This window comes from Actinoplanes sp. NPDC049265, assembly GCF_043197135.1.
Taxonomy (GTDB): domain Bacteria; phylum Actinomycetota; class Actinomycetes; order Mycobacteriales; family Micromonosporaceae; genus Actinoplanes.
Window position 1 is genome coordinate 1 of record NZ_JBICSP010000025.1, and the last position, 55,448, is coordinate 55,448.

Consider the following 55,448-nt stretch of genomic DNA (forward strand, 5'->3'; position numbering starts at 1 on the left):
GGGGGCAGCAACGGTGGGCGATGACCCGACGGATCCAGATGCCTCCGGCCCTAACGAGCCGGACAACAACAAGGGTCCACCAATGAGCAGCGGTCGGCACCACCCACTCGGCTACGACCAGGTTCTGACTTTGAAGCTCTTGATCCTGGTCGGTACGAACCCTCGGCGCCGGCGTCGCCGGAACTACGCGTCGATCTTGGCCATGACCTCGTCGGAGACGTCGAAGTTGGCGAAGATGTTCTGGACGTCGTCGCAGTCCTCGAGGACGTCGATCAGCTTGAGGACCTTGCGCGCCGCGTCCTCGTCGACCTCGACCGTCATGGTCGGGACCAGGGAGGACTCGGCCGAGTCGTAGTCGATGCCGGCGTCCTGCAGGGCCGTGCGCACCGCGACCAGGTCGGTCGGCTCGCTGACCACCTCGAACGAGTCGCCCAGGTCGTTGATCTCCTCGGCGCCGGCGTCGAGGACGGCCAGCATCAGGTCGTCCTCGGTGTTCGAGCCCTTGGGCACGAGCACCACGCCCTTGCGGTTGAACAGGTAGGACACGCTGCCGGCGTCGGCGAAGGTGCCGCCGTTGCGGGTCAGGGCGGTGCGGACCTCGGTGGCGGCGCGGTTGCGGTTGTCGGTCAGGCACTCGATCAGCAGGGCGACGCCGTTGGGGCCGTAGCCCTCATACATGATCGTCTGCCAGTCGGCCCCGCCGGCTTCGAGGCCGGAGCCGCGCTTGACCGCGTTGTTGATGTTGTCGTTGGGGACCGAGCTCTTCTTCGCCTTTTGGATGGCGTCGTAGAGGGTGGGGTTGCCGGCCGGGTCTCCGCCGCCGACCCGGGCCGCGACCTCGACGTTCTTGATCAGCTTGGCGAACATCTTGCCGCGCTTGGCGTCGATGACGGCCTTCTTGTGCTTGGTCGTCGCCCACTTGGAGTGGCCGGACATGCAAAACCTCCGCGTTATTGAGAAACCGCCATCTCGACGAAGTACCGGTGCACGCGAAGGTCTCCGGTCAACTCCGGGTGGAAAGCCGTGGCGAGCAGGTTGCCCTGCCGGACGGCGACAATCCTACCGGCGGCCGGGCCGGACGTGACGCGCCCCATCACTCGCACCTCTGGCCCCACCTGCTCGACCCAGGGCGCCCGGATGAAGACCGCCTCGAATGGCCCGCCCGAAATGTCGGAAATGTTGACCTGGCCCTCGAACGACTCGACCTGCCGGCCGAACGCGTTACGGCGCACCGTCATGTCGATGCCGTCGAAGGTCTCCTGATCGGGCCGCCCGTCCAGGACGCGGGACGCCAGCATGATCATCCCGGCGCAGGAACCGTACACCGGCATCCCGTCGGCGATGCGCTTGCGGATCGGCTCCAGCAGCCCGAACTCGATCGCCAGCTTGCTCATCACGGTCGACTCGCCGCCGGGTATCACCAGCGCGTCGACCGCGGCCAGCTCCTCCGGCCGGCGCACCGGGCCTGCGGCCACATCGTCCGCCGTCAGCGCCCGGATGTGCTCCCGGAAGGAACCCTGCAGCGCCAGCACTCCGATCTTCAACGTCATCCCGCCCATGCTCATCCGGTGATCGCGCTGCGCAGGGTGCACGCCGCTACCTCTGCACGCACGGCGTGATACCGCGATTCCGGAGAAGCACGGACGCGGACTCCGGTCGCACCGTCGGCCCATGATCTTGAATGTTTCCCTGGTGCCGCTCTATTGCCTCGACCAGGCGTGATGCGCGACAACACCGGCGCGTGGGTCGTCCTGGTCGAGAAACCCGAATAGTCACCAGCCGCGTTCGGCCAGCCGGTGCGGCTGCGGCACGTCCTCGACGTTGATGCCGACCATGGCCTCGCCGAGCCCGCGGGACACCTTGGCGATCATCTCGGGGTCGTCGTGGAACGTGGTGGCCTTGACGATCGCGGCGGCGCGCTGGGCCGGATTGCCGGACTTGAAGATGCCCGAGCCGACGAAGACGCCCTCGGCGCCGAGCTGCATCATCATGGCCGCGTCGGCCGGCGTGGCGATGCCGCCCGCGGTGAACAGCACGACCGGCAGCCGACCGGCCTCGGCGACCTCCTTGACCAGCTCGTACGGCGCCTGCAGCTCCTTGGCCGCGACGTAGAGCTCGTCTTCCGGCAGGTTCTGCAGGCGGCGGATCTCCTGCCGGATCTGGCGCATGTGGGTGGTGGCGTTGGAGACGTCGCCGGTGCCGGCCTCACCCTTCGAGCGGATCATGGCCGCGCCCTCGGTGATCCGGCGCAGCGCCTCGCCCAGGTTGGTCGCCCCGCACACGAACGGGACGGTGAACGCCCACTTGTCGATGTGGTTGGCGTAGTCGGCCGGGGTCAGCACCTCGGACTCGTCCACGTAGTCGACGCCGAGCGACTGCAGCACCTGGGCCTCGACGAAGTGGCCGATCCGGGCCTTGGCCATCACCGGGATGGAGACGGCGGCGATGATGCCGTCGATCATGTCGGGGTCGCTCATCCGGGACACCCCGCCCTGGGCGCGGATGTCGGCGGGAACCCGTTCCAGGGCCATCACGGCGACCGCCCCGGCGTCCTCGGCGATCTTCGCCTGCTCCGGGGTGACCACGTCCATGATCACACCGCCCTTGAGCATCTCGGCCATGCCGCGCTTGACCCGGGCGGTGCCCACGGCCGGCTGCTGCGTCGTGGATGCTGCGCTCTCGGACACTGGTGCCGCTCCTCACGCTCGTCGGTCTGCGTGATGGAGCTTATGAGCGGCGAGCGGGGTCCAGCGAGGGCCAATCGAGGGGCAGGTGGCCTGCGATGATCAGGCCGCTTCGACGGCGGCGGGCTCGCTGCGCTGGGCGATCAGCAGCTCGGTCAGCTCGGGCAGGGCCGGCTCGACGATGTCGAAGTACGCCGGTCGCGGATAGCGCCGGGCCAGGCCGAACACCCGGACGACGGGACGACGGCGGGCACGCAGGGCGTCCCGGACGGTGTCGGTGTGCACCTGCCGGGCCAGGGTGACCCGGCGGCTGGTGGCCACCAGCGCGCGGGTGGCCGGGTCGGCGGCGGTCAGCGGGACGGAGGCCAGTTGCCGGGACAGGTCGTTCTCGGCCTCCTCCCGGTCGTCCGGTGCCGCGTCGAGGGCCAGGCGCGCGGCGGCGTAGAGCTCGACGTGACCGGCGTGCTCGGCGACCACCGCGGCGGCGGCCGCCCGGCGGAGCAGATGCTGGTCGAGGGCCCGGCCGGCCGAGGCGGCGCGGATGTGCACCCGCTGGACGCGGTGGGCGGTCCACCAGAGGTACGCGGCCAGCACCACGACCACGACCAGCACACCCAGCACTTCACGCATGCGGGAATGGTAGTGCCGATTGGTTTCGGAGAGTCACATGCCGGGGCGTGGTTCCGACCACTCCACGTCCATCACCCGGCCGTCGGTGGCCTCGATCGCCGCGGCATACACCTCGAGTACCCGTCCGGCTACGCTCGGCCAGTCGAACGCCGCCACCGCCGTGGCCGCGGCCGCCGCCAGCCGGTCGCGTCGCGCCGGATCGTCGAGGAGCGCGCCCAGCCGCTCGGTGAGCGCGTCCGCGTCCCCGGTCGGGAAGAGCTCGCCGGCCCGGCCGCCGTCCAGCACCCGGCGGAAGGCGTCCAGGTCACTCGCGGCGATCGCAGCCCCGGCGGCCATGGCCTCGGTCAGGATCATCCCGAAGGACTCACCGCCCGTGTTCGGCGCCACATAGATGTCTACGCTGCGTAACATCCGGGCCTTGTCTGCCTCGCTGACCAGGCCGAGGAACGTCACCCGGTCGCGCAGGTCGGCCGGGAACAGGTCGTACAGGTCGGAGCGGTCACCGGGGCCGGCCACCAGCAGCCGCAGCTCCGGCCGTTCCCGGGCCAGGCGGACGAACGCCGTACGCAGGATCGGGAAGCCCTTGCGGGACTCGGTGAACCGGCCCAGGAAACCGAGCGCGCCGCCGGTGCCGGGCCAGCCGGGCAGCGGCTCGGCCCGGTTGAACTTGGCCACCGCCACGCCGTTGGGGATCTCCACCGCGCCGCCGCCCAGATGTTCCACCTGCACCTTGCGGGCGAGCTCACTGACCGCGATGCGCGCGGTGATCTTTTCCATCACCAGCTGCAACATGCCCTGAGCGGCCGACATCGCCCGGGACCGGATGATCGCGGTGTGGAAGGTAGCCACCACCGGGCCGCGGGTGTGCAGCACGGCCAGCATGGACAGGCTGAGCGCGAACGGCTCGTGCACGTGCAGCACGTCGAAGTCGCCGCGGGACAGCCAGCGCCGCACCCGCGCCGACGACACCGGGCCGAACGAGATGCGGGCCACCGACCCGTTGTACGGGAACGGGAGCGCCCGGCCGGCCGGCACCACGTATGGCGGGTGGTCGGCGTCCTCGTCCGCCGGGGCCAGCACCGACACCTCGTGGCCCAGCCCGATCAGCGCCTCGGCCAGGTCGACGATGTGGTTCTGCACGCCGCCGGGCACGTCGAACGAGTACGGCGAGACGATCCCGATACGCACGCCACACCCCTCACAACCACAGCTTCTGCAGCATGTGCCAATCCTGCGGGTGGGCCGCGATCCCGATCGCATAGGCGTCGGCCAGCCGCTGGGTGACCAGCATGACGCGTTCGGCCAGGGTGCCCTCGGCCGGGCCGGGCAGCTCGATGCGCCGCAGTTCACCCATCACCCGCCCCGGCTCGAACCAGAGGTCGGCGGCGTACAGCGGGGCCCTGGTGCGGAGCGCGAGCAGCGCCGGACCGGCCGGCATCCGGGCCCGCCCGCCGAAGAACTCCACCTCGATGCCACGCGCGGACAGGTCGCGGTCGCTGAGCAGCGCCACCGCCCAGCCCTGCTCGGCCCGCTCGGCCAGCACGTCGATCGGCGCCCGGGCCGCGCCGGTGAGCGGGATGACCTCCATGCCGAGCGCCTCGCGATAGACCACGAACTGCTCGAACACCGCTTCCGGCTTGAGCCGCTCGGCCACCGTGACCAGCCGGTAGCCCCGGGCTGTGACCCAGGCCGCGGCGGCGTCCCAGTTGGCCAGGTGCGGCAGCGCCAGGATCGCCCCGTTGCCCTCGTCCAGCACCTTTTCCAGCTCACCGGCCGGTTCCAGGTGGAAACCGGCCAGGTGCTCGGCCTGGCTGCGGGAGGGGAGGCGGAAGGCCTCTAGCCAATATCGGGCGTACGAGCGGAGTCCGTCGCGTACCAACGTCTCGTCGAAGGCCGGACCCGCCACCTGCTGAAGGTTGCGACGCAGCCGCTGGGTCCCCCGCCCGTTCTTGCGCCAGACGCGGTCGGCGGCCACCGTGAACAGCCGCGCCGCCACCGGCCGGGGCAGCGCCCGGACCAGCCGCCAGCCCGCGGCGAAGCCCAGCCCGGTCAGCCTGTCGCTCACGCGGCGGGCGCCTTGGTGTCCGACCGGGCGGCGTGGATCAGCCGCTGGAACACGGTGACGGCGCTGAGCACGGCCAGCAGCCAGAGCGCCGCCGGCAGCCCCCAGTCGAGCCCGAAGCCGCTCAGCAGGCCGCCGACGCCGACCAGGATCAGCCGCTCGGCCCGCTCGGCCAGGCCGACGTCGGCATCCAGGCCCAGGCTCTGGGCGCGGGCCTTCACGTACGACACGACCTGGCCCAGGGCCAGGCTGATGACCGCGGCGACCATGCCGTTGTATGGGTTGTGCTCACCGAACAGGTACCAGAAGACGGCGCCGAACACGGCCGCGTCGGCGAGCCGGTCCATCGACGAGTCGAGGAGCGCCCCGAACGTGCCGGCCGGCCCGCGCATCCGCGCCATGGTGCCGTCGAGCACGTCGGTGAGCGCGAAGAAGGTGACGACCAACGCACCCGCTACCAGATGGCCGCGGGCGCCGAGCGCCAGAGCCCCCACGACCGCGCCGACGGTGCCCGCTACGGTGACCGCGTTGGGCGAGACCCCGGAACGCAGGAGGAAGCGGGCGATCGGGTCGGCGGCATGCGCGAGAACGAGGCGGGCGGGGACGCTGAAGATCTTTGCCATGGCGGACACCACTGTATCGGCGCACCGAACAGGGCGCATCGGCCCTGGGTCTGATGACTACAGGGGGTTGCGGGCCGCGTACCGGGGGGTGTGGGATCTCACAATACCGTCGTAACACCCGGGAAACGGAGGTGCGCTCGCATGGCGCAGAAGACTTCGGACAAGGGGGTCACCGGCGCCGCTGCGCCGGTGGTGACCGAGCCCGGCAGGGTTCGCAACGTGGTGCTGGTGGGCCATTCCGGTTCCGGGAAGACGACACTGGTCGAGGCCCTGCTGGCGGCCACGTCGACGATCCCCCGGGCCGGCACGGTGGCCGACGGCACCACTGTCACCGACCACGACCCGGCAGCCGTGCGGCAGCAACGGTCGGTGGCACTGTCGTGTGCTCCGCTCGTACACAACGGTGTCAAGATCAACCTCCTCGACACCCCCGGGTACGCCGACTTCGTCGGTGAGCTGCGCGCCGGCCTGCGGGCCGCGGACGCCGCGCTCTTCGTCGTCTCGGCCGTCGACGGGGTGGACGCCGCCACCACCGCGCTCTGGTCCGAGTGCGCCGCCGTCGGCCTGCCCCGCGCGGTGGCGATCACCCGGCTCGACCACCCACGGGCCGACTTCGACCAGACGCTGGCCGACTGCCAGGACGCGTTCGGCGAGAACGTGATGACGATCTACCGCCCGATGCTGGGCGACGACGGCGCCTCCATCGCCGGCCTGCTCGGGCTGGTCACGATGCGGGTGCTCGACTACTCGGCCGGTTACCCGCCCACCGAGGGCCAGGCCGAGCAGGCCCATCTCGCGCCGGTCGAAGAGGACCGCAACCAGCTGATCGAGGGCATCATCGCCGAGAGCGAGGACGAGTCCCTGATGGACCGTTACCTCGGCGGCGATCCGGTCGGCCCCGAGGTGCTGGTCCCCGACCTGGAAAAGGCCGTGGCCCGCGGCCACTTCTACCCGGTCATCCCGGTCTGCGCGGCCACCGGTGTCGGCCTCGACGCGCTGCTCGACGGCCTGGTCTCCGGCGCGCCCTCACCGCTGGAACACGACCTGCCCACCGTCACCGGCGTCGACGGCTCACCCAAGCCACCGCTCACCTGCGACCCGGACGGCCCGCTGGTCGCCGAGGTCGTCAAGACCACCATCGACCGCCACGTCGGCCGGGTCTCGCTGGTCCGGGTCTTCTCCGGCACGCTGACCCCCGAGACCGTGGTGCACGTGTCCGGCCACGGCATGGCCGAACGCGGCCACCCCGACCACGACGCCGACGAGCGGGTCGCCCACATCTACTCCCCGCTGGGCGCGCAGCTGCGCGAGATTCCGTCCTGCATCGCCGGTGACCTCTGCGCGATCACCAAGTCGGGCAGCGCCGAGACCGGCGACACGCTCTCCGGCAAGGACGAGCCGATGCTGATGGAGCCGTGGCGGATGCCCGAGCCGTTGCTGCCCATCGCGGTCGTGGCCAAGTCCCGCTCCGACGAGGACGCCCTGGCCAAGAACCTGGCCCGGCTGGTCGCCGGCGACCCCACGCTGCGGCTGGAACGCAACGCCGACACCCACCAGCTGGTCCTCTGGTGCATGGGCGAGTCGCACGCCGAGGTGGTCCTCGACCGGCTCCGGGCCGGCGGTGTCGAGCTGGACACCGAGCCGGTCAAGGTCTCCCTGCGCGAGACGTTCGGCAGCGGCGCCAAGGGCCACGGCCGGCACGTCAAGCAGAGCGGCGGCCACGGCCAATACGCGGTCTGCGACATCGAGGTCGAGCCGCTTCCCCGCGGGTCCGGCTTCCAGTTCGCCGACAAGGTGGTCGGCGGCTCGGTACCGCACAACTACATCCCGTCGGTCGAAAAGGGTGTCCGGGCCCAGCTGGAGAGGGGCATCGTCGCCGGCTACCCGGTGGTCGACCTCAAGGTGACGCTCTACGACGGCAAGGCGCACAGCGTCGACTCGTCCGACGCCGCGTTCCAGACCGCCGGGGCGCTGGCCCTCAAGGAGGCGGCCGCGGCGGCCGAGGTCGTGCTGCTCGAGCCGGTCGACGAGGTCGTGGTCCGGGTCCCGGACGAATACGTCGGCGCGGTGATGAGCGACCTTTCCGGCCGGCGGGGCCGGCCGCTCGGGTCGGAGGCGGACGAGAGCGGGGAATACAGCCTGGTGCGGGCCGAGGTGCCGGCCACTGAGCTGATCCGGTACGCGGTGGAGCTGCGCGCCCTCTCCTCCGGCGCCGGGACCTTCAGCCGCACGTACGCCCGCCATGAGCCGATGCCGTCCCATCTGGCCGACACGATCCGTAAGGAGCACGCCGCCCGGTAGCCCGCGCCGTCCGGCCGTTTGGGTGAACGAAACTGTTTCGTTTCGTGCAGGCTTGACGGCAGCCGGCCCGATCACCCAACCACGAGCCGCCAGCCGCCAGGTGAACGAAACTGTTTCGTTTCGCGCGGGCCTGACGACGGCCGGCATCGGTCAGGCCGCGACCGGCTGGTCCTCGGCCGGCAGTTTCAGAGCGTTGGCCGCCACGAAGATGGGCTTGGTGGCGGACGCGATGATCTGCTTGTTCCAGGGGTTGAGGTGCAGGGTGCGCATCGCGTAGTTCCGCATGGCGATGCTGAACCGGCCGCCCGGCACCATCTGACCGGCCATCTTCCGGCCGACCTCGATGTTGCGGTCGGTGTACGGCCGCAGCGTGCCCTCGTACTCGGCGAAGGCGGCGGCGGTGTCCTCGTGCCGCGCCAGCGCCCGGGCCAGCACGTACGCCCCGCACAGAGCCGTGCTGGTGCCCTGCCCCGAGGCCGGCGACGGGCAGAACGCGGCGTCCCCGAGCAGCACCACGCGACCGGCCGACCAGCGGGGCAGGTCGACCTGGCTGAGACTGTCGACGAAGAAGTCGTCGGCCATCGACTCCAGGATCCGCGGGATCTGCCAGCCGTCCCCGGCGAACTCGGCCGCCACCCGCTCACGCGTGACCTCGGCCCGCGGCAGTTCCGGCGACGCGAACACCAGCCCCACCTTGGCCGGGTCGTCCGGCCCGGTGCTGTATAGGAACGCCATCCGCCCGGGCACGGCCCAGAACACCTCTTCGCGGTCCAGCCGCAGGTCGTTGGGCATGGTCGCGAACGACAGGTAGGCGCCCAGGTGCCGTAGCGGCGCGTCCAGCCCGGCCATCCGCCGGGTCGCCGAGTGCAGCCCGTCGGCCCCCACGATCACGTCGAATCGGCGGCTCAGCCCACTCTCGAAGGTCACCTCCCCGGAGGACGAGATCGAGGCGATGGCGTCGCCGTAGATGAACTCGGTCACCGGCGCCGCCGCGTCGGCCAGGATCCGGACCAGGTCGCCGCGCATCACCTCGATGTCGTCGCCGCGCCGGCCCATCAGCAGGTCGGCGTCGACGGCGGCCACCTTGCCGCCGCTCTTTGTCACGTAGGTGACCTGCCGCATGCCGGTGTCCCGGGCCCGGGCCGCGCAGTAGACGCCGGTTCGCTTGAGCACCTCGATCGCCGTCCCGCGGACGTCCACCTTGTACCCGCCCTCGCGCAGCGCGGGGGCCCGCTCGACGATCGTCGGCCGCAGGCCGTGCCGGCCCAGCCAGTACGCCAGGAGGGGACCCGCCACGCCGGCCCCCGAGATCAGCACCTCTCGGTTCCTCATGCGGCTTACTATACAAACGTCTTACACGCTTGTATAGATGCGAGGATGGCGACCATGGGGCATCGCGAGGATCTGCTGGCCGGCGCGCGCCAGTGCCTGTACGAGAAGGGCTACGCCCGCACCACCGCGCGCGACATCGTGGCCGTCTCCGGCACCAACCTGGGCTCGATCGGCTACCACTACGGGTCGACCAAGGCCCTGATGAACGCGGCCATGCTGAGCGCGGTCGACGAGTGGGGGCAGAAGATCACCGCCGCCCTGATCGACGACCTGAGCGACTCCGGCGACGATCAGCTGGTCCGGCTGTGGCGGCGGATCATCAGCACAGCCCGGGCCGACCGGGAGCTCTTCATGGCCACGGTCGAGGCCATGGTCCAGGCGGAACACGCGCCGGAGCTGCGGGAGCAGATGGCCGGCGGCATCCAGCAGGGCCGCTCCGGAATGGCGGCGATGATCCTTCAGCAGCCCGAGGAGACGCTCGACGCCGAGACGATCGGGACGCTCGGGTCGGTGCAGATGGCGCTGATGTCGGGCGTGCTCATCCAGCACATGACCGACCCGGCCAACGCGCCGACGGCCGAGCAGGTGGTCGCCGGGATCAGGGCGCTGGCGTCGACCAAGCCTTAGCCAGCAGGTCGCGGGTGTCGCTGAGCAGCATGACCATCGTCTTGGTGCGGCCGATGACCGGCATGAAATTGCTGTCGCCGCCCCACCGCGGCACCACGTGCTGGTGCAGATGAGCGGCGATGCCCGCACCGGCCACCGCACCCTGGTTCATGCCCAGGTTGAAGCCGTGCGGGCTGCTCGCCGCGCGGATCGTCACCATCGCCTTGCGGGTGAAGGCAGCCAGCTCGGCCGTCTCCTCGTCGGTCAGCTCGGTGTAGTCGGCCACGTGCCGGTAGGGGCAGATCAGCAGGTGGCCCGGGTTGTACGGGTACAGGTTGAGGATCGCGTACACGGTCGTGCCGCGCGCGACGATGTGGTTGTCCTCGTCGGGGTGCGCCGGCGCGTCGCAGAACGGACAGCCCGGCGGCTGGCCCGAGCCGGTGACATAGGCCATCCGGTGCGGGGTCCACAGCCGCTCGAGACCGTCCGGTTCGGTCATGACGCCGACGGACCGGTGTTCACCCGGCTGCGGACGACCTCGGTGACGTGCGCGATCGCCTCGGCCAGCGGGACCCCGTTGCGCTGTGACCCGTCGCGGTAGCGGAACGACACCGTGCCGGCGGCCACGTCGTCGTCGCCGGCGATCACCATGAACGGGATCTTCTGCTGCTGGGCGGTGCGGATCTTCTTTTGCATCCGGTCGTCGGAGTAGTCGACCTCGGCCCGGATGCCCTCCTTCTTGAGATCGGTGACGAACGACGTCAGGTAGTCGGCGTGGTCGTCGCGGATCGGGATGCCGACCACCTGCACCGGGGCCAGCCAGGCCGGGAACGCGCCCGCGTAGTGCTCGGTGAGCACGCCGAAGAACCGCTCGATCGAGCCGAACAGCGCGCGGTGGATCATCACCGGGCGCTCCCGGCCGCCGCTGGCCGCGCTGTATTCCAGGCCGAACCGCTCGGGCAGGTTGAAGTCGACCTGGATGGTCGACATCTGCCAGGTGCGGCCGATCGCGTCCTTGGCCTGCACGCTGATCTTGGGGCCGTAGAACGCCGCGCCGCCCGGGTCGGGCACCAGCTCGAGCCCGGAGTCCTCGGCCGCCGACCGCAGCGCCTCGGTGGCCTTCTCCCAGTTCTCGTCGGTACCGACCGACTTCTCGGGGTTGCGGGTGGACAGCTCCAGGTAGAAGTCGGGCAGGCCGTAGTCGCGGAGCAGGTCGAGCACGAACTGCAGCAGCGACTTGAGCTCGCCCGCCATCTGCTCCTCGGTGCAGAAGATGTGGGCGTCGTCCTGCGTCATGCCGCGGACCCGGGTCAGCCCGTGCACCACGCCGGACTTCTCGTAGCGGTAGACCGTGCCGAACTCGAACATCCGCAGCGGCAGCTCGCGGTAGGAGCGTCCGCGGGACCGGAAGATCAGGTCGTGGAACGGGCAGTTCATCGGCTTGAGGTAATACGTGGCCCCTTCCATCTCCATGGGCGGGAACATGCCGTCCGCGTACCAGCCGAGGTGGCCGGAGGTCTCGAACAGGTCCGCCTTGGTGATGTGCGGGGTGTTGACGAACGAGTAGCCCGCCTGCTCGTGCTTGAGGCGCGAGTAGTTCTCCATCTCGCGGCGGATGATGCCGCCCTTGGGATGGAAGACAGCCAGGCCCGAGCCGATCTCGTCCGGGAAGGAGAACAGGTCGAGGTCCGCGCCGAGCTTGCGGTGGTCGCGCTTGGCCGCCTCCTCGAGCAGGCGCAGGTATTCCTTCTGCGCGTCGCGGGTCGGCCAGGCGGTGCCGTAGATCCGCTGCAGCTGCGGGTTCTTCTCGCTGCCGCGCCAGTAGGCGGCGGCGCTGCGCATCAGCTTGACCGCCGGGATGAGCCGGGTCGACGGCAAGTGCGGGCCGCGGCACAGGTCGCCCCAGATGCGGTGGCCGTCCTTGGGGTCGAGGTTGTCGTAGGTGGTCAGCTCACCCCCGCCGACCTCCATGACCTCGGCCGGGTCGACCTCTCCCTTGATGTCGACCAGCTCGAGCTTGTAGGGCTCGTCGGCCAGCTCGACCTTGGCCTCGTCGAGGCTCCCGTACACCCGGCGCTTGAAGGTCTGGCCCTGCTTGATGATCTCCAGCATGCGCTTCTCGAGCTTCGCGAGATCTTCGGGTACGAACGGCTTGGCGACGTCGAAGTCGTAGTAGAACCCGTTCTCGATGGGCGGGCCGATGCCCAGCTTGGCCTCGGGGAACGTGTCCTGTACGGCCTGGGCGAGCACGTGCGCGGCCGAGTGGCGCAGCACGTTGAGCCCGTCCGGTTCGTCCAGGGCCACCGGCGTGACCTCGGTGTCGAGCTCGGGCACCCAGTCGAGGTCGCGCAGCCGCCCGCCCGGGTCGCGGACCACGACGATCGCCTTGGGCCCGTTCGCTGGGAGCCCCGCCGTAGTCACCGCGTCGCCCGCGGTAGTACCGGCCGGAACGACGAGTGGAGCTGACACGGTGGTTCTCCTTCGGCGGGACGCGTGGAATCGTCCCCGATGCTATCCGTCGGCCGCGTCGTCCCGGGGAGCGGCTCGCATCCGGCCGCGGGTCGCCTGCAGGGCGGCCAGGAGCTGCAGCCGGTCGGCGTCCGGGCTGCCCGGCTCGACCGTGTAGACCAGCATCACCGGGCCGGGGCCGCCCGGCAGCGGGTAGGTGTCCCAGCCCAGCACGATGTCGCCGACCTCCGGGATGCGGAAGGTCTTGGTGCCGCTGACCGACGCGCGCACATCGTGCCGTTCCCACAGCCGGCGGAACTCCGCGCTGCGGATGCTCAGCTCGCCGACGATCGCGGTCGCCCGCGGATGCGTCGGGTCGGTCGCGACCGCGCTCCGCATCATGCCGATGTACTCCAGCGCCTGCCGCTCCCAGTCGACGCAACTGCGCTGGTTGGTCAGCGAGTCGTCGAACATCAGCAGCAGCATGTTGAGCCGATCGGCCGGGTAGTCACCCGGGTCGCCCAGCAGCACCTCGGCCATCGGGTTCCAGGCCAGCAGGTCGAGGTGGCGGCCGAGGACGACGGCCGGGGTGTTCAGCACCCGCAGCATGCGCCGGGTCCGCTCGGGCACTGTTTCCGGGCCGCGGTCCAGGTGGGCCGGCACCGGGCGGCGGGCGGCCTGGGCCAGCGTGAACAGGTGGCGGCGTTCCTCCTCGTCCAGGGCGAGGGCGCCGGCCAGCGCGTCCAGGACGTCGTCGGACGGGCGTACCTCCCGGCCCTGCTCCATCCGCTGGTAGTAGTCGGTGCTCAGACCGGCCAGCAGGGCCAGTTCCTCGCGGCGCAGCCCGGCCACCTTGCGCCGGCCGCCCGGTTCCAGGCCGACGTCCTCCGGACGCAGCCGGTCGCGGCGGGCACGCAGGAAATCGCCGAGCTCACGGGCGTACGGATGGGTCATGCCACCAGTGTGCCGCCGGGCCGGACCGGGTGGGTAGGTCTCGTATTCCTAGGGAAGCGGGCACGAGTGGAGCGGGCCGGAACCGGCCTAGCGTCACCCCCATGACCTACGAAATCCCTGATCAGCACGGCCGCGTGGCGGTCGTGACCGGCGCCAACTCGGGCCTCGGCCGGGTCACCGCGACCGAGCTGGCCCGGCACGGCGCGCACGTCGTGCTGGCCGTCCGCAACCTGGCCGCCGGGGCCGAGGCGGCCCGGGCCATCGGCGGTGACGTCGAGGTGCGTGAGCTCGATCTGGCCTCACTGGACTCGGTACGCGACTTCGCCACCAAGCTGGCCGTCGACCACCCGGTGATCGACCTGCTGGTCAACAACGCCGGCCTGGTCCTGCTCGGCCCCCGCCGGACCACCGCCGACGGCTTCGAGATGCAGCTCGGCACCAACATGCTGGGGCATTTCGCGCTGACCGGCCGGCTGCTCGGCGCCCTCGCACCGACCGCACGGGTGGTCAGCCTCAGCTCGATCACCCACAAGTCCGCCCACCTGGACTTCGACGATCTGATGTACGAGCGGGACTACCGGGCCAGCGCCGCCTACGGCCGGTCCAAGCTCGCCACCACCGTCTTCGGCGTCGAGCTGGACCGCCGGCTGCGGGCCGCCGGGTCGGCGGTGCTGAGCGTGCTGGCCCACCCCGGCCTGACCCGCACCAACCTGACCCCGCGGGCCTGGGAGCACCGGCCCCGGATCGGGCGGCTGGCGGCCTGGGCCGGCCTGCTCGTCACCCAGTCGGTCGAGCGGGGCACGGAGCCGCAGCTGCGCGCCGCGACCGCGCCGGGCGTCCGCGGTGGCCAGTTCTTCGGGCCGACCGGGCTCGGCGAGACGCGCGGGCGGGTCGGCGAGGCGCGGCTCAGCCGGGAGGCCGCCGACCCGGCCGTCGGGCGCCGGCTCTGGGCTGCCGCCGAGGACCTGACCGGCGTCCGCTACGCGCTCTGAAGAACCCGGCCGGGCAAGGGCTCGCGGGTGGTCAGCCCGGCCGGGATGCCGTCGACCGCGAGGGCCCGGCGGGAATCCACCAACCGAGTGAAAGACATGGTCAACGCCAAAACAGCCGACCGCGCCGGCGAGCAGGGCCACCCCGGTCACCAGCAGAAGCCGGATCGCCTGGCCGGCGAACCAGTCGACCGGCCAGGCCAGCACCACGACCACCCCCGCGGCCAGCACGATCAGGGTGGCCGGCCAGAAGATCGCATGGTGCGGGGCGCCGGCCGGTGGTGGGCCGTGCCATTCCCGCAGCCGTCTCGTCCGGACGATCCGGACGATAAGGTACGCGCCGACGGCGAACCCGGCCACGTTGGACGCGTCGGACAGCAGCCCCCACCACGGCGTACCCGGCCAGATCTCGGCGTCGAGCGCCGCGACACGACGTGGATGCGTGACCGCGTCCCAGCCCAGGTGGCTGGCCGCGCCGATCAGCGCCGACAGAACGGTCACGATCAACCGGTGCCGCACCGTGCCGAGCACGCCCAGATCGGCCACTCGCACGTGCACGGCGACGGCCGGCGCGGCCCAGCGGACCAGGCGGGTCAGCACCAGCGTCACCGGCAACGACCACCACACCAGGGCGGCGAGATTGTGGGTACGCGGGGAGACGCCCAGGCCGTACAGGGCGTAGGCCAGATCCGGTGCGACCGACCCGGTCACCAGGGCCACCCCGTCGAACCAGCGCGGTCGCCACAGCTTCAACGGGACGACGGCGATCGGATGCGTCGGAATCGTCAGCGGCATGATCGCGACCGTAGTGACGCCCCGCGGAGCGCCGGTGCCGGTCGTGCGGAGATCCGGTGAAGGTCTGTCAAGACCGCGAACGGAGGGAAATCCATCACTCTCAGTCATCAACAGATTCCGAAGCATCACGGTTTAGGCGTTGCTTGCCTTGGGCGCTACGGTCTTCGCATGGCCACGGTGTTGCTCGTCGAAGACGATCACGTCGTGCGCGGTGCGATGCTGCGGTCGCTGGCCGACCGGGGGCACGCCGTGCACGCCGTCGGCACGGCGCTCGACGCTCTGCGCCGGGTCGCCGCCGAAACCCCGGACCTGGTGGTGCTCGATCTCGGGCTGCCCGACCTGGACGGCTCGGACGCGCTGCGGATGTTGCGCGGCATCACCGACGTCCCGATCATCATCGCCACTGCCCGCGACGACGAGCAGACCGTGGTGCGGCTGCTGCGTTCCGGGGCCGACGACTACATGGTCAAGCCGTTCACCGGCGCGCACCTGGACGCCCGGATCACCACCGTGCTGCGCCGGGTCGGCCGGGCCAGCCGCACCGCGCAGCCGGCCGTACACGAAGTGGGTGAGCTGCGCGTCGACATCGGCGAGCGCAGCGCCAGCCTGGGCGACACCGCCCTGGCCCTGACCCGCAAGGAGTTCGACCTGCTGGCGTACCTCGCCGCCCGGCCCGGCCGGGTGGTGTCGCGTCGGGAGCTGCTGGAGGAGGTATGGCGACAGCCGTCAGTCGGCGAGGACCAGACGATCGACGTACATCTGTACTGGCTGCGGAGGAAACTGGGCGAATCAGCCGCGAAGCCTCGCTACCTGCGCACCGTGCGGGGAGTCGGATTCCGGTTGGTGGCGCCGGACTAAGGGCCCGCCTGGCCTGGGTCACCGCCGCCACCACGGGCGTCGCCGCCCTCGCCTTCCTCACTCCACTCGGCTGGGAGCTCCGCTCCGATCACCGAGACAACGCCATCGCCACCGCGGAACGGCGGAGTGCCACGGTGGCGGGCGCGCTCATCGCCGGTTCCAACCGCGGCGGCGTCAACGCGGCCGTGCAGGCGGCCGGCGGGCAGCTGACCGTGCACGCGCCGAACACCACGGCCGGCACCAGGGCGACCCCGGCCGACGTGACCCGGGCCGCCGCGGGCACCGAGCCGCTGCTGGTCGAGACCGACGACGGGCTGGTCCACCTGCGCCCGGTGCCGGTGGCGAAGCGTACCGCCGTGGTCGAGGTCTTCGTCCCGCGGAGCGAGCTGTCGGCGGGCACCGCGCGTGATCTGTGGACCCTGCTCGGCATCGCTTTGATCCTGGTGGCCGGCTCGGTGATCGTGGTCGACCGGCTGGCCCGGGGCGCGGTGTCGTCGGCCCGCAACCTGGTCCAGGCTGCGCTCCGGGTCGGCGGCGGCGATCTGGGCGTACGCATCCAGCCGTCCGGTCCACGCGAACTGGCCGAGGCCGGGTACGCCTTCAACCGGATGGCCGACCGCCTGGTCACCTCGCGCACCAGCGAGCGCGAGATGGTCGCCGACCTGTCCCACCGGCTGCGGACGCCACTGACCGCGCTTCGCCTGGACGCCGAGGCGCTCGACCCGGACGACACCCAGATCGGCCAGTTCTCCGCGGCCGAGCTGGACCGCCGGCGCGGCATCCGGCGGATCCGGGTGGCCATCGCCACGCTCGAGGGCGAGGTCGACGATCTGATCACCACCACCCGTAAGGCGGTCGCCAAGCAGGTGGCGTCCGCACCCGAGGTGGGCATGTGCGACGCCGCCGAGGTGGTCCGCGAGCGCATGTCGTTCTGGTCGGCCCTGGCCGGCGACCAGAACCGTCAGTTCCAGGTGGTCGGGGCCAGCACCCGGGTGCCGGTGCCGGTGGCCCGGCCCGAGCTGGCCGCCGCGCTGGACGCGGTGCTGGGCAACGTCTTCCGCTACACCCCGCAGGGCACCGCGTTCGAGATCGGGCTGTCCCGGCGGGACGGCTGGGTGGCGCTGCGGGTGGACGACGCCGGCCCGGGCATCCCGGACCCGGAACGGGCGATGCGGCGCGGCGAGAGCGACCAGGGCTCGACCGGCCTGGGGCTGGACATCGCACGGCGGGCGGCCCAGTCCACCGGCGGCTCGGTCAGCCTGGACCGGGCGGCGCTGGGCGGGGCCAGCGTGGTGATGTTGCTGGCCGATGCCGAGGCACCCCCGAAACAGGCGAGCCGTTTCGGTCTGATAGGAAGACTGGCCCGCGAACGCGACACCATCCGGAGGCGCCGGTCGCATTGATCGGGCCCAGTGACCCCCCAGCACTCGGACGGTAGATCTTTTGCTTAGGTCTGTATTAAAGGCGTTCCGCTCGCGCTCGCGGGCTGACACGCTTCTCACCGATCCCATCCGGCTCGCCGGTCCGTCGCACGCATCACGTCCCCGCAGTCAGGATCGGCGTAGCCACCGCGCGGTGGGAGGCGGAAACCCCATATCCTCCTCCCACCGCGCACCCGCCGCCCACCGAGGAGAGGCCCCGTTGTCCGCGCACCGACGGAATGCGCTGCGCGGTGCGAGCCTGCGGTGGTTGCCCAAGCGGATACGCAAACACATCTTCCCGATCACTGTCGGTGCGGCGGTGATCGGCATGGCCGCGGTCGCCGGACCGAGCATGATCCAGGCCGGGCGCTCCGGTGACGGGTCCGGCCAGGGGCAGCGGATCCGGCTGGCCAGCCTGCCGCGGGACCAACCGGCGCAAGGGCTGATCTACAAGGATCTGCGTCCGGCCGGCGAGGGGTCGGTCTGCGCCGGCGCGTACGCACTGGACGAGCTGACGTGTACGCACGGCCCCGACCCGGCACCGGCCGGCCTGGCCGTGCGCCGCGGGGTGGCGCCGGTGACGGCCAAGGCGCCCGAGCCGGTCTCTCCCAGCCGCGAGCAAAGCAAGACCCCGCAGGACGCCGAGATCGTCCGTGACCTGGGCGGGAGCCTGCTCGCCGCGGGCAAGCCGGCGCTGCTGCCGGACGCCGCTCCGGGCGACGCCGACTTCGTGATGGGCACCCATGACGTGGCCTGCGCCGGCGACGGGCGGGACGGCAACCGCGTCCAGGTGGTCTACGTGCACGCGCTGGGCACGCCCAGCCGCTACACCGACTTCGTCGGCTCGATCCGGGTCTGGGCGGCCGGGGTGGACGCGATCTACGACTCGTCGGCCGGTGAGACCGGCGGTTCCCGGCACATCCGGTACGTGACCACGCCGTCCTGCCGCGTCGACGTGGCCGAGGTGCAGGTGCCGGTGCACGGGCTGGACACGTTCCCGCAGACCGTCCAGGCGCTCAAGGAACTCGGCTACAACCGCACCGACCGCAAGTACCTGCTGTTCGCCGACGCCACCCGGTACTGCGGGATCAGCACGTTCGTGGCCGACGACCGGGCCGGCTCGGGCAACCGCAACAACGGCGGCCCGTCGTACGCCCGGGTCGACTCGGGCTGCTGGAGCACCGTGGCGGCGGCGCAGCAGCTCACCCGCGCGTTCGGTGCCACCCTGCTGAACTCGCCCAACTCGTCCGGCGGGGGCAGCTGCACCGACGACTTCGACCTGCTCTGCCACGCCGACCGCTCCGGGACGCCGCTGCGCCAGCGCTGCCCCAGAAAGAACGAGATCCGGCTGGACTGCGGGCACGACGACTACTTCAGCACCAACCCGCCGCGGGACAGCTGGCTGGCCAAGAACTGGAACGTGGCCCAGAGCGAGTTCCTGCTGCGCGGCGACGGCGGCGACGACGTGCCGGACGCGCCGGGCTCGGTGCCGGGCGAGCCGGCGGCGCCGGAGGACGACCCGACGGTACGGCCGTCCACGCCGGGCGGTGGCGACGCCTCGGACGGTGGCGGGGACGCGGTGCCGCCTCCATCCTCCGGTGCGGCGCAGAACGCGCCGGCCAAGGCGGTGCAGGCCGCGGCCGCTCCGGCCCAGGCGTTCGTCGAGGTACGCGACGCGACCAACAACTCGGTCCGCCTGACCTGGGGCGCGGCCGCACCGGACGCGACGTACCAGGTGGCCGTGGACGGCGTGACGATCGCGACCACGAAGGCGACCCGGGCCGGTCTGATCGGGTTGCGCCCGGACACCGCGTACCAGGTGGCGATCAGCAGCACCGCGCAGAACTATCAGGCCAAGGCGTCGGCCCGGACGCTGCCGGTGGCCCGGCCGACCCAGAACTCCTGGTTCGTCCTGGAGAACGCGCTGACCGGCGGGGCCGCCGACCTCTACGCGGCGCGTACGGCCAACGGCACGGCCATCACTCTGAGTGGCTCGGACGGCGACGCCCAGCAGCAGTGGATGCTCGTGCCGGCCGGTGGCAACTCGTTCTCGTTGAAGTCGCGGGCGACCGAGAAGTGCGCGATGCCGCTGGGCGGCAACCCGGTGGCCGGCGCTCCGGTGGTCCAGTCCGATTGTGCGGGGGCGGCCACGGGCCTGTGGACGCTGCGCCAGTCGGCGTACGGTTTCTCGCTGCGCAGCGTCTCCGGCGACTTCGTCCTCGGGGTGGGCGGGCAGCGGTTCGGCGCGCAACGCGTGCTGGTGCTCCAGAACGGCAACGACTCACGGCACCAGAGCTGGGCGGCCGTGCCGGGCTGACCGGCACGGGCACCTCGGACCCGGCGGCCGGCCGGGGGAAGGAGACGGACGCAGATGAAGACCGATGTGTGGGTGGAGCCTCCGGTCGACGAGGAGGAGCCGCCGGCCCGATTCAACCGGCGGCGGCTGATCCGCTGGGCCGTCGTGCTGACCCTCGGCATCCTCGCGGTGCTGGCGATCTGGCAGGAGCCGCTCTACGCGCTCAAGTACTGAGCGGTGTAGTCGTCGATCTCGGCGGCCAGCCGGGCGCGGCCGTCGGCGGGGAGGAACGACGCCTCGACGGCGGCCCGGGCCAGCCCGGCCACCCCGGACTCGTCCAGGTCGAGCAGCCGGGCGGCCACCGCGTACTCCTGCTCGATGGTGGTGCCGAACATCGGCGGGTCGTCGGAGTTGACCGTGACCGGAACACCGGCCGCGACCAGCGCCGGCAGCGGGTGCTCGGCCAGGTCGGCGACCGCCCGGGTCCGCACGTTGGAGGTCGGGCACACCTCCAGCGGGATGCGGTTCTCGGCCAGGTACGCCATCAGTTCCGGGTCCTGGGCGGCCGAGATGCCGTGCCCGATCCGCTCGGCGCCGAGGTCACGCAGCGCAGCCCAGATGGTCTCGGGACCGGTGGTCTCGCCGGCGTGCGGGACGCTGTGCAACCCGGCCGCACGGGCCTCGTCGAAGTACGGCTTGAACTGCGGCCGGGGTACGCCCACCTCGGGCCCGCCGAGGCCGAAACTGATCAGGCCGTCGGGCTGTTCCGCCAGCGCCACGCGCAGCGTCTCCTCGGCGGCGGGCAGTCCGGCCTCGCCCGGGATGTCGAAGCACCAGCGCAGCTCGACCCCGAACTCCTTGGCGGCCGCGGACCGGGCGTCCTCGATCGCCTCGCAGAACGCCGGCGCCGGGATGCCGCGGCGGACGTGTGAATACGGCGTGATCGTCAGCTCGGCGTAGCGCACCTGGCCTCGGCCCAGTTCCCGGGCCACCTCGTAGGTCAGCATCCGCACGTCCTCGGCGTCCCGGATCAGGTCGACGACGCTGAGGTAGACCTGGATGAAGTGGCCGAAGTCGCGGAAGGCGAAGTAGTCGGCCAGTGCCGCCGGGTCGGCCGGAACGGGCGAGGAGCCCTCGTGCCGGGCGGCCAGCTCGGCCACGATCCGGGGCGAGGCCGACCCGACGTGGTGCACGTGCAGCTCGGCCTTGGGCAGACCGGCGATGAAGGCGGTCAGGTCACTCACGACGTCTCCTCAACTCAGTGGCAGGCCCGCGCGGTGTCCGGGCCCGGATGCCGCCCCCGCCTACCACTACGAACGACAGTGGTAGGCGGGGGCGGCGTTCCGGGCCCGGACACCGCCCGGGGCTACCTCTGCGGGGTCTGGGCCACCACGAAGACGCGGCGGAACGGGAAGGCCACGCGGCCGTCGCGCGCCGGGTAGGCGTCGGCCAGCCGGGCGGCCAGGTCACCGCGGAAATCCTGCCACGCCGCGTCGTCCAGCCGCGCCCGGACCGGCCGGAGCGCGGTGCCCTCCATCCAGCGCAACACCGGATGCTCCGGCCCCTCGACCGGCAGCAGGTGCAAGTAGGTCGTCTCCCACGCGTCGACGGGACCGGGAAAGAGCGCGGCGTACCCGGCCGGGTCGAGCACCGGCGCCTCCCGCAGCACGTCGCCCAGGCCGTAGCCGGCACCGACCTCGCGCAGCGCCCGGTGCGAGGGCGCGTCGAAGTTGCCCGGCACCTGCATCGCGATCCACGCTCCGGCCGGCAGCTCGCCGGCCCACCGGGTCAGCAAGGCCGGATGCCCGGGCACCCACTGCAGCGTCGCGTTGGTCACCAGCACGTCGACATCCGGCCCGGGCCGCCACTCCCGCACGTCGCCCAGCGCGGCGTCGACGATCTCCCGCGCCCGGGCGACCATCTCCGGTGAGGAGTCGACGCCGGTCACCCGCGCCCCCGGCCAGCGCTCGCGCAGGGAACCGGTCAGCGTGCCCGGGCCGCAGCCCAGATCCACCACCGCGCGCGGCCGCCCGGCGCCGACCCGGGCCACGAGATCGAAGAACGGGCGGGAGCGCTCATCGCCGTACCGCTGATAGATCGCCGGGTCCCACACAGCGCAACCCCCAAACCGTACGTACGTCTTGCAAAACCCTAGCACCGCGGGCGATAGGCTCGCGCGGTGGAGAATCGCAGCTTTCGCAGGATGGGACGAGACGCCTCGGTGATCGGGCTCGGCGCCTGGCAGCTGGGCGCCGACTGGGGCAACGTGACCGAGGAGGACGCGCACGCCACGCTGGCCGCGGCCGTCGACGCCGGGGTCACCTTCATCGACACCGCCGACGTGTACGGCGACGGGCGCAGCGAGCAGATCATCGGCTCGTTCCTGAAGCAGCGGCCGGGGCTCTTCGTGGCGACCAAGATGGGCCGGCGGATGGCCCAGGAGGTCGCCAACTACTCGCTCGACAACTTCCGGGCCTGGAACGACCGGTCCCGCGCCAACCTCGGCGTGGACACCCTCGACCTGGTCCAGCTGCACTGCCCGCCGACCCCGGTGTTCTCGATGGACGCCACCTACGACGCGCTCGACCAGCTGGTGCACGAGAAGCGGATCGCGGCGTACGGGGTCAGCGTGGAAACCGCCGACGAGGCGCTCGCGGCCATCGCCCGGCCGAACACGGCCAGCGTGCAGATCATCCTGAACGCGTTCCGGCTCAAGCCGCTCGAGCAGGTGCTGCCCGCGGCCCGCGAGGCCGGCGTCGGTGTCATCGCCCGGGTTCCGCTGGCCAGCGGGATGCTCACCGGCCGGTACGACGCGAACACCACCTTCGCCGCCGACGACCACCGCAACTTCAACCGGCACGGCGAGGCGTTCGACGTCGGCGAGACCTTCTCCGGCGTCGACTACGAGACCGGGCTGGCGGCAGTCGAGCGGCTGCGCCCGCTGGTCCGCGAGGGCGAGACGATGGCGCAGTTCGCGCTGCGCTGGGTCATCGACCAGCCCGGCGTCACGGTGGTCATTCCCGGCGCCCGCAACCCCGAGCAGGCCCGGGCCAACGCCTCGGTGGCCGGCCTGGCCCCGCTCAGCCCCGAGGTGTTGCAGGCCGTACGGACGGCCTACGACGACCTGGTCCGGCCGCAGGTGCACGACCGGTGGTAGGCGAGACGAGGCCGAAGCTGACCGGCTGGACCCCGATGACCCTGGGCCTGTTGTGCGTGGTCCTCGGTGGCCTGTGGACGCTGCAGGGGCTCGACATCGTCGGCGGCAGCGTGATGAGCGGAGTAACCGTCTGGGCCATCGTCGGACCGGTGGTGGTGGTGATCGGTCTGGTGCTGCTGGTGCTGGGCACCCGCCGCCGCAACGCGGCCAAGCGGGCCGAGCTCGCCCGGTCGGCAACGCCGCCGGCAGACCCGGGGCAATCGGGGCCGCCACAGCGCCCAGGGCAATCCGGACCGCCACAGCACCCAGGGCAATCCGGACCGCCACAGCACCCAGGGCAATCCGGACCGCCCGGGTACTCAGGGCCGCCGGGACGCTGACGGGCCACAGGGAACACTGACGGGCCGCCGAGGCGCTAGACGGGCCGCCGAGGACGCCGACGGGCACCCGGACGCTGACGGGCCCCACCGCGCCGTCGGTATGACAACGCAGAAACCCCGCGTCCCAGCCCTGGGACGCGGGGTGTCTGTGTGTGTCGGCCGGCTCCGCGCGCTGGAGTCGGCAGCCGGCGTCGCCGCCGGCTAGTGGTCTCAGATCGGGCGAACCTGCTCCGCCTGCGGGCCCTTCTGGCCCTGGGCGATCTCGAACTCGACCCGCTGGTTCTCCTCCAGAGTCCGGTAACCCGAAGTCTGGATGGCCGAGAAGTGGACGAAGACGTCAGCACCCCCGCCGTCGACGGTGATGAAGCCGAAGCCCTTGTCTGCGTTGAACCACTTCACGGAACCTGTCGCCATGCTGTTCTCCTTCTGAAAATGCCGACTCCGTGATGCGAGGAGCCGATGTCCGTTTTCGAGCAGCGGCGCCAGTGAGGCGGCCTTTCCAGAGGACGTCCCATCCACCCGACCGCCGACGGCGCCTGGCTGGCGCCTCGGAGGCGTGCGGAGCAGCACACCACGTACGCAAAAACTGGGCACACTGTACCCGAAAATCGGGCGTGGAAGCTCCCCCAAGCGACATTCGAAGAAACCATGGCAGATACGGAAAAGGTCCCCCACATCGACGGAACGTCGCGGAGGACCTTGACCACTGTCAATCACCCTACGTATTCATCAGTCGGGCCAGTTGCCCGTCAGCCGCCGGACGCCAATGGCCCCGCCGCGGTCCACGGCCGCTTTCACCACCGAGAAGATGAGGCCCTGAATGGCCGCGGCGGCCAGGATCTCTCCCCAGCCGCGGTCCTCGTCGGTCGCGTTGGGCGCGTCGCCCTCGCCCTCGATCGCCTTCCACACCTGCTTGAAGGCGAACCCGGCGATCGAACCGGCGGCGATGCCCAGCAACAGGCCCACCGGCTTGTACGCGATCTTGTTCAGTTTCCCGCTCATCGGCGACTCCCCCGGATCACCAGGATCACGCCGATCACGGCGGCCACCCCGGCCGCGATGGCCACGATCGGGATGGGCCGGCGGCGTACCTGCTCCGCCGGATCCGATTCCTGCACCTGCGCGACCGTCTCGCGGGCCTTGTCGCCCGCCTGACCGGCCGCGGCCTTGGCCTTGGTGCCGGCCAGGTGCACCGCGTCGAGCGCCTTCTGCCCGGCCTCGGCCGCCTGCGCCTTGACCCGCTGCTTGGTCTGCTCGACCTGCTCCTTGGCCCGTGCCTTGACGTCCGCCTTGGCCGCCAGGGCCTGCACCGTCTCGCCGAGCTCGGCACGGGTCTGGGCGATCTCCGCGCGCAGCGCCGCCACGTCGGGCTTTCCGTTCGACCCGGACGTGCCGTTCTTGTCGCTCATGCCCGGCTCCTGTCCTTCACCGCATGTTTCACTTCGTCCACGTCCGCCTTCACGCTCTCGATGGCCGCACTCGGTTCCGGCGGCACCGCCTGGGTTACCTGCTTCTTGCCCAGCAGGGCCAGGATGCCCGCCACCGCGAACAGCAGCACCGTCACGATGAGGGCGGCCAGCCACAGCGGCAGGACGAGGCTGAGCGCGATGATCCCGGTGGCGATGAGCGCGCCCACGCCGTAGAGCGCGAGCACCCCGCCGCCGCCGAAGAGCCCGATGCCGACCCCGGCGTGCTTGCCCTTCTCGGCCAACTCGGCCTTGGCCAGCGCGAGCTCGTCGCGGACGAGCGTCGTGATCTGCTCGCTGGCTCGCTGCACCAGCTCGGACGTGGACTGGTCGCCTGCCTTGCGGGCCGCACTGCCGTTCAGGACATCCGCCATGCTGTCCTCCTTTCCCTGTGTCGGGTGTATGCCCCGCCGTGCGAAGAAGCAACCCTCCTGCTCACCGCGGTTCACCGCCACCACCGCTTTCGGCGGAGGCGGCACTGCTTCCGCCGGCGGCCGCACCGCTCTCGGCGGCCGCACCGCTCTCGGCGGCCGCACCGCTCTCGGCAGAGGCCGCACCGCCGAACGCGGCGCCCCGCCGGTCGCCGTCCGTGCCGCCGGCGAAGACCTGGTCGTCGTGCGTGGTGCCGCCGTCGGCCCGGGCGACGGACGGCATGGCAGCGCGGGGTGGGTCGGTGTCGGCCCGCAGCCGAGGCAGCGCGCCCGGCCGGCGCTCCCACACCCAGCTCACCAGACGCTCGCGGACCAGGCACCGCAAATCCCACAACGCGCCCGCATCGGCCGCGCTGACCAGCGCCCGTAGCCGGATCATCCCGCCGGTCGCGTCCGTGACCTGCAGGACGCACACGCGCCCGTCCCACAATTCGGACAGCCCGACCACCCGGCGGAGCTCGGTCCGCAATTCCTCGACCGGCGCTGACCAGTCGACGTCGACCTCGGCCGTGCCGAGCACGGCCGAGCCGGTCCGGGTCCAGTTCTGGAACGGCTTGGTGGTGAAGTACGAGGTGGGCAGGATCAGCCGGCGATCGTCCCAGATCTGCACGGCCACGTACGTGAGGGTCAGCTCCTCGATCCGGCCCCACTCGTTCTCGACCACCACCACGTCGTCGACCCGCACCGCGTCGCTGAACGCGAGTTGCAGCCCCGCGAAGACGTTCCCGAGCGTGCTCTGGGCGGCCAGGGCGGCCACCACACTGATCAGGCCGGCCGAGGCCAGGACGCTGGCGCCGAGGGCGCGTACCCCCGGGAAGGTCATCAGCATCACGCCGATGGTGATGACCACGACCGCCGCCACGGTGACCCGCCGCAGCATCACGACCTGGGTCTTGAGCCGCCGCGCGCGCAGGTTGTCGGGTACGTCGGTGCGCCAGCGGGTGAGGGCGGTGTCCTCGACGACCAGCAGCAGCGCGCCGATCAGCCAGGCGCCGGCGGCGATCACGGCCAGCAGCAGGATGTGCAGCACGGTCCGGCGCCCGCCGAAGTCGTCCACGCCGACGGTCAGGACCAGGCGGACCGCGAGGAGCACGACGAGGGCCCGGAACGGCGAGTGTGCCGTCCGGGCCAGGTCGGCCCAGAGGACCGAGTTCCGTCCGAGCCGCTGTGCGAGCAGGTGAATGGCCTCGACCAGCACCAGCGCCGCCCCGGCGGCCACGACGACCGCCAGCAGCGCGGTGAGGACGCCGTTCACTGCGGCATCACATCACAGGTTCAGACGTCGCGGTACTTGGCCTGGAAGAAGCAGTAGACGCCGAAGCAGGCGATGCCGAGGGCGATCAGGCCGAGCAGCCACGGGCCCCAGGCGGTGCCGGCCAGCGTCTTGAGGGCGCCGTCGAGGCCGCGGGCCTTCTCCGGGTCGTACGAGATGGCGGCCGAGGCCAGCAGGACACCGACGATGCCGTACGCGACGCCCTTGCTGGAGTAGCCCGCCATGCCGAGCCGGCGGACGGTCTGGCGCACCTTCGGGCTCATCTGCCCGGTCTTCAGGTGCTCCTCGAACTTCTTCTTGAGGCCGTAGACGACCAGGCCGACACCCACGCCGACCACGACCACGCCGGCCAGGCCGACCAGGAACCGGCCGAAGCCGTTGTCCATCAGTGAGGAGGCCGACGACTGCTGGCTCTGCGCCTGCGAGGTCTGCCCGCCGGTGATCGTCTTGATCGCGAGGACGGCGAAGTAGCCGTACAGGATGGCCCGGCAGCCGGAGACGACGCGTTCGGCGAGGGCCTGCTTGTTCTGCTCGCCGCTCTCCCCGACGGCGGCCTCGAAAGCCTGCCAGAGGGCGAGCGCGATCATCCCGATGGCGATCAGGACCAGCAGGAACTTGCCGCCCGGGCCCTGCGCGATGGTCTGCAGGGCCCCGGACTGGTCGGTCTCGTTGGACGAGTTGCCGAACGCGACCTGCAGCGCCAGCCACGCGAACAAGATGTGGATGACGCCGTAGGCGATGAAGCCGCCGCGCGCGAGCATCTCCAGCGGTTTGCTGTTGGCCGCGCGCGAGGCCGTACTACGTGCTTGAGCAGTGGCTGACATGCCGCCTTAAGTCACCCGGCGCCACTTCCGCCAAACCTGTTTCACGGACGGCTGACCTGGAATGACACGTCGTCCTGGGTCACCGTGTTGAGCGCCACCTGCAGCCCGGCCACCTCGACCGCCTGCTGCCCCTTGGTCAGTTGGACCTGCTCACCGGCCACCTCGAGCGTGACCGTGTTCTGGTCGGCGCTGACGAACTTGGCCTCGACCCCGAGCACGCTGGCCGAGGCGTCGGTCTTCCGCTGGATCGTGACCGTGCACTGGTTGAGGCCGCAGTCGACGTTGTCGTTGCTGCAGGCGGCGAGGGGTCCGAGCGCGAGGATGGCGGTCGTGAGCAAGGCGGCGCGGCGCGAGGCCGTGGTCTTCAACACCCATCCCACGGTACGAGGTCAGAGCGACCCTATGCTCGGAAGATGGACGTGAGCGTGCGTGACAACGCATCCGAGCACCGCTACGAGTTGATCGCCGACGGCGCACAGGCCGGCATCGCGGCCTACCGTGTGCGCGATGGCGTCACGATCATCACGCACAGCGAGATAGACCCGGCCTTCCGCGGCAAGGGCCTGGGCAACGACCTGGCCCGCCTGACCCTCGACCACCTGCGGTCGACGGGCGCCCGGGTGGTCCCGGCCTGCCCGTTCTTCGCCAAGTACGTGTCCGAGCACCACGACTACGACGACATCCTCGAAAACTAGTGGTAGCGCGGAGCGCCATCCCGGCGGCGAATACCGCCCGGTCCTACCACTGATTGCTCAGGCGGCGACCGGCTGGGGCGTCGCGGGGATGCTCGTGCCCGCGATGATCTCGGCGGCGGCCTGGCCGCAGGCGCGCGTGGCGCCGTAGGTCGCCAGGTGCACCGCCCCGGTCACCTGCTCGGGCAGCCCCATCTCGACCACCACGGCGCTCGGGCAGACCGCCAGCGTGCGGGCCACCGCGGTGGCCACCCAGGGGTGGCGGTGCAGGTCGCGGACGACGAGCACGAGCGGGCGGTCGGCCAGCCCGGCCAGCACCCGGCCCTCCGGCTCGGCCAGCCCGCCCAGGTCGTCCTCACTCAGCCGCACCGACGTGGTGCCGGGCAGCAGGTCGTGCAGCGGCGCGCCCAGTCCCCACGGGGTCTCCGCGCCGATCGCGATGTTGCGGGGCGGCGCGAACTCGACCACGTGCGCGGCCCGGTTCAGCGGCAGCATGTTCTCGGCGCCGGTCACCCGCACCGCCCGGCGGGCCGCGTCCAGACCGACGACCGAGGCGGCCACCGCGCCGATGGACAGCGCGTCGGCCACCGCCCGGGCACCGGTCCGGGTCTGCGTCTCGGTGGTCCAGGCGGCGAGGCGGCGGACCCGGGCGGCCGCGTCCCGCAGCCGCGCCTCGGGCAGCTCTCCACTGCGGACGGCGGCCACGATCGCGTCGCGCAGGGCGATCGCGTCACCCTCGTCGGCGTGGTCGCCGCCCACGCAGATCGCGTCGGCGCCGGCGGCGATGGCCCGCACGGTCGCGCCGGCCAGCCCGTACGCCCGGGCCACGCCCTGCATCTCGATGCCGTCGGTGACGATCAGTCCGTCGTAGCCCAGTTCCTCGCGCAGCAGTCCGGTGAGGATCCGCGCGCTGAGGGTGGCCGGGAGCTCGGCGTCGTACGCGGGCACGAGCAGGTGGCCGGTCATCACGGCCTGCACGCCGGCCGCCACCGCGGCCCGGAACGGAACCAGCTCGACCGACTCGAGCTCGGCCCGGCCGCGGTCGATCAGCGGGACGGCGTGGTGCGAATCGACGGCCGTGTCGCCGTGGCCGGGGAAGTGCTTGGCGCAGGCGGCCACACCGGCGGACTGCAGGCCGGTGACGAAGGCGGCGGAGTGCCGGGCGACCAGGGTGGGGTCGGCGCCGAACGCGCGTACCCCGATGATCGGGTTTCGGGGGTTGCTGTTGACGTCGACGTCCGGGGCGTAGTCGAACGTGATGCCGGCGTGGGCCAGGTCGCGGCCCAGGTCACGGGCGACCGCCTCGGTCAGCGCGGGGTCGTCGATCGCGCCCAGCGCCAGGTTGCCGGGCCGGGAGCTGCCCTGCCGCGACTCGAAGCGGGTGACGTCGCCGGCCTCCTCGTCGATCGCCACGATCACCTCAGGGCGCTCGGCCCGCAGCTGGGCGGTCAGCGCGGCCACCTGGGCCGGCGATTCCACGTTGCGGGCGAACAGAGCCACGCCGCCGAGCCCGTCGGCCAGCATGCGCCGGACCCAGTCGGGCGCCGTGGTCCCGGTGAAGCCCGGCTGCAGCACGGTCGCGGCGAGTTCGGTCAGTTCGTCGCTGGAGCGCGGCATGTGTCCCCCGTACCTCACGGATCGTGGTCGGGACCCATGGAAACATCCCGTGTCGATTTAGTCAACAAACCTTCCTATTAGCCGTGTACGAATGGGCAAGTAAGACCTGTCTCGAATCCCGCCTCGGGGCGCTTCGACTGGGAGAGGATTTGAGACAGGTCTTAGAGTGTTCACGTGGTTACTCCACTTGCCGCCTCCGGGGTCGACTGGTCCCAGGTGCACGCGGTCAAGCTGCTCGGCATCGCGCTCGCCGTGCTGATCCTGTTCTGGGCGATCCGGCGGATGTTCAAGTGACCCCCCGCGGGGGTATCCGGCACGCGCCATGATGAAGCTTCCCGTCTATGGACCCCGCCTGCGCCGCGCCGCCCGCAAGTTCTTCGGCTGGCCGTCGCTGCGCCCGGGCCAGTTCAAGCCGATGCGCGCCGTGCTGCGCCGCAAGGACGCCCTGGTGGTGCTCCCGACCGGCGCCGGCAAGTCGGCGATCTACCAGATCCCGGCCGTCCTGCTGCCCGGGCCGACAGTGGTGATCTCGCCGCTGCTGGCCCTGCAACAGGACCAGATCCTCGCGCTCAACGCACTCGGACACCCCGAGACCCGCGCGGTCCGGGTGAGCTCGGCCGAGACGCCGGCGCAGCAGCGCGAGGCGATCGCGGAGATCCGCGACGGCCGGGCCGAGTTCCTCTTCATCACACCCGAGCAGCTGAGCGACCCGGACCGGATGTCCGAGGTCCGCGCCCTCAAACCCGGCCTGGTCGCGGTGGACGAGGCGCACTGCATCTCGGCCTGGGGCCACGACTTCCGGCCCGACTACCTGTCCATCGGCCACCTGATCAAGGGGATCGGGCGGCCGCCGGTGCTGGCCCTCACGGCCACCGCCTCGCCGCCGGTCCGCGACGACATCATCGACCGGCTGCAACTGCGCAGGCCCGAGGTACACGTCTCCGGGCTCGACCGGCGCAACCTCTTCCTCGAGGTGGCGTACTGCCCGGACGAGTCGTACCGCACCCGCAAGCTGCACGCCCTGCTCGACTCCGCTCCCCCGCCCGGCATCATCTACGTCGCCACGCGACGGGCCGCGGAAGAGCTCGCGTCGTCGCTGGAGTCGGCCGGGTACAACGCGACCTACTACCACGGCGGCCTGTCCGCCTCGGAGCGGACGACCCGGCACACCGCCTTCTCCAACGACAAAGTGGACATCATGGTGGCCACGTCGGCGTTCGGGATGGGCATCGACAAACCGAACATCCGGTGGGTCGCACACGTGGCGCTGCCCGGGTCACCGGACGCCTACTTCCAGGAGATCGGGCGGGCCGGCCGGGACGGCCTGGACTCCCGGGCGTTGCTGCTGTGGCGGGCCGAGGACGAGGGCATCCAGCGGTTCTTCACCGGCGGCAAGCCCGACCTGGTCGAGGTGCGCGAACTGGCGGCCGCGCTGCGCGACGGGGCGCGAAGCAAGACCGCGCTCAAGGAGAAGACCGGCCTGGGACCACGCAAGCTCGGGTCGCTGCTCGGCCTGCTGGAACAGGTCGGCGCGGCGACCGCCGGCGACCGCAACAAGTGGACGGTCCCGGTATTCGCACCGCTGCCGGCCGCGGCCGCGCGGGCCGCCCTGGACGAGTACGAGCGGCAGCAGACGATCGAGCGGTCCCGCACCGACATGATGCGCGGCTTCGCCGAGGCGCAGTCCTGCCGTACCCAATTCCTGCTCGCCTACTTCGGCGAGAACCTCAAGAAGCCGTGCGGCCACTGCGACAACTGCCTGACCGGGCCCGCGCCATCTCCTCCGTCCTCCGAAGATCACCCCTTCGCGGTACACGCCAAGGTGCGGCACCAGGAGTGGGGCGAGGGCATGGTGATGGGGTACGAAGAGGACCGCATGACAGTCCTCTTCGACTCCGTCGGCTACAAGACCCTCTCGGTCGGCGTGGTCACCGAGAACGAACTGCTCACCCCAGCCTGAGGCTGACCGGGTGACGGGTCAGCCACTCGTTCAGATTCAGGGCCAGCTCCATCCGCATCCGGCCGCCGAACATGTCGTCGCCCGGAGCCCGGACCGCCTTCTCGTTGAGCAGCGGACGCAGTGGCGCGTCCCGGTCGGCGAGCATCGTCTGCACGCGCTCGCGCAGGGTCTGGTCGTACGCCGGATCCTGGGTCGACGGGTACGGGCTCTTGCGCCGCTCGACCACCGAACGCGGCAACACGTCGGCGGTGGCCGCCCGGAGCAGGCTCTTCTCGTACCCGTCGAAGGTCTTCATCGACCACGGGGTGTTGTACACGTACTCGACCAGCCGGTGATCGCAGAACGGCACCCGGACCTCCAGCCCATGGGCCATGCTCATCCGGTCCTTGCGGTCGAGCAGGATCTGCACGAAACGGGTGAGGTGCAGATAGCACACCTCTCGCATCCGCCGCTCCTGGCCGGAAACCCCGTCGAGATGCTCGACCTCGGTCAACGCCGACCGGTAGGCCGCGTCCTGGTAGCCCGGCAGGTCGAGCTGCTTCATCAGGTCGGGCGCCAGGATCCCCTCGTTCTCCCGGTTCCCGCCCATCAACCGGACCGCCGCCAGCCACGGGAAGGTGTCGGCGTTGACGATCTCCGGCACGTGGAACCAGCGGTAGCCACCGAACACCTCGTCGGCCGACTCGCCCGACAACGCCACCGTCGAGCGTTCCCGCACGGCGCGGAACAGAAGGTAGAGCGACGTGAAGATGTCACCGCCGAACACCGGCACATCGGCCGCGTCGAGCACACCCGAGCGGTAGAGCGGATCCATCAGCGCCGCCGGGTCGAGCATGATGTCGGTGTGCTCGGACAGGACGTGCTCGGCCACGTCGTGCACGAACGGCGCGTCCGGGGTGTCCCGCATGGCGTCGGCCTGGAACTTCTCGGTCTGCCCGGGAAAGTCGACGGCGAACGAGCGCACCGGCCCGCCGCTGCCCGCACGCAACGCCTTCTGGGCCAGCGCGGTGATCGCGGACGAGTCGAGCCCACCCGACAGCAGCACACACAGTGGGACGTCGGCGATCAGCTGCCGCTCGACGATGTCGTCCAACAGCTCGCGGACGGTGCGGACGGTCGTACCCAGATCGTCGGTGTGCTCCCTTGCGCTGAGGCGCCAGTAGTGGTGCGTACGCAGCCCCGCACGATCCACCCGCACGATCTCGCCCGGCCGCACCTCACGCAGATCGCGGAAGACGGCGGTGCCCGGCGTCTTGACGAACGACAACAGCTCGCGCAGCCCGTCGCTGTCCACCACGGCCGGCACCTGCGGATGCGCCAGCACCCCCTTGGGCTCGGAGGCGAACACCACGCCGTCGGTCATCGCCCGGTAGTACAGCGGCTTGATCCCCATCCGGTCGCGCACCAGGAGAAGGGACTGCTCCCGGGCATCCCACAGCCCGAAGGCGTACATGCCGTTCAGCCGCTCCGCGAACCCCTCACCCCATTCCAGGTACGCGTGGAGCAACACCTCGGTGTCACTGGTCGTGCGGAAGTCGTGGCCGAGCCCGCGCAGTTCGTCGCGCAGCTCGCGGTAGTTGTAGATCTCTCCGCTGTAGGTGACGGTGACCAGCGTCCGCCCGTCGTGCTCGACTGACATCGGCTGAGCGCCGGTCTCGAGGTCGATCACCGCCAGGCGCCGATGCCCCAGCCCCACGTGCTCGTCGAGCCAGACCCCTTCGGCATCCGGCCCGCGCAGAGTCATGGTCGCGGTCATGGCCCGCAGCACGGCGCCCTCCCGCCGCAGATCCCGCTCGAAGCTGATCCAGCCGACGATTCCACACACGACAGTCCTCCTCGAATCCGGACGAATATCCCCGTTTTATGCCTCGAGTGCGGACCAGGCAACCAAGCGTGACTTTACAGCCAATAAACCCCAGATCCCTTGCCCCCGAAACGAGCCACTGCTAGGGCGTGCTAGGTGACCCGGCAAGTGCGAGGCGTGGCCGGGTCATGAGACACGCCTGGGGCGAACCGCCGCGCCCCGGCCGCGCGTACTGGCATCCGAGACCTCGCGATCCGTTATGGGTTCGTTCTTCGCGGGCCTGGGGACGGGCACAGAAATGTCGGCGAGGGTCGATATGCTGGTGAGCGCCGAGGTAGCAACACGGGGAGGCAGCGGCATGGCAGACGGCGTGGAGATCGACACCGGACAGGTGGGCGATTTCGCCAAGGGAATGCGCTCGGAAGCGGTCACCGGTTTCAGCCAGGCCGCCAATCGCGGCACGAGACTGCACGCTCACGGCGTGCCGTTCGGGGCACAGATCGAGGGCAGCCTGATCGTCCAGCAGGCGAAGGGGCGCTATGCCGTCGCGGTGGCGAACACCGAGGCCAACCTGCGCGCTTACCAGGAAGCGGCCGAGCTTTTCGCTGGCGTCGCCGAAGGCATCGCGCGCGAATTCAAGGCATCCGATCAGACCTCGGCGGAAGCGGCCGGCCGCGTCTCGGCGATGATGAACGACGCCATCGCCAAGGCCAACGAGATCATCGCTGGGGCGAACTCGTCCGGACCGGGGGCGGTGTGATGTCGAACTGGGGCAATTACAACCTGCCGGCCCTCTGGAACATGATCCAGCACGAGAATTCCTGCACCGGCGCCGACCGCGTCCTCGACTGGCAGAACCTTGCCCAGTCGGTGCGCGACCAGCACCGCCGTCTACTGAAATCCCGCGAGGAACTGGCCGCGGCCTGGCCACCCGGCACCAACGAGTCCGCCACCGTCTTCTTCCAGTACCTCGACAAGCTGGCCTCGTCCATGGACGACACCCTCATCCGCGCCGAGACGACCCGGGTCGGCCTGCATGGCGTGATCGAGGCGATCGCCAAGGCCCAGACCACCATCCGTCCGCTCCTCGAACAACGTGCGGCGGTCGCGGACGACATCGTCCCGAGATTCGTCGATCACGCCGAGGACGAGTACGACGAAAAGGCCCAGCAGGCGATGGCTGAGGCCGAGAAGACGATCGGCGAACATCTCCATCAGATCCAGACGCCCCAGATCTTCACGATGGGCGGCTCGGTCGACGACGAACGCGACTGGAACCCGGACACCGACGAGGGCTCCGACAACGGCTCCGGATCGGGCTCCGGCAGCGGGATGGGATCGAGCGGCGCTGCCCTGCAGGCCCACCCGATCCCGGTGACCGTGCCGAACGATCCTCCCTACATCGAGGGCAGGCCCGGCGATGTTCCCAGTTCCGTCGGAACGGTGACGCCGCCCGGGACGCTGCCTCCTTCAAACAGCGGTGTCGACTTGGCCGGCGTCATCACTCCTGGGAGCACCGGCCTGCCGCCCAACACGATCGGTGCCCCCGGGCTGGCGACCCCGGCGACACTGGGTGGCGGCTCGACGGGGATGCCGCTCGGCTCGGGAGCGCTCGGCATGATGCCGGGACTCGGCGCCGGGGCCGGCATGCCGCTCATGGGGCCGACCGGTCGAGCCGGTGCCGGCGTCGGCCGCGGGCCCGTTCCGATGCGGCAGGGCATGCCTTCGGGTGCGGTCATCGGAGGCCAGCCCGGGGGCCGTGGCACCCCCGGTCAACTGATGCCGGGACAGAACGGCCGGAGCGCGAGCGGCGATTCCGAAGAAGAACTGCTGCCGGGCGGCGAGGCGGACCAGCTCTGGGGCGTCGACAAGGGTGTTGCGCCGATCATCACCCCGGACAACAGCGTGGCCCGGCACGACCCGGGTCCGGGCGTCATCGGTCGTCGCCCGTGATCCGTCCGCTTTGGCCGGCCCACATCCTGGCCGCGACCGCGATCGGGCTTTATCTGGCCGCGGCCCCGGCTTCCTCCGCGTCGGCGGACGCTGTTCGCGATGATCAGTGGCACCTCGCGGCATTGGACATCGTCGACGCTCACAAGATCAGCACTGGCCAGGGAATCACAGTCGGTCTGATCGACACCGGCGTCAACGTGAAGCATCGCGACCTCAAGCAGGCCGTTCTTCCGGGACTCGACACCGGAACATCGGGAGGCGACGGTCGCTCCGACTACGACGGCCACGGCACCCAGATGGCGGGGGTCATCGCCGGCCGAGGGCACGACGGCGGCAGCGGTGTCCTGGGCATCGCGCCTTCGGCCGAGCTTCTTCCGGTCAGCATCACGCTCAACGGCCTCACCGACTCGAGCGACGCGGTGAAAGGCCTCGACTTCGCGGTGAAGCACGGCGCCAAGGTGATCAACATGTCTTTCACCATGCCGTCGAGCCCTGAACTGCAGGACGCCGTTCGACGGGCCCGGGCTGCTGATGTCGTCCTCGTTGCCGGCGCCGGAAACAAGAACCAACTCGGCGACGGAGCCTTCCCCGCTCTCTACCACGAGGTGCTCAGCGTCGGGGCGATCGACCGCAAGGGCAAGATCGCGGACGTCTCCGTCGCCAACGAGGGTGTCGACATCGTCGCTCCCGGCGTCGACATCCTCTCGACCAGCAACCGGGCCGCCAGCGGATACAACCTGGGCACCGGGACGAGTGACGCGACCGCGATCGTGAGTGGGGCGGCGGCGTTGATCCGGGCCAAGTACCCGGATCTGTCGGCGGCGGATGTTGTTCATCGGCTTACCGCGACCGCGACGGATGCCGGGCCCAAGGGGCGGGACGACAGCTACGGCTATGGTCGGCTCAATCTGATGAAGGCGCTGACCGCTGATGTGCCGCTGGCGCCGGCTGATGCGGCCGCTGCCACGGCTGCGCCGACCGGTTCCGCGGGGGATGCCGGGGCGGCGGGGCCGGAAGGGGACGACGATCTGCCGCGGGCGTTGCCGCTGCGGAAGGTTGTGCCGGTCGTGCTCGGGGTGGGGGCGGGGCTGGTCGTGCTGATCGTCGGGATTGTGGTTGTGGTGCTGATGATGCGGAGACGGCGGACCTAGAGATGACTACGTCGCCGCCCGGGTGGTGGGCGGCGACGTGTTGGTAGGCCGGGTCGGCCCCTGGAATGTCAGTGGGGGCCGCTGCGGCCGGTGGTGCTGGGACGGTACTCGCGGTCGGGGTCGGTGGCGTTCGACTCCGTGTCGTGAGGGTGGGCGTCGTGGCCGAAGGCCTGCTCCTCGCCCGCGTCGTTGTCGGTCGGGTCGTTCTGGCCGTCGGTGTCCCAGGTGGCCATCGCCTCGGACAACGACTCCACGCTCAGCTTGTCTTCGTCGCGCCACACGCCGTCTGGTTGGTCGGTCATGAAGCCCGGATACCCGGGAAAGGCCGCCGGAACACACCGGCGGCCCCCCAAGTGAAAACAACCGTCAGGCGCCGGGGCGGTCGACCTGGCCGCGCCACGCACCGCTCTCCACGCCGCCGCGCTGCTCGATGAACTCCTTGAACCTCTTCAGGTCGCCCTTGACCTGGCGGTCCAGGAAGCCGAGCTTGTCGCCGGCCTGCTCGACCACGCCCTCCGGCTCGAAGTCCATCTGGACGGTCACCCGGGTGCGGGTGTCCTCGAGACGGTGGAACGTGACGACGCCGGCCTGCTTCGTGCCCTCGGTGGCGGACCAGGCCACGCGCTCGTCCGGAAGCTGCTCGGTGATCTTGGCGTCGAACTCGCGCTTGACGCCGTCGACATCCGTCTTCCAACGGGTCGTCGTCGGGTCGAGCTGGCGGATCTCCGTCACACCACTCATGAACTGGGGGAACTCCTCGAACTGCGTCCACTGGTTGTAGGCCGCCCGCACCGGGACGTCGACATCGATGTACTCGGTAACCGTGCTCATGTGAATCCCTCCTTCTCCTCTTCCACTGCCCGAGCGGGAATGTCCCAAACAACCGCGGGTACGGTCCGGGGTGTGACAACGGACGCGATAGTCATCGGAGCCGGCCACAACGGCCTGGTCGCCGCCAACCTGCTCGCCGACGCCGGCTGGGACGTGCTGGTCGTCGAGGCCACCGGGCAGCCGGGCGGGGCGGTGCGGTCCGGTCACGTGACCGCGCCGGGCTACCTCAGCGACCTCTTCAGTTCCTTCTACCCCCTCGGGTACGCCTCACCGGTGCTGAAAGGCCTCGACCTGCACGAACATGGCCTGCGCTGGGTGACCGCCCCGGACGCGCTGACCCATCTGCTGCCCGACGGCCGGGCCGCCACCGTCTCCCGCGACGTGACCCGGACGATGGCGTCCATGGAGACGTTCGCCGCGGGGGACGGCGAACGCTGGCGGGCCGCGTACACGGAATGGAGTGAGCTCTCCCACCACCTGGTCGGCACCCTCCTCGGGCCTTTCCCCCCGGTGCGGCACGGGGCGGCACTGGCCGGGCAGGTCGGGCTGAGCCGCGGGCTGCGGCTGGCCCGGCGCCTGATGCTGCCGGCGCGCAAGCTGGGGGCGGAACTCTTCCAAGGCGAAGGGGCCCGGATGGCGCTAGCCGGCTGCACGCTGCACACCGACCTGTCGGTCGACGAGGCCGGCGGCGGGCTGCTGGGCTGGCTGCTGGCGATGCTCGCCCAGGAGAGCGGCTGGCCGGTCCCCGAGGGCGGCGCCCAGCGGATCACCGACGCCCTGGTCAGCCGGCTGCGGGCGCGGGGCGGGCGGATCGTCTACCACGCCCCCGTGACCAAGGTGCTGATCGCACAAGGCAAGGCGATGGGGGTACGCACGGAGGACGGCACCAACCATCGGGCGCGGCGGGCAGTGCTCGCCGACGTACCCGCACCCGCCCTGTTCCTCGACCTGGTCGGCGCGACCCACCTGCCCGCACGCGCCGTGCAGGACCTTGAGCACTTCCGGTGGGACGGCGCCACGGTCAAGGTCGACTGGGCGGTCGACGGCCGGGTGCCCTGGTCCAATCCGGCCGCCACGACATCCGGCGTGGTGCACCTGGCCGCCGACATGAACGGCCTCACCCACTATGCCGCCGCGCTGGCCGCCGACGAGATCCCCGACGATCCGTTCATGCTGCTGGGCCAGATGACCACGGCCGAGCCCTCGCATTCACCGGCCGGCACCGAGTCGCTGTGGGCGTACACCCACCTGCCGTTCCGCCAGTCCTGGCATCCCGACCAGATCGCCGAGCACGTGACCCGCATGGAGTCGGTGATCGAGTCGCAGGCCCCCGGCTTCCGGTCCAAGGTCGTCGGCCGCAACGTGTTCGGCCCCGCCGACCTGCAACACCAGAACCCGTCCCTGGTCGGCGGCGCCCTCGGCGGCGGCACGGCGGCCGCGTACCAGCAGCTGTTCTTCCGCCCGATCCCCGGCCTGGGCCGCCCCGACACACCGGTCGACCGCTTGTTCCTGGCCAGTTCGTCGGCCCACCCCGGCGGCGGCGTGCACGGCGCACCGGGCGCGAACGCCGCCCGGGCCGCCCTGGCCCGCGACAACGGCCTGACCGGCAGCGCCTACCGCGCGGCGATCAGCGCCGCCAACCGGGCCATCTACCGCTGACGCCGGCGCCGATCGTGACGTCCCCCGTACGGCCGTGCGGAGCGTGTCCGCCCACCGTCTGGTCGTCCCACGCGCTGGCCTCGAAAGCGCGGCCATTCCAAGCGTGACCTTCCGAGTGACGCCCGGGAGCGAAGCCGGGTCGTGGGGTGGCGGTGTCCGCCCCACCTGAACGCGTCCGGCCCCGGGCTGCCACCGCCACCCGGAGAGCGGACCACAGACGCAGCTTGCGGGAACTGTCCGCGGCCGCGATCACCTGGGCCAACCCGGCCCGGTCCCCCGGCGGTACCAACGTGATGACCAGAACCAGCGGCAGCACCGCCGACACGATCTCCATGGTCACGAACAGGCCGACCAGGGCAACCACAGCGCACAGCACGGTGAACTCGTTCATCTCGAGGAACCTCCGCTCAGGCAGGGCGATCAGTGCTCGAGGATCGAATATCACCGAAAGGTGTGCTGCATATCAATGCATATTCACCATGCGCAACAACCTCCCCTGCGCAGCTCATATGCGGGGATCAATCGAACGTGAAGAAGATCTGGCGCGTGACAGCGGTTCCCAATATGGTGAATGAATCCTCATGAAGAGAGTCATTGGAGCGGAATGAGCTTGCATAGCCAGGGGACGCCCTAGATAATCCCGGAGTGATCCGAGAGAATCCGACAAATAGGGCCACTGGCGGTCCGGGCCCCAAGATCGTGGGAACCGTGGCGGTCTCCTGCGCCAGCAACACCTGCCCCACCATTTACAACACAGACCGCGGCACCATCATCGTTCAGGGCTATGTCGTGGAGCCCGAAGTCGCCGGGATCTCCGTACCCGAGGGCGAGAAGCTCGTCGAGATTCCACTCGACCTCCTTCGGACAGCGGTAAGCAGCATCGACTAGCAGGCAAAGGGGGCGAGTCCGTGAGAGCGATCGGGCCGGGCTCGCCCAACACAGCCGAACCCGCGCCGGTCGGTGCACGGCTCGCCGGCCTGCGCCGGCGTGCGGGAGTGACCGGCCAGGACCTCGCCGACCGGGTCGGCATGACCCAGTCCAAGGTCTCTCGCATAGAAACCGGACACGTCCTGCCCAACCCGGCGGACGTGCGACGGATCGCCGAGGAACTGAACGCACCGGCGACCGTGGTCGAGCAACTGGTCGACGACGCGGACAGCGAACGTGAGCGTCACGTGTACCAACGACCGGGGCGCGGGGGGCTGGCCGGTCGGCAGATCACGACCGGGGACTTCGAGCGCCGCAGCAAGATCATCCGAGTGCTGAGCCCCACCATCGTCGTCGGGCTGCTGCAGACCGATGTCTACGCCAAGGCGATGATGGCGCCGTCCCAGCAGGCGTTGACCAAGCGGGGGAAGACGCCGCCCGAGTCGGAGCTGATCGCCGGAGTGGCCGCCCGGCTACGCCGCCGGGAAACGATGCTGGACCGGCCGACCACCGTCCAGATCCTGCTCTCGGAGGCAGCGCTGGCCAATCGGGTCGTCGACGACCGCGAGATGCTCCGGCAGATCGAACTGGTGCGCGAGATCGCGGGCGGCGGCCGGTTCACCATCAAGATCCTGCCGTTCGCGCGACAGCTGCCACGGCCACCGCTCCACGGGTTCGAGTTGATCGATGAGAAGTGGCTACTGATCGACCACCTCGACGATTCGATGATCTATCAGGACCGCGAAACCATCCGCCACTACGTCAAAGAGTTCGAGGAGCTTTGGATGGCCGCCACCGATGACCTGGGGCCGATCCTGGAGGACTACGCGGGACGGTACCGGTCATCCGCCCCGTGATCAGGGGATACGCTGCGGAAAGGCGCGGCGCGACGGGCCTCATGTTTACGGATTTGGGCTCCGGGCATCTGCACCGCGTAATCGCTGGAGGAGGGCCCTGTTGCGCATCGCGATGATCTCGGAGCAATTCAGCCCGCTCACTGACGGTGGCGGCGCTCAGCTGCGGCATGTGGCCGACCTGTCCGCCGCACTCGCCGGCTCCGAGCATGAGGTGCGGGTCTACACGCGGCGGGACCGTGCCGGGCTCGACGACGTGGTGACGATGGCGTCCGGCGTACGCGTCGTGCATGTGACCGCCGGACCGGCCGAACCCCTCCCTCCGGACCTCCTCCTGGAGCACATGGGTGACTTCGCCCGGTGGCTGCGCGAAACCTGGACCGACGGCTGGCGGCCCGACGTCGTTCACGCGCACTTCTGGACCAGCGGGCTCGCCGCCGTCACCGCCGCCCGGCACCTGGGCATTCCGGTGGTGCAGTCGTTCCACGAGCTCGCCGACATCACCGCCAAGCCCGACTCGGGCGCGTCCCGGTCGGGTTACGAGCGGGCGCTGGGCCGGGCCGTCGACCGGGTCGTCGCGCAGAGCCAGGACGAAGTGCAGGGCCTGGTCCGGATCGGTGTGCCACGGGCCCGGCTGACCATCGTGCCGGCCGGCGTCGACAGCGAACGGTTCACCCCGGACGGGCCGGCCGCCGACCGTGACCCGGCGCGGCCGCGGATCCTGTCGGTCGGGCGGCTGGTCGAGCACAAAGGCTTGGGCGACGTGATCCAGGCGATGCGGTACGTGCCGGGCGCCGAATGTGTCGTGGTCGGCGGACCGCCGCCGGAGCAGCTGGCCGGCGACCCGGGCGCCGAGTCGCTGCGGGCGCTGGCCGAGCGATACCAGGTGGCCGACCGGGTCCGGCTGATCGGCGGCGTGCCGGCCAAGGACATGCCGGCCTGGTACCGGTCGGCCGATCTGCTGGTCGCCGCGCCCTGGCAGGAGCACTTCGAGCTGTCGCCGCTGGAAGCGATGGCGTGCGGCGTACCCGTCGTCGGCACCGCCGTGGGTGGCCTGACCGAGACCGTCGTGGACGGCCTGACCGGCGATCTGGTCCCGGCCCGCGATCCGCGCGCGCTCGGTGGCGCCTTGCGGCGACTGATCAACGACAAGGTACGCCGGTTCGCGTACGCCACGGCCGCGCTCGACCGGGCCCGGCAGGCGTACTCGTGGAAGCGGGTCGCCGCCCAGGTCGGGTCGGTCTACGCCACAGTGACCGGCCGGGGCAAGCCGATCGAGGAAGAAGCCGTCGCCCAGGCCTGATCCACCATCTGGTTGATACGCCCGCGGGAACCGCGTGACAGGCTCGAAGCCATGGATACGCGCCACGGGTTCGGCCGGCGGGCGATCCGCTGGCTGCCGTACGCGGCACTCGGCGGCTCGGCCGTCCTGATGCTGATCACCGACATCCCGCGGGTGCTGCCCATCCCGGTCGGCCTGGCCATGACCGCCGTCGCCGGCCTGTGGCTGCTCTGGTTCATCACGTTGCATCCGCAGTGGATCGACCGCCCGCCGATCATGCGGGTGTTCATCGGCGGCCTGCTCGTCATCTTCGTCGTACTGGTCTTCTGCAGTCCGCTGTTCGGCCTGTTCATCTGGACCGGCTACATGTTCGTGGTGCCCGCCCTGCCCGGCCGGTCGGCCCTGGCCGGCGCCGGAGCGGTCGCCGTGCTCAGCGCTGTCTCGCAGATCGGCGGGTTCGTGGTGCTGACCGACCCGGGCGCGCTACCCGGCTTCTTCGTGCTGATGCTGTTCAACGTCGGTGTGGGCGTGTCGATGACCCGGCTGGCGATGACCAACGACGCCGAGTCGGAACGCCGCCGCCGGGCCGTGATCGCACTGGAGGAGGCGAACGCGAAGCTGGCCGCGGCCATGCGCGAGAACGCGGGCCTGCATGCGCAGCTGCTCGCCCAGGCCCGCGAGGCCGGCGTCCTCGACGAACGTCAGCGCCTCGCCGGCGAGATCCACGACGTACTGGCCCAGGGCCTGACCGGCATCGTGACCCAGCTCGAGGCGGCCGACGCCGCCACCGGCCGCCCCGCCGACCATCGCCGGCACCTGGACCAGGCCCGACGACTGGCCCGGGACGGCCTGACCGAGGCGCGTCGCTCGGTCCAGGCGCTGCGCCCGCAGCAGCTGGCGGCGGCCGCCCTGCCCGACGCACTGACCGAGGTGGTGGACGACTGGGCCGCGCTGAACGGCGTACCCGCCGAATTGATCACCACCGGCACGGTCCGGCCGCTGACCGCCGAGGTCGAGACCACCCTGCTCCGGGCCGCGCAGGAGGCGCTGGCCAACGTGGCCCGGCACGCCGGCGCGACCCGGGTCGCGCTCACGCTGTCCTATATGGAAGACGTGGTTTCGCTGGACGTGCGCGACGACGGCGCCGGCTTCGACCCGGCGGCACCCCGGCCGGCGACCGAGTCCGGCGGGCACGGCCTGGCCGCCATGCGGGAACGCCTGCGCCGCATCGCCGGCACCCTGGAGGTCGAGTCCGAACCCGGCGCCGGCACGGCGATCTCGGCGTGCGTCCGGGCGGCCGCGTGATCCGGCTGCTCATCGTCGACGACCACCCGGTGGTGCGCGACGGCCTGCGCGGCATGTTCGCCGGCGACGACCGCTTCGAGGTGGTCGGCGAGGCCGGCGACGGGCGCGAGGCGCTCGCCGTGGCCCGCTCGGTGCGGCCCGACGTCGTACTCATGGACCTGCGCATGCCCGGCATGGACGGCGTGACCACGATCGGCGCGCTCAAGAAGGAGGGTTCGGCCGCGCGCGTCCTGGTCCTGACCACATACGACACCGACCGCGACGTGCTGCCCGCGATCGAGGCCGGGGCCACCGGCTACCTCCTCAAGGACACCCCGCGCGAGGACCTCTTCCGGGCGGTGTCGGCGGCCCACCGCGGCGAGTCGGTCCTCTCCCCCGCGGTCGCCGGCCGCCTGATCGGCCGCTTGCGCTCCCCCGCCGCCGAGCCCCTCAGCCAGCGCGAACTCGAGGTTCTCACGCTGACCGCGCAGGGCTGCACCAACCGCGAGACCGCCCAGCGCCTCTTCATCTCCGAGGCCACGGTCAAAACCCACCTGCTCCACGTGTACGCCAAACTGGGCGTCCGCGACCGCGCCGCGGCGGTGGCGGCGGCCTTCGAACGAGGACTCCTCGGCCGCCCCTGACCCGCCGCCTCTTCCCTGCCCCCGCCTCTTCCCCGCTTTCCCCTCGTCCCAGCCGCCGCACCGCACCGCTGGTGGCCCGCCGCCGCACTGGACCGGCGGTGCTCCCGCCGCCGCGCCAGACCGGTGGTAGCCCAGAGCGGGGGTTCCGCCCGCACATACCACCACTGCTACCGCCCAGACCCGCCACGGCGCGAAACCCTGAGATAAAGAGCATGAGGTCGTAGCTGGGTGGGTGGTACAGACCGTCGCTCCCGCCGAGGTCGCTCCGCTCCACCTGCGTGAGTGGTCACCCGCCCGGCGCGCGTGGCCGGTCCGGGCGTCGGGTAAGAAGGCGGCATGACCGACGAACCGTTGTACGCCGAGTGGGGCTTCACCGACGCCGAGTGGGGCCTGCTGGTCGGGCTGCCGCAGGGTGTCCTGACCGCCGCCAGCGCCGCCACGCACGACTCCGCCCGCAAGACCCGCGCCGAGAACCAGGCCGGACTGGACAAGATCTCCGAAGCCCGGGCCTCGGTCAGCACGCTGGTGTCCGCGGTCGCGCAGGCCGCCCTGGTCGCGGCCGGCGACCCCGAACTCGGCGAGGACCCGCCGGTGATCGAGCCGGCCGACCCGGTGGGCTACGGGCAGGACGTGATCGCCCGGGCCGCGGAGGCGTCGGCGGTCCTGGCGGCGAAGGCGGCCCCGGCCGACGCCGAGACGTACAAGCACTGGCTGGTCGAGATCACCGACACGGTGGTGGGCGCGGCCAGCACCGGCGGCGTCCTCGGCATCGGCGGCGAGCCGGTCACCGACCGTGAGCGCGCGTTCCGGGACGACCTCGGCAAGGCCCTGAGCTGATAGAACGGCAGTATGGCGGTTGACCAGTACGTGCAGGCCCGGCCCGCGCCGGGCCTGCGGCCGTACGTCGCCCGCTATTCCGGCTACCGCCAGCGCGGCCTCCCGCCAGCCCTGCACCGTGGCCTGCCCTCCCCGTACCTCACCCTGATCCTGACCCTCGATGAACCGCTCGTCGTCCGCGCCCATCCCGATCTCGCCCAGTCCCCCGGCCGCTACGACACGCTGCTCGGCGGCCTGCACCTGACCCCCGCGCTGATCACCCACGACGGCGCCCAGTCGGGCGTGCAGATCTCCATCCGCCCGCTCGGCTGCCGCGCCCTGCTCGGCCTGCCCGCCGGCGAACTCGGCGGCCTCGACGTCGACCTGGCCGCCGCCATCGGCAACCGCCCCGCCGCCGCGCTGCGATCCGCCGTCCAGTCGAACGACACCTGGGCCGCCCGGTTCGCCGCCCTCGACGCCGCGCTCCTCCACCTCCGCCGCGACCACCAGGATCCACACCCCGATCTGGGCTACGCGTACGAGCGCATCCTGTCCACCGGCGGCCTCGTGACCGTCCGCCGGCTGGCCGCCGAGGTCGGCTGGAGCACCCGCCACCTGACCAGCCGCTTCCGCGCCGAAACGGGCCTCGGCCTGAAGGAGGCGGCCCGCGTGACCCGCTTCGACCGGGCCCGTCGCCACCTGCGCCCCGGCGTCAAACTCAGCGACCTGGCCGCCGCCACCGGCTATTTCGACCAGGCGCATCTGGCCCGCGACTTCCACGCTTTCGCAGGCGTCCCCCCGAGCCGCTGGCTGGCCGACGAGATCGGTCCGGTCCAACCCCCCGCCGAATAGATCGCCGGTCGGTATGTCCGCGCCCTGGATGCGGTCCATCCGGCCGGAGCCCCGGTTTCCCGCCGGCCGCGCCGTGGAGTCGGTCTTCGCGCACGCCACGCCGTGGCACCAGCTCTCGCGCACGCCGCGCCGTGGCACCAGCTCTTGCACACGCCATGCCGTGGCTTCCGGATTTGTGTCGCCTCGTGGCGGCTTCTCGTACCCCGATCGCATTTTTCCAAGCCGTCGCCCTTCCCTGTCGCCCACGATGGGTGCCATGACTGATCTGACGCCGCCACCGACCGTGTGGCCTTCCCTCCGAGCGACCGACGCCCGCGCCCTGATCCGTTTCCTGGTCGACGTGGTCGGCTTCGAGGAGACCGCCGTCTACGGCGACGACCACACCGTGCGGCATTGTCAGCTGAGCTGGCCCCTCGGCGGCGGCGTCATGCTCGGCTCAGCCGGCAACCGGGGCGCCGACGACAAGTGGGCCCTGCGGCCCGGCTCGTTCGGCTGCTACGTGGTAGCGGACGACATTGATGACATCCACGCCCGCGTCACCGCCGCCGGCGCGCAGATCATCGAGGAGCCCCACCGCACGGACTACGGTTCGTACGGTTTCGCCATCCTCGACCCCGAGGGCAACCGCTGGAGTTTCGGCACCTACCGCGGCGAGCCCCGCAAGCCCTGACCCGCCCGCCGAACCACCATGGTCACATCGCCCGGACGAAAAGGGCCGGCGCTCGCGGGGAGCGCCGGCCGGGGAAGCGGAACGGGCCTGTCGGTGCGGCGGGACCTGGGTCAGCGGCCGGTCAGCGTTGTGGCCAGGGTGACCACTGCGAGCAGGCGGCGGAGGACCCAGTCGTTGGCGGTCCAGTCGATCTCGCCGGACGGGGGCGTCCAGCCGTGCTTGAAGGCGGCGTCGCGGACACCCTCGGCGTAGGCGGCCAGGATCACCGGGGTCAGCGGGCGGACGTCCGCGGACAGGCTGTCGCGGACGCCGGCGGCGTGCTGGTCGATGGCGGCCAGCAGGGCCGGGAAGGCGGCCGCGGCGGGCAGGCCGGTGGCTCCGACCGTGGCCGACAGCTCGTCGAGGGACGCGTGGGCGGAGCGCAGGGCAGCGCGGGCGGCAGCGCCGCTGAACAGGCCATTCATGAGTAAGAACGGTAGGGAGCCAGGGGTTGCCGACGGTTCTCCCGACCGGTGCAGGTCGGTTGAAGCTATTCCGCGGGCTCCGGGCGGCGGCGGGCGACGTCGTCGGCCAGGATCACGGTGGCCACGACCATGGCCACGACCACGGCGAACAGCCAGGAGGCGTCATCGACCAGGCGGGCCGCGAGCGGGGCCTGGAAAGCGGCGACGAGGAAGCCGATCCAGGCGAGGCGGCGGTGACGCGGGGACAGGAAGCCTTCGGAACGCATTCGGACAGTCTGGCGTGATCCGGGCGCTTCGCCGTCACCCGTTCGGCCGATTCTGCGTTGACCGTTGGTGCCCCCCGCGCTGAGTCAAGGCAACTCAACCAGACGAGTGACGGCCGCATTGGCGCTGGTCACCGCCCTGGGGGCCGGCGCTTGCACGCCGGCGCCGCCCCGGCCGGCGGCCCCAGATCCACCGGCTACCGAGCGTGTGGTGGTTGGCGCGCTGCGTGGAAGTGCGGGCGCGGCGCTACTGGTCGGCGACGCCGCGTCACGGGTCGAGGTGGGGCTGGCCGAGATGCCCGGCATGCTCTACCGGGTCACCACACCGGGCGATTCCGGGCTGACCCCCGACGTGACGGTCCAGCGCGGCGTCTACCGCCTGGCGCTGCGGCCCACCGCCGGAACCGGGCCCGATATCGTCCGCATCATCCTGAATCGCCGGGTTCGCTGGGACGTCCGGCTGCCCGCGGGCGCCGGCGAGCAACGCCTCGACCTGTCGGCCGGCCGGGTCACGCGGGTCGAGCTCGGCCCGTCCGGCCTGGTCGAACTGAGCCTGCCCCGGCCGTGGGGCACAGTCCCGGTCCTGCTCCGCAGCGGCGCCGGCACCGTCGAAATGTCCACGCCCCAGGCGACGAAGGTCCGCATCACGCTCCCGGACGGCGCGGGCGTGGTCACCACCCCGTGGACGAACAGCACCGACACGCCGGCGGCGACCACGCTGACGGCTCCGGGCTGGGCGCGCACCAGAGACCGGTACACGATCCGGCTCACCTCGGGAGTGGGCTCGTTCACCGTCCGCGAACGCGACTCCTAGACCGAGCGGGCGTGACTTCAAGATCAAGTGCAGGATGTCGTGCCTGAGCGGGTGGTCCAGACCGCAGCTCCCGCCGGGCCGGGCGCACGACTCCAAGGCCGCGGGGCGGCCAAACCAGAGCCGTACACCCTTCATTCCGCGAAAATTGGTCACCCTCAAGACACAAGGGCATCTATTGCTGAAACCGTCGCCCGCCGCGCATGGTCGACGGCAGATCAGTGCACTCGGTCCGAGCGTTTCTGGCCACCGCTAACGTTGGTCCGGGCTTGCCCGGTCGAGAACGTTGGCTGCGATACGGGCCGCGATCCCGCTCTCCACGGCAGCCGCCGCTGAACTGGTGGGCTTGCGCCGGGCCTGGTCTTCGAAGCAGGGAAGGAACTCTTCGCCCAGCGTCAATCGAGGAATCCGCCGGACGACCTCGGCGCGGAAGTCAGCCGGCCACCTGTCCGGATCCCGTCCGGAGATATCGAGACCGGTGGCGATACCCAGCAGATGCCCCTCGGGATCCACGGTGACGTCCACCTCGTCCCACATGTGTCGAACGATGACTTCCGCGGCCCGGACGCGCCGTTCGACAGGCCAGCCTGCCCCCGCACCGAAGACCCAGGCGACATGGCCACCGGCCTCTTCGAACGGAACCGTGTGGCTGTCGAATTCCTTCACCAAGCCGATGTCATGCAGCATCGCCGACACGTACAGCAGCTCCGCGTCGAAGCCGATGCCGTGCCTCATCCCATACGAGGCTCCCCAGACGTAGGAGCGCAGACAATGGTTGATCAAGGCAGGGGAACAGAACGCCGTCGCGATCTCCAACGCGGCACGAGCGGTGGAATTCTCGGGCTGCGGCACATCGTCGAGGTTCATCCGACCAGTCTTGCCGATGTCCACGGGCTACGAGGGCGAGCACGGCGGCGGTTACCAGGGCGAGCGGCTGGAGGTCCGCAAGGAGCAGATCGACTTCCGTGACAACCGCTGACCGTCGACGAAATCCGGTCCCGTGGCGAGCCGCCACGGGACCGGATCGGCCAGGGTCAGCGGCGCTTGCGGCCGGAACCGGGCGTGTCGTCGTCCGGTGCGGGCGGCAGCACCTGCGTTTCGGCCGGCCCGGAGCCGAGCGGCGGCAGCACCTGCGTCTTCTCGGTCTCGTCGGGCTGGACTACCTCGGCCGTGGAGTCGTCGTCACGGTCGAACCCGGGAATCAGCGACGGACGGTCGTCCACCACCGACGGCGGGATGACCTGCGTCTCCTCGGTCCGCTCGGCGGCCAGCCGGGCCTCTTCAGCCTTACGCGCCTCCTCGGCGCGCTTGGCCTCCTCAGCCTTCCGAGCCTCCTCGGCCTTCCGGGCTTCCTCGGCCTTCCGAGCCTCCTCAGCCTTCCGAGCCTCCTCGGCCTTCCGTGCTTCCTCAGCTTTCCGGGCTTCCTCGGCCTTCCGGGCTTCCTCGGCCTTGAGAGCCTCTTCGGCGCGGCGAGCCTCCTCGGCCTTACGCGCCTCCTCGGCCTTACGGGCCTCTTCGGCGCGCCGCGCCTCCTCAGCCTTACGCGCCTCCTCGGCCTTACGGGCCTCTTCGGCGCGCCGAGCCTCCTCGGCCAGGCGGGCCTCCTCCGCGAGCCGCGCCTCCTCGGCCTGGCGAGCCTCCTCGGCCAGCCGCTTCTCTTCCTGGTAGGCCTGCGCCCGCTCGCGGATCACGGCCGACTCGGTGGTCATCCGGCTCAGCCAAAGGTCCCAGCGGGACTGCATCGGGCGGATCAGCCCGCCACCGACGCCGACGACGATGACGCCGGCGATGGTGGCCAGGACGGCGATCAGCACGGGGCCGGTGACGGCGGTGGCGATCTGGACCTGTTCCAGGGCGGCGATCACGCCCAGGGTGATGATCAGCACCGAGGCGATGCGGGCCAGGAGGCGGCCGTACGGCAGGGCGCCGAGGACGCTGCTGATGACGTCGTGCACGGCGTTGGCGATGGCCGCCGCGACCACGATGATGACGATGGCCACGAGGGCCCGGGGCAGCCAGGCGATCAGCGCCGAGAGCAGGTCGCTGACCGGGTTGGGGCCCCAGACGCCGAAGGCCAGTTGCAGGGCGAAGAGCAGCACGCCGTAGAAGACGATCTTCGCGCAGAGGTCGCTCGCGGTGATCTTGCCGCCGCGCAGGGCCCGGCCGACCGGGCCCTTCTCGACGGCGCGGTCGAAGCCGACGCGGTGCAGACCCTTGCCGACCGCGGTACGCAGCAGGCGGGCCACCACGTACCCGATGACCAGGATGAGGATGAATGCCAGCAGAGCCGGCAGGAACAACAGCACCGAGCGCCACATGTCGCTCAGCCCCCGGCCAAGGCCGTCACCGGTCATCGCCCCTCCAAAGGTCGTCGAGAAAGTCGACACCGACCTTAGGGCCACTCCGCACTGTCCGCAGAATGGGCAGGGCGTACCCAAACGGCCGAGACAGTCGTACGGTCAGGAATCGGACTATCGGGCAGAGGGGCATCGTCCAAACGGACGAGCCGGGATAGTCTTGCTCCATGGCCGGGGACACGTGCGCCGCTCTGATCGCGGCGCACGATTGGGTGAGTACCCCGCTCGGCCCCATCGACACCTGGGACCCGGTGGTCCGCGCCACCGTCGAGGTGATGCTCGCCTCGCCCGTGCCGATGGCCTTCACCTGGGGTGACGACTACCTGCTGCTCTACAACGACGCCTACGCCGCCCTGCTCGGCACCAGGCATCCGCGGGCGCTGGGCCGCCCGGCCGGCAAGGTGTTCGGCGAGCTGTGGCAGGCGCCCAGCTTCGGCGGGGTGGTCGACGGCGTCTACCGCAGTGGGCAGCCCTTCCTCGAGGCGGAAACACAGGTGAACCTGCCGCGGGGCGAGCAGGCATGGTTCACCCGGGGGCACTCGGTCGTCCGGGACAAGAACGGCGACGTGGCCGGGGTGCTGACCGTCGCCGCCGAGACCACCCAGGTGACCCGGCGGCTGCAGAGCCTCGGTGACCTGACCGCGCGGCTGGCGGGAGCGATGACCATCGACGATGTGGCTCGCGTCGTCCTCTCGTACGCGATGCGGGCCTTTGATGTTGATCATTGTGTTTTCGCGGTTGACGACGGGAGCACCGCCTACCGTTACGTGCGGCGGGTACGCGGCGAGATGCTCGACGAGGCCGACGAGCGGCTGCCCCCGGTCTGGAAACGGCTGACCGAGCCGGGCGCGCCGATCGTGGTGGCCGCCGAGACCGGGCAGGCGACGTTCGTGGCCGACGGGAAGCCGCTGGCCGAGGTGGCCTCCGACCGGCACGAGCGGCGGATCCGCGCCCTGGCCGTGCTGCCGTTGGGCACGGCCAGCCTGCGCGGCGCCCTGACCATGGGCTACATCGGACCGCACCCGTGGCTGCCGGCCGAGCGGGCGCTGCTGACGGCCATCGCCGAGCTGGTCGCGCAGGCGGCCGAGCGGGCCCGCCGGTTCGAGGCCCAGCACGGCACCGCCCAGCTCCTGCAGCGCAGCATGCTGCCCGAGCACCTGCCCGAGCTGGCCACCTTCCGAATCGCCGCCCGCTACGACGTGGGCGTGGACGGCAACGCGGCCGGCGGCGACTTCTACGACGCGTTCGAGCTGGCCGACGGCCGCCTGGCCATGGTGCTGGGCGACGTCGCCGGGCATGACGTGCGCGCGGCCGCGGTGATGGGCCAGGTGCGGGCGGCGCTGCGGGCGCTGGCCCTGACCGACCCGGCGCCGCCGAGCGTGCTGGCGGGGCTCGACCGGCTGGTCGGGTCACTCGGGGCCGAGTCGCGCAACGAAGAGATCTTCGTGACGGTGGTCTACGGCCTGCTCGACACCGACAACGGCACGATCACCCTGGCCAGTGCCGGTCACCCGCCGCCGGTGCTGCGCCGGGCCGGCGTCCACGGCGGCCCGCCCACGGCCGAACTGGTCAAGGTGCCGCCGGGCGCGCCGCTGGGGCTGGGCGGGCGCTGGCAGACCGGCGTGGTGACGCTGGAGCCGGGTGACACCATCCTGATGTTCAGCGACGGCGTGGTCGAGCGCCGCGGCCGTCCCCTCACCGACGGGCTGGACGACCTGGTCGAGGCCGCGGCCGGCGCGATCGGCGGCGACCCGCGCAACCTGTGCTCGCTGGCCACCTCGGCGGTGGCCGGGCCGACCGACGACGACGTGGCGGTGCTCGCGGTCGAACGGGCGCTGGCGCTGAGCCGGTCGGCGACGATGCAGGTGGCGGCCGAGCCGACCGGCCCGAGCCGGGTCCGCGCATGGATGGGCGCCAAGCTGCGCGAGTGGCAGGTGCCCGAACCGGTGGTGGGCGCCGCGGTGCTGTGCACCAGCGAGCTGACCACCAACGCGCTGCTGCACGCGGGCACCCCGGCGTCGGTACGCGTCGATCTGACCGCCGAACGCCTGCTCGTCGCCGTGGCCGACACCGGCACCCGCGGCAGCGTGACCCGCGCGCACATCGACGCGCTCAGCAGCCGCGGCCGTGGCCTGGGCCTGATCGAGGAGCTCAGCGACAGCTGGGGCACCGATCCGACGGTTCGCGGCTCGACCGTGTGGTTCGAGATGCTGATCCCGGGATAACCAGCGTGGGTGCAACTCTCTGATCTCCTGTTCGCCCTGATCGGGGTGGGCGCCCTGCTGGCCGGCATCCTCCCCCGCGTGCTGGAACGCCGCCCGCTGTCCATGCCGATCGTGTTCCTGCTGCTCGGCATGGCCGTCTTCGCGCTGCCGCTGGGCCTGCCCGAACCCGACCCGATGGCGCACCCGAAGCTGGCCGAGCACCTCACCGAGATCGGCGTCATCGTGGCGCTGATGGGCGCCGGCCTCAAGATCGACCGTCCGCTCAGCCGCCGTGGCTGGCGCTCGACCTGGCGACTGCTGGCCGTCGCGATGCCGCTGACCATCGCCGCGGTGGCGCTGATGGGCTGGTGGTGGGCCGGTCTGGTGCCGGCGGCGGCGCTGCTGCTGGGCGCGGCGCTCGCACCCACCGACCCGGTGCTGGCGTCGGACGTGCAGGTCGGCGAGCCCACCGACGAGGAGGACTCCGAGGACGAGGTGCGGTTCGCGCTGACCTCGGAGGCCGGCCTCAACGACGGTCTGGCCTTCCCCTTCGTGTACGCGGCGATCGCGCTGGCCGGTGCCGGTGGCCTGGCCTGGACCGGCGAGTGGGCGCTACGCGACGTCCTCTTCAAGATCCTTGTCGCGGTCTTCGGCGGGCTGGTCGTCGGCCGGCTGCTGGGCCGGTTGTTCTTCCGGGCCAAACGCGACTCGCTGCGCCTGTCCAAGCATTCCGAGGGCTTCCTGGCGCTGGCCGCGACGTTCCTGGCCTACGGGCTGGTCGAGGTGGCCGGCGGGTACGGGTTCCTGGCCGTGTTCGTGGCGGCCCGGGGCATCCGGTCGGCCGAGCGGTCGCACGAGTACCACCAGGTGCTGCACGACTTCGCCGAGCAGACCGAGCGGCTGCTGACCGTACTCCTGCTGCTGCTCTTCGGCGGGGCCGTGGTGACCGGGCTGCTGACCCCGCTGACCTGGCCGGCCGCCCTGGTCGGTCTGGCGCTGATCGCGGTGGTCCGCCCGCTGATCGGTTATCTCTCGCTGTGGGGCACACCGGGCCGACACGCCGAGCGCGGGGTGATCGCCGTCTTCGGCGTCCGGGGAATCGGTTCGTTCTATTACCTGGCGTACGCGCTGACGCACGCAAAGTTCCCGCAGACCGATCTGCTGTGGGCGACGGTTGGCTTCGTCGTACTCGTGTCGGTGGTTTTGCACGGCGTGGCCGTCACTCCGGTGATGCGCCTATTGGATCAGTCGAAGTTGAGAACACAGAGCGTAACTGAAACTCGATAATTTCCGACATTGAACCCTCAGATGGTGGCGGAGCGTATTGATTGGCGTATGGTGGTCGGCACACGGCGACGTCCACGATGGAGCGAGTCAATGCGGATCAGAGGTTTCGCGCCGGCGACCCCTTGCTGGGTCGAACTGGCCAGTGAGGAGCCGGGGCGGGCTCAAGAGTTCTACGCCAGTCTGTTCGGCTGGGACCCCGCCGGTGATCGCTTCAAGTTGCGCGGGCGCGCCGTCGCCGGGCTCACCCGGACCAGACCCGGCCGCCCCGCCGGCTGGCTCACCTACTTCGCCGCCGAGGACCTCGGCCGGGCCGTGCACCGGTTCGCCGGCGCCGGTGGTCGCTGCCTGAGCGGCCCCACTGCCGGGCGCGGCGGACACGGCGCGGTCGTCTCCGACCCGTCCGGCGCGACCCTCGGGCTGTGGCAGGCCGCCGACTTCGCCGGCGCCGAGATGGCCGGCGAGGCGGGCACCATGGCCTGGCCCGAGCTGATGACCGACGACCCGGCGCAGGCCGAGCGGTTCTACGGCGCGGCGTTCGGCTGGCTGCTCCGCGACGGCATCGAGTGGCTCACCCCCGGGCACGACGCGGTGGCCGGCCTCGCCCCCGGCGGCCGGGTGGCCAGTTGGCGGGCGGCGTTCCAGGTCGACGACTGCGCGGCGACCGTGGCCGCGGCGGCCGACCTGGGGGCCGAGGTGGTGATCGCGCCGACCGACATGGGACTCGGGCTGATCGCCGAACTGCGCGACCCGTGGGGTACGCCGTTCGCGGTGACCGCCCCCACCTCCCGCCCGGTCGACCTGATGCTGACCTTCAGCGCGATGGCCGGCATGGAGCTGACCTTCCCTGGGTAGGTAGCACGGGTGTACGAGAACTACACCCATGGAAGAAGGCGCGGTCATGGCTGCTCCCTCGGGAGACAACACCATCAAGGACCCGGACGACTGGACCACCGGCGACGAGCCGGCCACCGGGGCACAGGAGTCGTACCTGCAGACGCTGGCCGGTGAGGCCCACGAGGACGCGCCGTCCGGGCTGACCAAGGCCGAGGCGTCGCAGAAGATCGACGAACTCCAGGAGAAAACCGGCCGCGGCCGCTGACCTGGCTCGGTTCCGCCAAGGGCCACCCCCACTGCAGCGGGGGTGGCCCTTCCCCTGCCCACCGTGCTTTCCAGTAGGTAGCCCCGAGCGCCATCCCGCCCCCTCGATACCGCTCAGGGCTACCACTGAAAACCAGAGTGGTAGCCCTGAGCGGCTCACGCGGCCTCGACAGCGCCCGGGGCCTACCACTGTGCGCGCGGGACCCGGCCGCGCGGAGATGGAGCGGGCAGCCCGGCCGTCTGGCGACCCCGCGGGCCCACACCCCCACCGGAAGCCGCCGCACCCAACGCCCCCACCCCACCGACCTCGCGGTAAGGGCGCGACCAACTCACGCACGTGGAGCGAAGCGACCCTCGGCGTGAGCGACGGTCAGCACCACCCACCCCGCTACGACATCCGGCTCTTGATCTTCAGCACCGTCAACCAAAGTTGACACA

General features: G+C 71.1%; 57 protein-coding genes and 1 pseudogene. 28 read left to right on the forward strand and 30 right to left on the reverse strand.

Annotated elements, in window-relative coordinates; genetic code table 11:
• Positions 1-183: 183 nt before the first annotated feature.
• The 7 genes from ACGFIO_RS38405 to pgsA all read right to left on the reverse strand — a co-directional run bounded on the left by ACGFIO_RS38405 (position 184) and on the right by pgsA (position 5,999).
• Complete coding sequence (locus ACGFIO_RS38405; RefSeq protein ID WP_392834685.1) at positions 184-936, reverse strand: YebC/PmpR family DNA-binding transcriptional regulator; 753 nt, start codon at positions 934-936, stop codon at positions 184-186.
• Between the two features lie 14 nt (positions 937-950).
• Positions 951-1,550: a pyridoxal 5'-phosphate synthase glutaminase subunit PdxT gene (gene pdxT, locus ACGFIO_RS38410; protein WP_392834688.1), complete on the reverse strand. Its 600-nt coding sequence runs from the start codon at positions 1,548-1,550 to the stop codon at positions 951-953.
• A 222-nt stretch (positions 1,551-1,772) separates the two neighbouring features.
• Positions 1,773-2,687 carry a pyridoxal 5'-phosphate synthase lyase subunit PdxS gene (gene pdxS / locus ACGFIO_RS38415; RefSeq protein ID WP_392834690.1) on the reverse strand — a complete coding sequence of 305 codons (915 nt, stop codon included), beginning with the start codon at positions 2,685-2,687 and terminating at the stop codon, positions 1,773-1,775.
• Positions 2,688-2,786: 99 nt separating this feature from the next.
• Complete coding sequence (locus ACGFIO_RS38420; protein WP_392834692.1) at positions 2,787-3,314, reverse strand: hypothetical protein; 528 nt, start codon at positions 3,312-3,314, stop codon at positions 2,787-2,789.
• Between the two features lie 33 nt (positions 3,315-3,347).
• Positions 3,348-4,502 (reverse strand): glycosyltransferase family 4 protein, encoded by a 1,155-nt coding sequence (locus ACGFIO_RS38425; protein ID WP_392834694.1) that lies wholly within the window; start codon positions 4,500-4,502, stop codon positions 3,348-3,350.
• A 10-nt stretch (positions 4,503-4,512) separates the two neighbouring features.
• The gene (locus ACGFIO_RS38430) at positions 4,513-5,379 is read right to left on the reverse strand and encodes a phosphatidylinositol mannoside acyltransferase (protein ID WP_392834696.1); all 867 of its coding nucleotides are present in this window, start codon (positions 5,377-5,379) and stop codon (positions 4,513-4,515) included.
• Positions 5,376-5,999 (reverse strand): phosphatidylinositol phosphate synthase, encoded by a 624-nt coding sequence (gene pgsA / locus ACGFIO_RS38435; protein ID WP_392834698.1) that lies wholly within the window; start codon positions 5,997-5,999, stop codon positions 5,376-5,378. The genes ACGFIO_RS38430 and pgsA overlap by 4 nt, the downstream gene beginning before the upstream one ends.
• Before the next feature lie 141 nt (positions 6,000-6,140).
• Between pgsA and ACGFIO_RS38440 the strand changes: the two genes are divergently transcribed.
• Positions 6,141-8,300, forward strand: a complete 2,160-nt coding sequence (locus tag ACGFIO_RS38440) for an elongation factor G-like protein EF-G2 (RefSeq protein ID WP_392834699.1) — start codon at positions 6,141-6,143, stop codon at positions 8,298-8,300.
• Between the two features lie 150 nt (positions 8,301-8,450).
• On the opposite strand, the gene ACGFIO_RS38445 is transcribed toward ACGFIO_RS38440, so the two are convergent.
• A complete protein-coding gene (locus ACGFIO_RS38445; RefSeq protein WP_392834702.1) occupies positions 8,451-9,632 on the reverse strand; it encodes an FAD-dependent monooxygenase in 1,182 nt (393 codons plus the stop codon).
• Between the two features lie 54 nt (positions 9,633-9,686).
• On the opposite strand from ACGFIO_RS38445, the gene ACGFIO_RS38450 reads away from it, so the two are divergent.
• On the forward strand, positions 9,687-10,259 hold the full coding sequence (locus ACGFIO_RS38450; RefSeq protein WP_392834704.1) for a TetR/AcrR family transcriptional regulator: 573 nt from the start codon (positions 9,687-9,689) through the stop codon (positions 10,257-10,259).
• Here the strand turns inward: ACGFIO_RS38450 and ACGFIO_RS38455 are convergent.
• From ACGFIO_RS38455 to ACGFIO_RS38465, 3 genes are read right to left on the reverse strand one after another with little or no spacing between them, the layout of a single operon-like run.
• Positions 10,231-10,737, reverse strand: coding sequence for an HIT family protein (locus ACGFIO_RS38455; protein ID WP_392834706.1), 507 nt, complete (start codon positions 10,735-10,737; stop codon positions 10,231-10,233). The two genes, ACGFIO_RS38450 and ACGFIO_RS38455, sit on opposite strands and share 29 nt — an antisense overlap.
• The gene (gene thrS, locus ACGFIO_RS38460) at positions 10,734-12,707 is read right to left on the reverse strand and encodes a threonine--tRNA ligase (RefSeq protein WP_392834708.1); all 1,974 of its coding nucleotides are present in this window, start codon (positions 12,705-12,707) and stop codon (positions 10,734-10,736) included. The genes ACGFIO_RS38455 and thrS overlap by 4 nt, the downstream gene beginning before the upstream one ends.
• Positions 12,708-12,749: 42 nt before the next feature.
• Positions 12,750-13,640, reverse strand: a complete 891-nt coding sequence (locus ACGFIO_RS38465; RefSeq protein WP_392834710.1) for a helix-turn-helix transcriptional regulator — start codon at positions 13,638-13,640, stop codon at positions 12,750-12,752.
• A gap of 101 nt (positions 13,641-13,741) precedes the next feature.
• Here ACGFIO_RS38465 and ACGFIO_RS38470 point away from each other — a divergent pair, with 101 nt between their 5' ends.
• Entirely contained in the window at positions 13,742-14,632 is an 891-nt protein-coding gene (locus ACGFIO_RS38470) for an oxidoreductase (RefSeq protein WP_392834712.1), read from the forward strand.
• 135 nt (positions 14,633-14,767) lie between these two features.
• Here the strand turns inward: ACGFIO_RS38470 and ACGFIO_RS38475 are convergent.
• Positions 14,768-15,550, reverse strand: a pseudogene (locus ACGFIO_RS38475) (DUF4184 family protein); the annotation flags it as partial.
• Positions 15,551-15,592: 42 nt separating this feature from the next.
• On the opposite strand from ACGFIO_RS38475, the gene ACGFIO_RS38480 reads away from it, so the two are divergent.
• The 4 genes from ACGFIO_RS38480 (at position 15,593) to ACGFIO_RS38495 (ending at position 20,233) form a co-directional block, all read left to right on the forward strand.
• Positions 15,593-16,282 (forward strand): response regulator transcription factor, encoded by a 690-nt coding sequence (locus ACGFIO_RS38480; protein ID WP_392834715.1) that lies wholly within the window; start codon positions 15,593-15,595, stop codon positions 16,280-16,282.
• 8 nt (positions 16,283-16,290) lie between these two features.
• Positions 16,291-17,685 (forward strand): ATP-binding protein, encoded by a 1,395-nt coding sequence (locus ACGFIO_RS38485; protein ID WP_392834902.1) that lies wholly within the window; start codon positions 16,291-16,293, stop codon positions 17,683-17,685.
• Between the two features lie 286 nt (positions 17,686-17,971).
• Entirely contained in the window at positions 17,972-20,020 is a 2,049-nt protein-coding gene (locus ACGFIO_RS38490; RefSeq protein ID WP_392834718.1) for an RICIN domain-containing protein, read from the forward strand.
• Between the two features lie 54 nt (positions 20,021-20,074).
• Positions 20,075-20,233, forward strand: a complete 159-nt coding sequence (locus tag ACGFIO_RS38495) for a hypothetical protein (protein WP_392834721.1) — start codon at positions 20,075-20,077, stop codon at positions 20,231-20,233.
• Here the strand turns inward: ACGFIO_RS38495 and ACGFIO_RS38500 are convergent.
• Both ACGFIO_RS38500 and ACGFIO_RS38505 read right to left on the reverse strand, forming a co-directional pair.
• On the reverse strand, positions 20,215-21,243 hold the full coding sequence (locus tag ACGFIO_RS38500) for an adenosine deaminase (protein ID WP_392834723.1): 1,029 nt from the start codon (positions 21,241-21,243) through the stop codon (positions 20,215-20,217). The genes ACGFIO_RS38495 and ACGFIO_RS38500 overlap by 19 nt on opposite strands.
• A 122-nt stretch (positions 21,244-21,365) precedes the next feature.
• Complete coding sequence (locus ACGFIO_RS38505) at positions 21,366-22,112, reverse strand: trans-aconitate 2-methyltransferase (RefSeq protein ID WP_392834726.1); 747 nt, start codon at positions 22,110-22,112, stop codon at positions 21,366-21,368.
• A gap of 66 nt (positions 22,113-22,178) precedes the next feature.
• On the opposite strand from ACGFIO_RS38505, the gene ACGFIO_RS38510 reads away from it, so the two are divergent.
• Together ACGFIO_RS38510 and ACGFIO_RS38515 are read left to right on the forward strand one after the other, a co-directional pair.
• Positions 22,179-23,156: an aldo/keto reductase gene (locus tag ACGFIO_RS38510; protein WP_392834728.1), complete on the forward strand. Its 978-nt coding sequence runs from the start codon at positions 22,179-22,181 to the stop codon at positions 23,154-23,156.
• Complete coding sequence (locus tag ACGFIO_RS38515; protein WP_392834730.1) at positions 23,150-23,536, forward strand: hypothetical protein; 387 nt, start codon at positions 23,150-23,152, stop codon at positions 23,534-23,536. Before ACGFIO_RS38510 ends, ACGFIO_RS38515 begins: the two co-directional genes overlap by 7 nt.
• Positions 23,537-23,746: 210 nt before the next feature.
• Here the strand turns inward: ACGFIO_RS38515 and ACGFIO_RS38520 are convergent, their stop codons facing one another.
• The 7 genes from ACGFIO_RS38520 to ACGFIO_RS38550 form a co-directional block, all read right to left on the reverse strand.
• Positions 23,747-23,950 carry a cold-shock protein gene (locus ACGFIO_RS38520; protein ID WP_392834733.1) on the reverse strand — a complete coding sequence of 68 codons (204 nt, stop codon included), beginning with the start codon at positions 23,948-23,950 and terminating at the stop codon, positions 23,747-23,749.
• A gap of 315 nt (positions 23,951-24,265) precedes the next feature.
• Positions 24,266-24,538, reverse strand: coding sequence for a DUF4235 domain-containing protein (locus ACGFIO_RS38525; protein ID WP_392834735.1), 273 nt, complete (start codon positions 24,536-24,538; stop codon positions 24,266-24,268).
• On the reverse strand, positions 24,535-24,945 hold the full coding sequence (locus ACGFIO_RS38530; protein ID WP_392834737.1) for a DUF3618 domain-containing protein: 411 nt from the start codon (positions 24,943-24,945) through the stop codon (positions 24,535-24,537). Before ACGFIO_RS38530 ends, ACGFIO_RS38525 begins: the two co-directional genes overlap by 4 nt.
• Entirely contained in the window at positions 24,942-25,376 is a 435-nt protein-coding gene (locus tag ACGFIO_RS38535; RefSeq protein ID WP_392834740.1) for a phage holin family protein, read from the reverse strand. The genes ACGFIO_RS38530 and ACGFIO_RS38535 overlap by 4 nt, the downstream gene beginning before the upstream one ends.
• A gap of 61 nt (positions 25,377-25,437) precedes the next feature.
• Complete coding sequence (locus ACGFIO_RS38540) at positions 25,438-26,688, reverse strand: mechanosensitive ion channel family protein (protein ID WP_392834742.1); 1,251 nt, start codon at positions 26,686-26,688, stop codon at positions 25,438-25,440.
• A gap of 20 nt (positions 26,689-26,708) precedes the next feature.
• A complete protein-coding gene (locus tag ACGFIO_RS38545; protein ID WP_392834745.1) occupies positions 26,709-27,530 on the reverse strand; it encodes a DUF1206 domain-containing protein in 822 nt (273 codons plus the stop codon).
• 41 nt (positions 27,531-27,571) lie between these two features.
• A complete protein-coding gene (locus tag ACGFIO_RS38550) occupies positions 27,572-27,901 on the reverse strand; it encodes a hypothetical protein (RefSeq protein ID WP_392834747.1) in 330 nt (109 codons plus the stop codon).
• A 42-nt stretch (positions 27,902-27,943) separates the two neighbouring features.
• Here ACGFIO_RS38550 and ACGFIO_RS38555 point away from each other — a divergent pair, with 42 nt between their 5' ends.
• Positions 27,944-28,225: a GNAT family N-acetyltransferase gene (locus tag ACGFIO_RS38555; RefSeq protein WP_392834749.1), complete on the forward strand. Its 282-nt coding sequence runs from the start codon at positions 27,944-27,946 to the stop codon at positions 28,223-28,225.
• A 57-nt stretch (positions 28,226-28,282) separates the two neighbouring features.
• Here ACGFIO_RS38555 and ACGFIO_RS38560 read toward each other — a convergent pair whose 3' ends face one another.
• Positions 28,283-29,839 carry a glycoside hydrolase family 3 protein gene (locus ACGFIO_RS38560; protein ID WP_392834750.1) on the reverse strand — a complete coding sequence of 519 codons (1,557 nt, stop codon included), beginning with the start codon at positions 29,837-29,839 and terminating at the stop codon, positions 28,283-28,285.
• Between the two features lie 325 nt (positions 29,840-30,164).
• Between ACGFIO_RS38560 and ACGFIO_RS38565 the strand changes: the two genes are divergently transcribed.
• The gene (locus ACGFIO_RS38565; RefSeq protein WP_392834904.1) at positions 30,165-31,799 is read left to right on the forward strand and encodes a RecQ family ATP-dependent DNA helicase; all 1,635 of its coding nucleotides are present in this window, start codon (positions 30,165-30,167) and stop codon (positions 31,797-31,799) included.
• Here ACGFIO_RS38565 and asnB read toward each other — a convergent pair.
• The gene (gene asnB / locus ACGFIO_RS38570) at positions 31,786-33,624 is read right to left on the reverse strand and encodes an asparagine synthase (glutamine-hydrolyzing) (RefSeq protein ID WP_392834753.1); all 1,839 of its coding nucleotides are present in this window, start codon (positions 33,622-33,624) and stop codon (positions 31,786-31,788) included. The two genes, ACGFIO_RS38565 and asnB, sit on opposite strands and share 14 nt — an antisense overlap.
• 337 nt (positions 33,625-33,961) lie before the next feature.
• On the opposite strand from asnB, the gene ACGFIO_RS38575 reads away from it, so the two are divergent.
• The 3 genes from ACGFIO_RS38575 (at position 33,962) to ACGFIO_RS38585 (ending at position 36,707) form a co-directional block, all read left to right on the forward strand.
• Positions 33,962-34,363 (forward strand): hypothetical protein, encoded by a 402-nt coding sequence (locus ACGFIO_RS38575; protein ID WP_392834756.1) that lies wholly within the window; start codon positions 33,962-33,964, stop codon positions 34,361-34,363.
• A complete protein-coding gene (locus tag ACGFIO_RS38580) occupies positions 34,363-35,556 on the forward strand; it encodes a hypothetical protein (protein ID WP_392834758.1) in 1,194 nt (397 codons plus the stop codon). The genes ACGFIO_RS38575 and ACGFIO_RS38580 overlap by 1 nt, the downstream gene beginning before the upstream one ends.
• A gap of 122 nt (positions 35,557-35,678) precedes the next feature.
• Positions 35,679-36,707, forward strand: coding sequence for a S8 family serine peptidase (locus tag ACGFIO_RS38585; RefSeq protein WP_392834759.1), 1,029 nt, complete (start codon positions 35,679-35,681; stop codon positions 36,705-36,707).
• 68 nt (positions 36,708-36,775) lie between these two features.
• On the opposite strand, the gene ACGFIO_RS38590 is transcribed toward ACGFIO_RS38585, so the two are convergent.
• Entirely contained in the window at positions 36,776-37,009 is a 234-nt protein-coding gene (locus ACGFIO_RS38590; protein ID WP_392834762.1) for a hypothetical protein, read from the reverse strand.
• A gap of 64 nt (positions 37,010-37,073) precedes the next feature.
• Entirely contained in the window at positions 37,074-37,538 is a 465-nt protein-coding gene (locus ACGFIO_RS38595; RefSeq protein WP_392834764.1) for an SRPBCC family protein, read from the reverse strand.
• 39 nt (positions 37,539-37,577) lie between these two features.
• On the opposite strand from ACGFIO_RS38595, the gene ACGFIO_RS38600 reads away from it, so the two are divergent.
• Complete coding sequence (locus tag ACGFIO_RS38600; RefSeq protein ID WP_392834765.1) at positions 37,578-39,197, forward strand: phytoene desaturase family protein; 1,620 nt, start codon at positions 37,578-37,580, stop codon at positions 39,195-39,197.
• Here the strand turns inward: ACGFIO_RS38600 and ACGFIO_RS38605 are convergent.
• Entirely contained in the window at positions 39,166-39,588 is a 423-nt protein-coding gene (locus ACGFIO_RS38605) for a hypothetical protein (RefSeq protein WP_392834768.1), read from the reverse strand. The two genes, ACGFIO_RS38600 and ACGFIO_RS38605, sit on opposite strands and share 32 nt — an antisense overlap.
• A gap of 317 nt (positions 39,589-39,905) precedes the next feature.
• Here ACGFIO_RS38605 and ACGFIO_RS38610 point away from each other — a divergent pair, with 317 nt between their 5' ends.
• The 8 genes from ACGFIO_RS38610 to ACGFIO_RS38645 all read left to right on the forward strand — a co-directional run bounded on the left by ACGFIO_RS38610 (position 39,906) and on the right by ACGFIO_RS38645 (position 46,526).
• Positions 39,906-40,085, forward strand: coding sequence for a hypothetical protein (locus tag ACGFIO_RS38610; RefSeq protein WP_392834769.1), 180 nt, complete (start codon positions 39,906-39,908; stop codon positions 40,083-40,085).
• Between the two features lie 20 nt (positions 40,086-40,105).
• Positions 40,106-40,981, forward strand: a complete 876-nt coding sequence (locus ACGFIO_RS38615; protein ID WP_392834772.1) for a helix-turn-helix domain-containing protein — start codon at positions 40,106-40,108, stop codon at positions 40,979-40,981.
• Positions 40,982-41,081: 100 nt separating this feature from the next.
• The gene (locus tag ACGFIO_RS38620) at positions 41,082-42,281 is read left to right on the forward strand and encodes a glycosyltransferase (protein ID WP_392834775.1); all 1,200 of its coding nucleotides are present in this window, start codon (positions 41,082-41,084) and stop codon (positions 42,279-42,281) included.
• Positions 42,282-42,332: 51 nt separating this feature from the next.
• On the forward strand, positions 42,333-43,565 hold the full coding sequence (locus ACGFIO_RS38625; RefSeq protein ID WP_392834777.1) for a sensor histidine kinase: 1,233 nt from the start codon (positions 42,333-42,335) through the stop codon (positions 43,563-43,565).
• The gene (locus tag ACGFIO_RS38630; protein ID WP_392834780.1) at positions 43,562-44,188 is read left to right on the forward strand and encodes a response regulator; all 627 of its coding nucleotides are present in this window, start codon (positions 43,562-43,564) and stop codon (positions 44,186-44,188) included. Before ACGFIO_RS38625 ends, ACGFIO_RS38630 begins: the two co-directional genes overlap by 4 nt.
• Positions 44,189-44,524: 336 nt before the next feature.
• Positions 44,525-45,025: a hypothetical protein gene (locus ACGFIO_RS38635; protein ID WP_392834781.1), complete on the forward strand. Its 501-nt coding sequence runs from the start codon at positions 44,525-44,527 to the stop codon at positions 45,023-45,025.
• 12 nt (positions 45,026-45,037) lie between these two features.
• Entirely contained in the window at positions 45,038-45,856 is an 819-nt protein-coding gene (locus tag ACGFIO_RS38640; RefSeq protein ID WP_392834783.1) for a helix-turn-helix domain-containing protein, read from the forward strand.
• A 256-nt stretch (positions 45,857-46,112) separates the two neighbouring features.
• The gene (locus ACGFIO_RS38645) at positions 46,113-46,526 is read left to right on the forward strand and encodes a VOC family protein (RefSeq protein WP_392834785.1); all 414 of its coding nucleotides are present in this window, start codon (positions 46,113-46,115) and stop codon (positions 46,524-46,526) included.
• A gap of 110 nt (positions 46,527-46,636) precedes the next feature.
• Here the strand turns inward: ACGFIO_RS38645 and ACGFIO_RS38650 are convergent, their stop codons facing one another.
• Together ACGFIO_RS38650 and ACGFIO_RS38655 are read right to left on the reverse strand one after the other, a co-directional pair.
• Complete coding sequence (locus tag ACGFIO_RS38650; RefSeq protein WP_392834787.1) at positions 46,637-46,990, reverse strand: DUF6401 family natural product biosynthesis protein; 354 nt, start codon at positions 46,988-46,990, stop codon at positions 46,637-46,639.
• 65 nt (positions 46,991-47,055) lie between these two features.
• Positions 47,056-47,256, reverse strand: a complete 201-nt coding sequence (locus tag ACGFIO_RS38655; RefSeq protein WP_392834788.1) for a hypothetical protein — start codon at positions 47,254-47,256, stop codon at positions 47,056-47,058.
• 208 nt (positions 47,257-47,464) lie between these two features.
• On the opposite strand from ACGFIO_RS38655, the gene ACGFIO_RS38660 reads away from it, so the two are divergent.
• Complete coding sequence (locus ACGFIO_RS38660; RefSeq protein WP_392834792.1) at positions 47,465-48,067, forward strand: hypothetical protein; 603 nt, start codon at positions 47,465-47,467, stop codon at positions 48,065-48,067.
• 249 nt (positions 48,068-48,316) lie between these two features.
• Here ACGFIO_RS38660 and ACGFIO_RS38665 read toward each other — a convergent pair whose 3' ends face one another.
• Both ACGFIO_RS38665 and ACGFIO_RS38670 read right to left on the reverse strand, forming a co-directional pair.
• Positions 48,317-48,931: an HD domain-containing protein gene (locus tag ACGFIO_RS38665; RefSeq protein ID WP_392834794.1), complete on the reverse strand. Its 615-nt coding sequence runs from the start codon at positions 48,929-48,931 to the stop codon at positions 48,317-48,319.
• Between the two features lie 167 nt (positions 48,932-49,098).
• On the reverse strand, positions 49,099-50,418 hold the full coding sequence (locus ACGFIO_RS38670; RefSeq protein ID WP_392834796.1) for a hypothetical protein: 1,320 nt from the start codon (positions 50,416-50,418) through the stop codon (positions 49,099-49,101).
• Between the two features lie 170 nt (positions 50,419-50,588).
• On the opposite strand from ACGFIO_RS38670, the gene ACGFIO_RS38675 reads away from it, so the two are divergent.
• From ACGFIO_RS38675 to ACGFIO_RS38690, 4 genes are all read left to right on the forward strand, one after another.
• Positions 50,589-52,646, forward strand: coding sequence for a SpoIIE family protein phosphatase (locus ACGFIO_RS38675; RefSeq protein ID WP_392834799.1), 2,058 nt, complete (start codon positions 50,589-50,591; stop codon positions 52,644-52,646).
• Positions 52,647-52,655: 9 nt separating this feature from the next.
• A complete protein-coding gene (locus tag ACGFIO_RS38680; protein ID WP_392834801.1) occupies positions 52,656-53,912 on the forward strand; it encodes a cation:proton antiporter in 1,257 nt (418 codons plus the stop codon).
• A 90-nt stretch (positions 53,913-54,002) separates the two neighbouring features.
• Positions 54,003-54,764 carry a VOC family protein gene (locus ACGFIO_RS38685; RefSeq protein WP_392834804.1) on the forward strand — a complete coding sequence of 254 codons (762 nt, stop codon included), beginning with the start codon at positions 54,003-54,005 and terminating at the stop codon, positions 54,762-54,764.
• 46 nt (positions 54,765-54,810) lie between these two features.
• Complete coding sequence (locus tag ACGFIO_RS38690; protein WP_392834806.1) at positions 54,811-55,011, forward strand: DUF3072 domain-containing protein; 201 nt, start codon at positions 54,811-54,813, stop codon at positions 55,009-55,011.
• Positions 55,012-55,448: the final 437 nt, after the last annotated feature.

Coding starts and splice junctions, on each gene's coding strand:
- ACGFIO_RS38405 (WP_392834685.1), bottom strand. CDS start 936: ATGTCCGGCCACTCCAAGTGGGCGACGACCAAGCACAAGAAGGCCGTC.
- pdxT (WP_392834688.1), bottom strand. CDS start 1,550: ATGACGTTGAAGATCGGAGTGCTGGCGCTGCAGGGTTCCTTCCGGGAG.
- ACGFIO_RS38420 (WP_392834692.1), bottom strand. CDS start 3,314: ATGCGTGAAGTGCTGGGTGTGCTGGTCGTGGTCGTGGTGCTGGCCGCG.
- pgsA (WP_392834698.1), bottom strand. CDS start 5,999: ATGGCAAAGATCTTCAGCGTCCCCGCCCGCCTCGTTCTCGCGCATGCC.
- ACGFIO_RS38440 (WP_392834699.1), top strand. CDS start 6,141: ATGGCGCAGAAGACTTCGGACAAGGGGGTCACCGGCGCCGCTGCGCCG.
- ACGFIO_RS38445 (WP_392834702.1), bottom strand. CDS start 9,632: ATGAGGAACCGAGAGGTGCTGATCTCGGGGGCCGGCGTGGCGGGTCCC.
- ACGFIO_RS38450 (WP_392834704.1), top strand. CDS start 9,687: ATGGGGCATCGCGAGGATCTGCTGGCCGGCGCGCGCCAGTGCCTGTAC.
- ACGFIO_RS38455 (WP_392834706.1), bottom strand. CDS start 10,737: ATGACCGAACCGGACGGTCTCGAGCGGCTGTGGACCCCGCACCGGATG.
- ACGFIO_RS38465 (WP_392834710.1), bottom strand. CDS start 13,640: ATGACCCATCCGTACGCCCGTGAGCTCGGCGATTTCCTGCGTGCCCGC.
- ACGFIO_RS38470 (WP_392834712.1), top strand. CDS start 13,742: ATGACCTACGAAATCCCTGATCAGCACGGCCGCGTGGCGGTCGTGACC.
- ACGFIO_RS38480 (WP_392834715.1), top strand. CDS start 15,593: ATGGCCACGGTGTTGCTCGTCGAAGACGATCACGTCGTGCGCGGTGCG.
- ACGFIO_RS38495 (WP_392834721.1), top strand. CDS start 20,075: ATGAAGACCGATGTGTGGGTGGAGCCTCCGGTCGACGAGGAGGAGCCG.
- ACGFIO_RS38520 (WP_392834733.1), bottom strand. CDS start 23,950: ATGGCGACAGGTTCCGTGAAGTGGTTCAACGCAGACAAGGGCTTCGGC.
- ACGFIO_RS38525 (WP_392834735.1), bottom strand. CDS start 24,538: ATGAGCGGGAAACTGAACAAGATCGCGTACAAGCCGGTGGGCCTGTTG.
- ACGFIO_RS38530 (WP_392834737.1), bottom strand. CDS start 24,945: ATGAGCGACAAGAACGGCACGTCCGGGTCGAACGGAAAGCCCGACGTG.
- ACGFIO_RS38535 (WP_392834740.1), bottom strand. CDS start 25,376: ATGGCGGATGTCCTGAACGGCAGTGCGGCCCGCAAGGCAGGCGACCAG.
- ACGFIO_RS38545 (WP_392834745.1), bottom strand. CDS start 27,530: ATGTCAGCCACTGCTCAAGCACGTAGTACGGCCTCGCGCGCGGCCAAC.
- ACGFIO_RS38555 (WP_392834749.1), top strand. CDS start 27,944: ATGGACGTGAGCGTGCGTGACAACGCATCCGAGCACCGCTACGAGTTG.
- ACGFIO_RS38560 (WP_392834750.1), bottom strand. CDS start 29,839: ATGCCGCGCTCCAGCGACGAACTGACCGAACTCGCCGCGACCGTGCTG.
- ACGFIO_RS38565 (WP_392834904.1), top strand. CDS start 30,165: ATGAAGCTTCCCGTCTATGGACCCCGCCTGCGCCGCGCCGCCCGCAAG.
- ACGFIO_RS38575 (WP_392834756.1), top strand. CDS start 33,962: ATGGCAGACGGCGTGGAGATCGACACCGGACAGGTGGGCGATTTCGCC.
- ACGFIO_RS38580 (WP_392834758.1), top strand. CDS start 34,363: ATGTCGAACTGGGGCAATTACAACCTGCCGGCCCTCTGGAACATGATC.
- ACGFIO_RS38590 (WP_392834762.1), bottom strand. CDS start 37,009: ATGACCGACCAACCAGACGGCGTGTGGCGCGACGAAGACAAGCTGAGC.
- ACGFIO_RS38595 (WP_392834764.1), bottom strand. CDS start 37,538: ATGAGCACGGTTACCGAGTACATCGATGTCGACGTCCCGGTGCGGGCG.
- ACGFIO_RS38600 (WP_392834765.1), top strand. CDS start 37,578: ATGTCCCAAACAACCGCGGGTACGGTCCGGGGTGTGACAACGGACGCG.
- ACGFIO_RS38605 (WP_392834768.1), bottom strand. CDS start 39,588: ATGAACGAGTTCACCGTGCTGTGCGCTGTGGTTGCCCTGGTCGGCCTG.
- ACGFIO_RS38625 (WP_392834777.1), top strand. CDS start 42,333: ATGGATACGCGCCACGGGTTCGGCCGGCGGGCGATCCGCTGGCTGCCG.
- ACGFIO_RS38635 (WP_392834781.1), top strand. CDS start 44,525: ATGACCGACGAACCGTTGTACGCCGAGTGGGGCTTCACCGACGCCGAG.
- ACGFIO_RS38640 (WP_392834783.1), top strand. CDS start 45,038: ATGGCGGTTGACCAGTACGTGCAGGCCCGGCCCGCGCCGGGCCTGCGG.
- ACGFIO_RS38645 (WP_392834785.1), top strand. CDS start 46,113: ATGACTGATCTGACGCCGCCACCGACCGTGTGGCCTTCCCTCCGAGCG.
- ACGFIO_RS38650 (WP_392834787.1), bottom strand. CDS start 46,990: ATGAATGGCCTGTTCAGCGGCGCTGCCGCCCGCGCTGCCCTGCGCTCC.
- ACGFIO_RS38655 (WP_392834788.1), bottom strand. CDS start 47,256: ATGCGTTCCGAAGGCTTCCTGTCCCCGCGTCACCGCCGCCTCGCCTGG.
- ACGFIO_RS38665 (WP_392834794.1), bottom strand. CDS start 48,931: ATGAACCTCGACGATGTGCCGCAGCCCGAGAATTCCACCGCTCGTGCC.
- ACGFIO_RS38670 (WP_392834796.1), bottom strand. CDS start 50,418: ATGACCGGTGACGGCCTTGGCCGGGGGCTGAGCGACATGTGGCGCTCG.
- ACGFIO_RS38675 (WP_392834799.1), top strand. CDS start 50,589: ATGGCCGGGGACACGTGCGCCGCTCTGATCGCGGCGCACGATTGGGTG.
- ACGFIO_RS38685 (WP_392834804.1), top strand. CDS start 54,003: ATGCGGATCAGAGGTTTCGCGCCGGCGACCCCTTGCTGGGTCGAACTG.
- ACGFIO_RS38690 (WP_392834806.1), top strand. CDS start 54,811: ATGGCTGCTCCCTCGGGAGACAACACCATCAAGGACCCGGACGACTGG.